The sequence below is a fragment of the Haloferax sp. Atlit-12N genome, from assembly GCF_003383095.1.
Taxonomy (GTDB): Archaea; Halobacteriota; Halobacteria; order Halobacteriales; family Haloferacaceae; genus Haloferax.
In genome coordinates this window covers 109,516-162,896 of sequence record NZ_PSYW01000001.1, presented here as the reverse complement: position 1 = coordinate 162,896, position 53,381 = coordinate 109,516, and the positions used below count along the sequence as shown (strand labels likewise).

62 protein-coding genes (1 of these 62 running past the window's edge) are annotated in these 53,381 nt (G+C 67.3%); 29 read left to right on the top strand and 33 right to left on the bottom strand.

The genetic code is table 11. The features are described from left to right. Positions 1-280, bottom strand: partial view of an NAD(P)-dependent oxidoreductase gene (locus C5B90_RS00855; RefSeq protein ID WP_115878330.1) — the beginning only. Its footprint begins 566 nt before the window's first position; 280 of the gene's 846 nt are visible here — the first part of the coding sequence; the start codon lies at positions 278-280; its stop codon lies beyond the left edge, outside the window. 114 nt (positions 281-394) lie between these two features. Beyond that, complete coding sequence (locus C5B90_RS00850) at positions 395-1,096, bottom strand: hypothetical protein (RefSeq protein ID WP_115878328.1); 702 nt, start codon at positions 1,094-1,096, stop codon at positions 395-397. A gap of 132 nt (positions 1,097-1,228) precedes the next feature. On the opposite strand from C5B90_RS00850, the gene C5B90_RS00845 reads away from it, so the two are divergent. From C5B90_RS00845 to C5B90_RS00830, 5 genes are all read left to right on the top strand, one after another. Beyond that, positions 1,229-2,020: a prephenate dehydrogenase/arogenate dehydrogenase family protein gene (locus C5B90_RS00845; protein WP_115878326.1), complete on the top strand. Its 792-nt coding sequence runs from the start codon at positions 1,229-1,231 to the stop codon at positions 2,018-2,020. A 115-nt stretch (positions 2,021-2,135) separates the two neighbouring features. Beyond that, positions 2,136-3,539 carry a small ribosomal subunit Rsm22 family protein gene (locus C5B90_RS00840; protein WP_115878324.1) on the top strand — a complete coding sequence of 468 codons (1,404 nt, stop codon included), beginning with the start codon at positions 2,136-2,138 and terminating at the stop codon, positions 3,537-3,539. A 111-nt stretch (positions 3,540-3,650) separates the two neighbouring features. Next, a complete protein-coding gene (surE, locus tag C5B90_RS00835; protein WP_115878322.1) occupies positions 3,651-4,442 on the top strand; it encodes a 5'/3'-nucleotidase SurE in 792 nt (263 codons plus the stop codon). A gap of 70 nt (positions 4,443-4,512) precedes the next feature. Beyond that, positions 4,513-4,638, top strand: coding sequence for a hypothetical protein (locus C5B90_RS21165; RefSeq protein WP_255409901.1), 126 nt, complete (start codon positions 4,513-4,515; stop codon positions 4,636-4,638). Positions 4,639-4,748: 110 nt separating this feature from the next. Then, positions 4,749-4,973 carry a hypothetical protein gene (locus C5B90_RS00830; RefSeq protein WP_115878320.1) on the top strand — a complete coding sequence of 75 codons (225 nt, stop codon included), beginning with the start codon at positions 4,749-4,751 and terminating at the stop codon, positions 4,971-4,973. Positions 4,974-4,975: 2 nt separating this feature from the next. Here C5B90_RS00830 and C5B90_RS20675 read toward each other — a convergent pair whose 3' ends face one another. Beyond that, positions 4,976-5,227, bottom strand: a complete 252-nt coding sequence (locus C5B90_RS20675; protein ID WP_199517421.1) for a hypothetical protein — start codon at positions 5,225-5,227, stop codon at positions 4,976-4,978. 84 nt (positions 5,228-5,311) lie between these two features. Between C5B90_RS20675 and C5B90_RS00820 the strand changes: the two genes are divergently transcribed. Next, a complete protein-coding gene (locus C5B90_RS00820) occupies positions 5,312-6,118 on the top strand; it encodes an aminoglycoside N(3)-acetyltransferase (protein ID WP_115878318.1) in 807 nt (268 codons plus the stop codon). Between the two features lie 56 nt (positions 6,119-6,174). Here the strand turns inward: C5B90_RS00820 and C5B90_RS00815 are convergent, their stop codons facing one another. The 4 genes from C5B90_RS00815 to C5B90_RS00800 form a co-directional block, all read right to left on the bottom strand. Then, a complete protein-coding gene (locus tag C5B90_RS00815; RefSeq protein WP_008093087.1) occupies positions 6,175-6,600 on the bottom strand; it encodes an OsmC family protein in 426 nt (141 codons plus the stop codon). A gap of 123 nt (positions 6,601-6,723) precedes the next feature. Next, positions 6,724-7,383: a LysE family translocator gene (locus C5B90_RS00810; RefSeq protein ID WP_115878316.1), complete on the bottom strand. Its 660-nt coding sequence runs from the start codon at positions 7,381-7,383 to the stop codon at positions 6,724-6,726. 56 nt (positions 7,384-7,439) lie between these two features. After that, entirely contained in the window at positions 7,440-8,690 is a 1,251-nt protein-coding gene (locus C5B90_RS00805) for an RNA-guided endonuclease TnpB family protein (RefSeq protein WP_115878314.1), read from the bottom strand. Between the two features lie 247 nt (positions 8,691-8,937). Next, positions 8,938-9,786, bottom strand: a complete 849-nt coding sequence (locus C5B90_RS00800) for a hypothetical protein (RefSeq protein WP_115878312.1) — start codon at positions 9,784-9,786, stop codon at positions 8,938-8,940. A gap of 107 nt (positions 9,787-9,893) precedes the next feature. Between C5B90_RS00800 and C5B90_RS00795 the strand changes: the two genes are divergently transcribed. Together C5B90_RS00795 and C5B90_RS00790 are read left to right on the top strand one after the other, a co-directional pair. Beyond that, positions 9,894-10,280, top strand: coding sequence for a CopG family ribbon-helix-helix protein (locus C5B90_RS00795; RefSeq protein WP_115878310.1), 387 nt, complete (start codon positions 9,894-9,896; stop codon positions 10,278-10,280). A gap of 241 nt (positions 10,281-10,521) precedes the next feature. Beyond that, positions 10,522-11,508: a calcium/sodium antiporter gene (locus C5B90_RS00790; RefSeq protein ID WP_115878308.1), complete on the top strand. Its 987-nt coding sequence runs from the start codon at positions 10,522-10,524 to the stop codon at positions 11,506-11,508. A gap of 201 nt (positions 11,509-11,709) precedes the next feature. On the opposite strand, the gene C5B90_RS00785 is transcribed toward C5B90_RS00790, so the two are convergent. Then, positions 11,710-12,021, bottom strand: coding sequence for a chorismate mutase (locus tag C5B90_RS00785; RefSeq protein ID WP_004063556.1), 312 nt, complete (start codon positions 12,019-12,021; stop codon positions 11,710-11,712). Further along, complete coding sequence (locus C5B90_RS00780) at positions 12,018-12,887, bottom strand: shikimate kinase (RefSeq protein WP_115878306.1); 870 nt, start codon at positions 12,885-12,887, stop codon at positions 12,018-12,020. The genes C5B90_RS00785 and C5B90_RS00780 overlap by 4 nt, the downstream gene beginning before the upstream one ends. 157 nt (positions 12,888-13,044) lie before the next feature. On the opposite strand from C5B90_RS00780, the gene C5B90_RS00775 reads away from it, so the two are divergent. Continuing rightward, entirely contained in the window at positions 13,045-13,473 is a 429-nt protein-coding gene (locus tag C5B90_RS00775) for a DUF5796 family protein (RefSeq protein ID WP_115878304.1), read from the top strand. Beyond that, complete coding sequence (locus tag C5B90_RS00770) at positions 13,473-13,709, top strand: hypothetical protein (RefSeq protein ID WP_115878302.1); 237 nt, start codon at positions 13,473-13,475, stop codon at positions 13,707-13,709. Before C5B90_RS00775 ends, C5B90_RS00770 begins: the two co-directional genes overlap by 1 nt. Positions 13,710-13,754: 45 nt before the next feature. On the opposite strand, the gene C5B90_RS21160 is transcribed toward C5B90_RS00770, so the two are convergent. Continuing rightward, positions 13,755-13,889, bottom strand: a complete 135-nt coding sequence (locus C5B90_RS21160; RefSeq protein WP_255516588.1) for a hypothetical protein — start codon at positions 13,887-13,889, stop codon at positions 13,755-13,757. A gap of 78 nt (positions 13,890-13,967) precedes the next feature. On the opposite strand from C5B90_RS21160, the gene C5B90_RS00765 reads away from it, so the two are divergent. Further along, positions 13,968-16,178: a CDC48 family AAA ATPase gene (locus tag C5B90_RS00765; RefSeq protein WP_115878300.1), complete on the top strand. Its 2,211-nt coding sequence runs from the start codon at positions 13,968-13,970 to the stop codon at positions 16,176-16,178. 101 nt (positions 16,179-16,279) lie between these two features. Further along, positions 16,280-16,597, top strand: coding sequence for a hypothetical protein (locus C5B90_RS00760; protein ID WP_115878298.1), 318 nt, complete (start codon positions 16,280-16,282; stop codon positions 16,595-16,597). Positions 16,598-16,664: 67 nt separating this feature from the next. Here the strand turns inward: C5B90_RS00760 and C5B90_RS00755 are convergent, their stop codons facing one another. Together C5B90_RS00755 and C5B90_RS00750 are read right to left on the bottom strand one after the other, a co-directional pair. Next, positions 16,665-17,405 (bottom strand): bifunctional 2-polyprenyl-6-hydroxyphenol methylase/3-demethylubiquinol 3-O-methyltransferase UbiG, encoded by a 741-nt coding sequence (locus C5B90_RS00755; protein WP_115878296.1) that lies wholly within the window; start codon positions 17,403-17,405, stop codon positions 16,665-16,667. Between the two features lie 104 nt (positions 17,406-17,509). Then, complete coding sequence (locus C5B90_RS00750; RefSeq protein ID WP_004043608.1) at positions 17,510-18,130, bottom strand: hypothetical protein; 621 nt, start codon at positions 18,128-18,130, stop codon at positions 17,510-17,512. Positions 18,131-18,228: 98 nt separating this feature from the next. On the opposite strand from C5B90_RS00750, the gene C5B90_RS00745 reads away from it, so the two are divergent. Further along, positions 18,229-18,630 (top strand): helix-turn-helix transcriptional regulator, encoded by a 402-nt coding sequence (locus tag C5B90_RS00745; protein ID WP_115878294.1) that lies wholly within the window; start codon positions 18,229-18,231, stop codon positions 18,628-18,630. A gap of 91 nt (positions 18,631-18,721) precedes the next feature. Next, a complete protein-coding gene (locus tag C5B90_RS00740) occupies positions 18,722-19,111 on the top strand; it encodes a hypothetical protein (protein ID WP_004043606.1) in 390 nt (129 codons plus the stop codon). A 24-nt stretch (positions 19,112-19,135) separates the two neighbouring features. Here C5B90_RS00740 and C5B90_RS00735 read toward each other — a convergent pair whose 3' ends face one another. After that, positions 19,136-21,976 carry a DEAD/DEAH box helicase gene (locus C5B90_RS00735; protein ID WP_115878292.1) on the bottom strand — a complete coding sequence of 947 codons (2,841 nt, stop codon included), beginning with the start codon at positions 21,974-21,976 and terminating at the stop codon, positions 19,136-19,138. Between the two features lie 90 nt (positions 21,977-22,066). Here C5B90_RS00735 and C5B90_RS00730 point away from each other — a divergent pair, with 90 nt between their 5' ends. Beyond that, complete coding sequence (locus C5B90_RS00730) at positions 22,067-22,345, top strand: hypothetical protein (RefSeq protein ID WP_115878290.1); 279 nt, start codon at positions 22,067-22,069, stop codon at positions 22,343-22,345. After that, positions 22,342-22,620 carry a hypothetical protein gene (locus C5B90_RS00725; RefSeq protein ID WP_115878288.1) on the top strand — a complete coding sequence of 93 codons (279 nt, stop codon included), beginning with the start codon at positions 22,342-22,344 and terminating at the stop codon, positions 22,618-22,620. Before C5B90_RS00730 ends, C5B90_RS00725 begins: the two co-directional genes overlap by 4 nt. Positions 22,621-22,673: 53 nt before the next feature. Here the strand turns inward: C5B90_RS00725 and C5B90_RS00720 are convergent, their stop codons facing one another. The 3 genes from C5B90_RS00720 to C5B90_RS00710 are packed head-to-tail and all read right to left on the bottom strand — an operon-like array spanning position 22,674 to position 26,678. After that, positions 22,674-23,456 (bottom strand): metallophosphoesterase, encoded by a 783-nt coding sequence (locus C5B90_RS00720; protein ID WP_115878286.1) that lies wholly within the window; start codon positions 23,454-23,456, stop codon positions 22,674-22,676. A gap of 4 nt (positions 23,457-23,460) precedes the next feature. After that, positions 23,461-25,398, bottom strand: a complete 1,938-nt coding sequence (locus C5B90_RS00715; protein WP_115878284.1) for a rpa-associated protein — start codon at positions 25,396-25,398, stop codon at positions 23,461-23,463. After that, positions 25,395-26,678: a Single-stranded DNA binding protein gene (locus C5B90_RS00710; protein WP_115878282.1), complete on the bottom strand. Its 1,284-nt coding sequence runs from the start codon at positions 26,676-26,678 to the stop codon at positions 25,395-25,397. Before C5B90_RS00710 ends, C5B90_RS00715 begins: the two co-directional genes overlap by 4 nt. Before the next feature lie 100 nt (positions 26,679-26,778). Here C5B90_RS00710 and C5B90_RS00705 point away from each other — a divergent pair, with 100 nt between their 5' ends. Beyond that, the gene (locus C5B90_RS00705; RefSeq protein WP_058567401.1) at positions 26,779-27,156 is read left to right on the top strand and encodes a hypothetical protein; all 378 of its coding nucleotides are present in this window, start codon (positions 26,779-26,781) and stop codon (positions 27,154-27,156) included. A gap of 54 nt (positions 27,157-27,210) precedes the next feature. Here the strand turns inward: C5B90_RS00705 and C5B90_RS00700 are convergent, their stop codons facing one another. After that, positions 27,211-28,320: a glycosyltransferase family 4 protein gene (locus tag C5B90_RS00700; RefSeq protein ID WP_115880513.1), complete on the bottom strand. Its 1,110-nt coding sequence runs from the start codon at positions 28,318-28,320 to the stop codon at positions 27,211-27,213. A gap of 120 nt (positions 28,321-28,440) precedes the next feature. On the opposite strand from C5B90_RS00700, the gene C5B90_RS00695 reads away from it, so the two are divergent. After that, entirely contained in the window at positions 28,441-29,100 is a 660-nt protein-coding gene (locus C5B90_RS00695; RefSeq protein WP_115878280.1) for a 2,5-diamino-6-(ribosylamino)-4(3H)-pyrimidinone 5'-phosphate reductase, read from the top strand. 111 nt (positions 29,101-29,211) lie between these two features. Beyond that, positions 29,212-29,547 (top strand): thioredoxin, encoded by a 336-nt coding sequence (trxA, locus tag C5B90_RS00690; protein WP_115878278.1) that lies wholly within the window; start codon positions 29,212-29,214, stop codon positions 29,545-29,547. Between the two features lie 126 nt (positions 29,548-29,673). On the opposite strand, the gene C5B90_RS00685 is transcribed toward trxA, so the two are convergent. Further along, positions 29,674-29,988, bottom strand: a complete 315-nt coding sequence (locus C5B90_RS00685; protein ID WP_115878276.1) for a NifU family protein — start codon at positions 29,986-29,988, stop codon at positions 29,674-29,676. Positions 29,989-30,113: 125 nt separating this feature from the next. Between C5B90_RS00685 and C5B90_RS00680 the strand changes: the two genes are divergently transcribed. Further along, entirely contained in the window at positions 30,114-30,830 is a 717-nt protein-coding gene (locus C5B90_RS00680; protein ID WP_115878274.1) for a ribosome assembly factor SBDS, read from the top strand. A 27-nt stretch (positions 30,831-30,857) separates the two neighbouring features. On the opposite strand, the gene C5B90_RS00675 is transcribed toward C5B90_RS00680, so the two are convergent. Next, positions 30,858-31,187, bottom strand: coding sequence for an FUN14 domain-containing protein (locus C5B90_RS00675; RefSeq protein WP_115878272.1), 330 nt, complete (start codon positions 31,185-31,187; stop codon positions 30,858-30,860). A 240-nt stretch (positions 31,188-31,427) separates the two neighbouring features. Between C5B90_RS00675 and hflX the strand changes: the two genes are divergently transcribed. Further along, positions 31,428-32,729 carry a GTPase HflX gene (gene hflX, locus C5B90_RS00670; RefSeq protein WP_115878270.1) on the top strand — a complete coding sequence of 434 codons (1,302 nt, stop codon included), beginning with the start codon at positions 31,428-31,430 and terminating at the stop codon, positions 32,727-32,729. 46 nt (positions 32,730-32,775) lie between these two features. Here hflX and moaC read toward each other — a convergent pair whose 3' ends face one another. Beyond that, on the bottom strand, positions 32,776-33,303 hold the full coding sequence (gene moaC / locus C5B90_RS00665) for a cyclic pyranopterin monophosphate synthase MoaC (RefSeq protein WP_115878268.1): 528 nt from the start codon (positions 33,301-33,303) through the stop codon (positions 32,776-32,778). Further along, positions 33,300-34,736 carry an NAD(P)H-hydrate dehydratase gene (locus tag C5B90_RS00660; protein ID WP_255566816.1) on the bottom strand — a complete coding sequence of 479 codons (1,437 nt, stop codon included), beginning with the start codon at positions 34,734-34,736 and terminating at the stop codon, positions 33,300-33,302. Before C5B90_RS00660 ends, moaC begins: the two co-directional genes overlap by 4 nt. Positions 34,737-34,825: 89 nt before the next feature. On the opposite strand from C5B90_RS00660, the gene C5B90_RS00655 reads away from it, so the two are divergent. From C5B90_RS00655 to C5B90_RS00645, 3 genes are all read left to right on the top strand, one after another. Then, positions 34,826-36,010 (top strand): MFS transporter, encoded by a 1,185-nt coding sequence (locus C5B90_RS00655; protein WP_115880511.1) that lies wholly within the window; start codon positions 34,826-34,828, stop codon positions 36,008-36,010. A gap of 41 nt (positions 36,011-36,051) precedes the next feature. After that, positions 36,052-36,441 carry a winged helix-turn-helix domain-containing protein gene (locus C5B90_RS00650; RefSeq protein WP_115878266.1) on the top strand — a complete coding sequence of 130 codons (390 nt, stop codon included), beginning with the start codon at positions 36,052-36,054 and terminating at the stop codon, positions 36,439-36,441. Positions 36,442-36,513: 72 nt separating this feature from the next. After that, positions 36,514-38,868 (top strand): ATP-dependent DNA helicase, encoded by a 2,355-nt coding sequence (locus C5B90_RS00645; protein ID WP_115878264.1) that lies wholly within the window; start codon positions 36,514-36,516, stop codon positions 38,866-38,868. A 45-nt stretch (positions 38,869-38,913) separates the two neighbouring features. Here the strand turns inward: C5B90_RS00645 and C5B90_RS00640 are convergent, their stop codons facing one another. Then, entirely contained in the window at positions 38,914-39,102 is a 189-nt protein-coding gene (locus C5B90_RS00640) for a hypothetical protein (protein WP_049913423.1), read from the bottom strand. 237 nt (positions 39,103-39,339) lie between these two features. Between C5B90_RS00640 and C5B90_RS00635 the strand changes: the two genes are divergently transcribed. After that, the gene (locus C5B90_RS00635) at positions 39,340-39,561 is read left to right on the top strand and encodes a hypothetical protein (protein ID WP_008093146.1); all 222 of its coding nucleotides are present in this window, start codon (positions 39,340-39,342) and stop codon (positions 39,559-39,561) included. Between the two features lie 73 nt (positions 39,562-39,634). Here C5B90_RS00635 and C5B90_RS00630 read toward each other — a convergent pair whose 3' ends face one another. Together C5B90_RS00630 and C5B90_RS00625 are read right to left on the bottom strand one after the other, a co-directional pair. After that, positions 39,635-41,377, bottom strand: coding sequence for a DNA mismatch repair protein (locus C5B90_RS00630; RefSeq protein WP_115878262.1), 1,743 nt, complete (start codon positions 41,375-41,377; stop codon positions 39,635-39,637). A gap of 84 nt (positions 41,378-41,461) precedes the next feature. Next, on the bottom strand, positions 41,462-41,764 hold the full coding sequence (locus C5B90_RS00625) for a UPF0058 family protein (RefSeq protein ID WP_115878260.1): 303 nt from the start codon (positions 41,762-41,764) through the stop codon (positions 41,462-41,464). 405 nt (positions 41,765-42,169) lie between these two features. Here C5B90_RS00625 and C5B90_RS00620 point away from each other — a divergent pair, with 405 nt between their 5' ends. Then, complete coding sequence (locus C5B90_RS00620) at positions 42,170-44,197, top strand: PAS domain S-box protein (RefSeq protein WP_115878258.1); 2,028 nt, start codon at positions 42,170-42,172, stop codon at positions 44,195-44,197. Positions 44,198-44,355: 158 nt separating this feature from the next. Beyond that, entirely contained in the window at positions 44,356-46,110 is a 1,755-nt protein-coding gene (locus tag C5B90_RS00615) for a bacterio-opsin activator domain-containing protein (protein WP_115878256.1), read from the top strand. 30 nt (positions 46,111-46,140) lie between these two features. On the opposite strand, the gene C5B90_RS00610 is transcribed toward C5B90_RS00615, so the two are convergent. The 8 genes from C5B90_RS00610 to C5B90_RS00580 form a co-directional block, all read right to left on the bottom strand. Next, entirely contained in the window at positions 46,141-46,533 is a 393-nt protein-coding gene (locus C5B90_RS00610; RefSeq protein WP_115878254.1) for a response regulator transcription factor, read from the bottom strand. A gap of 94 nt (positions 46,534-46,627) precedes the next feature. Further along, positions 46,628-46,834: a hypothetical protein gene (locus C5B90_RS00605; protein ID WP_115878252.1), complete on the bottom strand. Its 207-nt coding sequence runs from the start codon at positions 46,832-46,834 to the stop codon at positions 46,628-46,630. 109 nt (positions 46,835-46,943) lie between these two features. Then, entirely contained in the window at positions 46,944-47,324 is a 381-nt protein-coding gene (locus C5B90_RS00600; protein WP_004977164.1) for a helix-turn-helix domain-containing protein, read from the bottom strand. Positions 47,325-47,467: 143 nt separating this feature from the next. After that, the gene (locus C5B90_RS00595; protein WP_115878250.1) at positions 47,468-48,487 is read right to left on the bottom strand and encodes a sulfite exporter TauE/SafE family protein; all 1,020 of its coding nucleotides are present in this window, start codon (positions 48,485-48,487) and stop codon (positions 47,468-47,470) included. Positions 48,488-48,507: 20 nt separating this feature from the next. Next, positions 48,508-48,657 carry a hypothetical protein gene (locus C5B90_RS20670; protein ID WP_199180608.1) on the bottom strand — a complete coding sequence of 50 codons (150 nt, stop codon included), beginning with the start codon at positions 48,655-48,657 and terminating at the stop codon, positions 48,508-48,510. A gap of 496 nt (positions 48,658-49,153) precedes the next feature. Next, on the bottom strand, positions 49,154-49,618 hold the full coding sequence (locus C5B90_RS00590; RefSeq protein ID WP_115878248.1) for a DUF6691 family protein: 465 nt from the start codon (positions 49,616-49,618) through the stop codon (positions 49,154-49,156). After that, the gene (locus C5B90_RS00585; RefSeq protein WP_115878246.1) at positions 49,615-50,106 is read right to left on the bottom strand and encodes a YeeE/YedE family protein; all 492 of its coding nucleotides are present in this window, start codon (positions 50,104-50,106) and stop codon (positions 49,615-49,617) included. The genes C5B90_RS00590 and C5B90_RS00585 overlap by 4 nt, the downstream gene beginning before the upstream one ends. Next, complete coding sequence (locus C5B90_RS00580; protein ID WP_115878244.1) at positions 50,107-51,294, bottom strand: MBL fold metallo-hydrolase; 1,188 nt, start codon at positions 51,292-51,294, stop codon at positions 50,107-50,109. Between the two features lie 267 nt (positions 51,295-51,561). On the opposite strand from C5B90_RS00580, the gene C5B90_RS00575 reads away from it, so the two are divergent. Further along, entirely contained in the window at positions 51,562-51,813 is a 252-nt protein-coding gene (locus C5B90_RS00575; protein ID WP_115878242.1) for a sulfurtransferase TusA family protein, read from the top strand. Further along, positions 51,810-52,391 (top strand): DsrE/DsrF/DrsH-like family protein, encoded by a 582-nt coding sequence (locus C5B90_RS00570; protein WP_058567422.1) that lies wholly within the window; start codon positions 51,810-51,812, stop codon positions 52,389-52,391. The genes C5B90_RS00575 and C5B90_RS00570 overlap by 4 nt, the downstream gene beginning before the upstream one ends. Positions 52,392-52,560: 169 nt before the next feature. Here the strand turns inward: C5B90_RS00570 and C5B90_RS00565 are convergent, their stop codons facing one another. Beyond that, positions 52,561-53,364: an N-acyl homoserine lactonase family protein gene (locus tag C5B90_RS00565; protein WP_115878240.1), complete on the bottom strand. Its 804-nt coding sequence runs from the start codon at positions 53,362-53,364 to the stop codon at positions 52,561-52,563. Between the last annotated feature and the right edge of the window lie 17 nt (positions 53,365-53,381).

The following is a 53,381-nucleotide window of genomic DNA, read 5'->3' as shown; positions in this document are numbered from 1 at the left end:
CGCCGAAGGCGTCGACCGTCTCGTCGATGGCCGTCTGCACCGAGTCGTCGTCGCGCACGTCGAGTTGACACCAGATGGAGTTGCCGCCGCGCTCGCGTATCTCCTCCGTCGTCTCGACGATGGTCCCGGGGAGGTCCTCGCGCCCGTCGACGGTCTTGCCCGTCGAGACGACGTTCGCGCCCCGGTCGGCCAAGTCGAGGGCGATGGCCTTCCCGATACCGCGACTGGTTCCCGTGATGAAGGCCGTCCGACCCTCGAAATCCACATCATCGAATGCCATAGTTTCTTATCGGCCATCGACCACTTGATGGTTCGTACACCGGGCGTCGGTTGAACGTGGTTTGCGGGTCGGGCGCGGGTGAGCGTCTCGTCGGGAGTCCCGCACAGAGGTCGCTCAGTCCGACGGTGAGAATCCGCTGAGACCGTCCAGCGGGAGGTTACCCTCGCCGCTGGCGCGCACCGTCTTCCCGGCGACACCGGGACGGGTCGCCTGCACGGTGAACTGACAGTACAGCGTCTTCGGGAGCGACTCGGTCGTCGGGGCGAACACGACCGGGACGATAATCGTCCCCTGCATCTGCACGTCTCGGAGTTCGATGACGGTCCGTTTAGTGGTGCTCTCGCGGTCGTAATACGTCGAAAACCCGTCCCCTTCTCCTTGTCCCGGCGGCTCGACGCGCGCCGCGTAACTGGTCGCCTGCTCGTACGACGACGGCGGTTCGAACCGAAAGCGGAACCAGTCGAGACGGTATCCCTCGTAGGGTTCGTCGGCCGCGAGTCCGCCGACGGTCGAGTTGAACTGGAGCGACAGCGTCGGGAAGCGGCCTTCGAGGCGGTCGACCCGTCTCGCTTCCACGGCCGCGTACCCGATGCCGTCTTCGTCGCCCTCGCGTCGCGGGTACCGCCAGAGGATTTCGGGAGACCCCAAACCGCTTCCGTCCCGTACCGTCGTCTCGGCACCGACTCGTTCGGGGCCGAGTCCGGGCACTCGCCCGCTACAACCGGCGATGCCGACGACGGCCGCTGACCCGAGTCCGGCGAGGACGCGTCTTCGAGTCCGGCGGTCGGCGTTGGTGTCTGAATTGGGGGAGGGCATCGTCGTTCGTTCACTAGCGTCTGAGCTGTCAACAAAATAACTGCTGATTCGGAGCCCTCCAACCGACTCCGGTCTCGCCACACCCGCCGCCACCGATTCCCTTTTGCCCGCCGCACCTCCACACCCGTACCGATGGACGTGCTCATCGTCGGCGCGGGTGCAATGGGACGCTGGTTCGGCCGCACCGTCGACGCCGACCTCGCGTTCGCCGACGCGGACCCCGAGAGCGCTGTCGCCGCAGCGGACGCGCTGGGCGGGCGGGCGGTCCCGCTGGACGGCGACGAGCGGTTCGACGTGGTCTGTCTCGCGGTCCCGATGCGGCTCGCGTCCGACGCCGTCGCCGACAACGCCCACCGCGCGGACGCCGCGATGTGCGACGTGACCGGCGCGATGGGACCGCCGGTGGCGGCGATGCGCGACCACCTCCCCGACCGCGAGCGACTCAGCCTCCACCCGCTTTTCGCCCCGCACAACGCCCCCGGCAACGTCGCCGCCGTCGCCGACGAACCGGGCGCGTACACCGACGCCCTGCTCGCCGACCTCGACGCGGCCGGAAACCGCGTCTTCGAGACGACGCCCGAGGAACACGACGCGGCGATGGAGACGGTGCAGGCGGCCGCCCACGCGGCCGTCCTCTCGTTCGGCCTCGCCGCCGCCGACGTGCGCGAGGAGTTCGCCACGCCGATTTCGGCCGCGCTCGACGAACTCGTCGCCTCGGTGTCCGGCGGCACCCCGCGCGTGTACGCGGACATCCAATCGTCGTTCGGCGACGGGGCCGACCGCGTCGCCGACGCGGCCCGCGACCTCGCGGCGGCCGACGACGAGGCGTTCGCCGACCTCTATCGGCGCGTCTCTCGCGGCGACGACGCGCCGGGCGACCAGACCCCGGCAAGCGCCGACGACCGCAGTCGCGACCGCGACTAGACCGACAAGCACGACCCTATCGAGTGACGAGTGAAGGGAGACACCGACGCCGACGCCCCGCAGCGGGCCCGACACCTCCCGCGCGGGCGACGGCGACTCGCTCCACAGTCCACCGATGATAGACAGAGACGCCGTCCGCGACAACGCGAAGTACCTCAGAAACGTCCGCCCCATCGACCCCGACGAGATAGCCGAGTACATCGAGGGCGCGCCGCACCCCGCCGTGGTGAAACAGACGCTCCGCGAGGAGGCCCACGACCTCGGCCTGTTCGAGCGCGACGACGGCACGTTCGTGCCCGCGAACGACGACCCCGCGCCGTTTCAGAACTGGTCGCCCGCGGCCTTCCCCGACGACTACTCCTTCGCCCTCGAAGACCTGCTTATCGGGCGTTACGGCGCGAACTGGCACGTCGGCGAGTCGGGCGACCGCCTCCGTGAGCGCGTCCGCCAACTCAAGGAGGACTACTACCGGGGCAACCCCGTCGAGTACGACGAGGACGCCGCGCTCGGCTACGGGATATACCACCTCCCGGACTACTACGCCGTCGTCGGCTACGTCCTCTCTGACCTCGCCGAGCGGAGCCTGCTCCCGCGAAACCCCCGCGTGCTCGACGTGGGTGCCGGGACGGGCGGCCCCGCGCTCGGCCTCCACGACTACCTCCCCGACGATTCCGTCGTGGACTACCACGCGGTCGAGCCGAGCGCCTCCGCCGACGTGCTCGACCGGATGCTCGGCGAGACCCGCCGGAACTTCCGGACGACCGTCCACCGCGAGACCGCTGAGGCGTTCGACCCCGACGGCGAGTACGACGTCGTCCTCTTCGCCAGCGTCCTGAGTGAACTCGACGACCCCGTCGCGGTCGTCGAGAAGTACCTCGACGCCCTCGCGGACGACGGCACAATCGTCGCCATCGCGCCCGCCGACCGGAACACGAGTATCGGCCTCCGCGAGGTCGAACGCGAGGTCGCGCCGGCCGACGGCGACGTGACCGTGTACTCGCCGACGCTCCGCCTCTGGGACGGCTACGCGCCCTCGGACCGGGGCTGGTCGTTCGACGTGAAGCCCGACCTCGACGTGCCGGGGTTCCAGCGCCGCCTCGACGAGGGCCGTGACAGCGACGAGGACGAGGGAACGTTCGTCAACGTGGACGTGCAGTACTCCTACAGCGTCCTCCGGACCGACGGCGAGCGCCGCCTCGACGTGCGCGGGAACCCCGCGCGGTTCGCCAAGATGGCCGAGATGGAGCGCCACGTCACGAACCGCATCGACCTTCTGGCGGTCAAACTGAGCCACGACCTCTCGGAGGGGAACAACCAGGTGTTCAAAATCGGCGACGGGAGCGAGGCGGTCGACCACTACGCCGTCCGAACCCGCGACACCGTGCTGAACGCCGATGTGGCCGACGCCGACTACGGCGACGTGCTCGTCTTCGAGAACGTCCTCGCGCTCTGGAACGACGACGAAGAGGCGTACAACCTCGTCGTCGACGACGAGACGCTCGTCGACCGCGTCGCCTGAGCGGGCCGCGTCGTCTCCGGCGTCGGTCGCAGTCACCTACCGTCGGCCGCCGGTTCGGGACATGTTGCGTCCGACGGGTGGCTTTTTGCGCGCTCCGTCCCCAGTCGGACCATGAGCGAACCCAGCATCCTCCTCACCAACGACGACGGCATCGAGAGCGTGGGCTTCCGCGCGCTCTACGACGCCCTCTTGGAGTTCGCCGACGTGACCGCGGTCGCGCCCGCGACGGACCAGAGCGCTGTCGGGCGGAAGATGTCCACCGACGCGGTCGTCACCGAGCACGAACTCGGCTACGCGCTGGAGGGGACGCCCGCCGACTGCACGGTCGCCGGGTTAGAGGCGCTGTGCCCCGACGTGGACATGGTCGTCTCCGGCATCAACAAGGGAGCAAACATCGGCGCGTACGTCCTCGGGCGGTCGGGGACCGTCAGCGCCGCCGTCGAGGCCGCGTTCTTCGATGTGCCCGCCATCGCTCTCTCGCTGTACGTCCCCGCCGGCGGCGACATGCCGTGGCACGAGAAGGCGACCGACCCGCGGGACTTCCGCGAGGCGACCCACGCGGCCTCGTACCTCGTCAAACACGCCGAGCCGGCCGGCGTCTTCGACCAGTGCGACTACCTCAACGTCAACGCGCCCATGCGCGACCCCAGCGGCGACCCGGCAGACATGCAGGTGACGGTTCCCTCGGAACTGTACGACATGACCGCCGAGTTCGAAAACGGGACCGTGAAGCTCCACGACCGCGTCTGGGAGCGGATGCAAACCGGCGACATTCCGGACCCCGACGGCACCGACCGCCGGGCCGTCGTCGAGGGCCGCGTGTCGGTCTCGCCGCTGACCGCGCCGCACACGACCCACCGCCACGAGGCGCTGGACGCGCTCGCCGAGACGTATCTGGAGTAGGCCGAGCGTCGAGCGTCGTCCGGTGGCAACAAAGCGTATATCCGAGGGTCCTGAAACGCCGACGAGACCGATGACCCCGTTTCTCCAAGCCGCCGAGTCGGGAAGCGTCACCGGCTTTCTCGTCACTATCGCGGTGCTGTTTAGCATCCCGCTCGTCATCCTCCTCCTCGGACGGCTGTTCGAACAGTTCTTCTGAGGTCCGCCCTTCGGAGGGTCTTGTCGACCGCGGCGACTCGCGCGATGCGCCACGCATGCGGCCCGAGCCTCACCGTCGCCTTTTTATATGAATATTGACATTTGAATGTCATGAGCCGTGACGAGCTCAACGACTATCTGAAACAGCGGCCGCTCTTGGGAGGTCTCTGGCTTGTCGGAATGCTCGGCGCGGGCATGGTTCTGTGGCTGAAACTGCTTCGACCGGCACAGTCGGTCGTCGACATCGTCTCGAACACCGGCTACCAGTTCGTCTTTCTCGTGATGGGCGGGCTCTGTTACGTGACCTACGTCGGCTTCTCTCGGGCCGTGAACTGAAGTTATTCCGCCCCCGCCCGCCGACTGTCGACCAGCAGTTTGTACGCGAGGCCGACGACGCCGGCGAACAGCGCGAGCGCCCCGGCGAGTGAGGCGACGATTCCGAGCGCGAACATCAGACCGAACCCGTAGCCTGCGAGGGCGAACGTGCCGATAGTCAGCAACACCCAACCGCCGATGATGACGGCGAACAGCACGACGGCGTCGTCTTCGGTCGCATAGCGGAGGGCGTCACGGGCGGAGACGCGTGACATACCGAACGCGTCGCCGGGGGCGAAGGTGGTCCTTTCGGTCGGCCGACACCAAAGAGTAAACCCCGGGCCGGCCGACGGACGCGTATGTCCGAAGCAGACGCAATCGAGCGCGTGGACGAACCCGGCACCGTGGATTCGCTCGCCGCGGACCTCCGCGCGCTCGGCGTCGAGCGTGGTGACACCCTCCTCGTCCACTCGTCGCTCAGTTCGCTCGGCTGGGTCGCCGGCGGCCCGCAGGCGGTCGTGGACGCCCTCCAGGCGGTGCTGACCGAAGATGGGACGCTGGTCATGCCGACCCACACGGGCCAGTACACCGACCCGTCGGCGTGGGAGAACCCGCCGGTCCCCGACGACTGGGTGGAAGTCATCGGCGAGTCGATGCCGCCGTTCCGTCCCGACGTGACGCCGACTCGCGGGATGGGCGCGGTACCTGAGTGCTTCCGCAACTACCCCGGTGTCGTCCGCAGCGAGCATCCGACGGTCTCCTTCGCGGCGTGGGGCGCGGCCGCCGAGGAAATCGTCGGCCGCCACGAACTCGATTACGGCCTCGGCGACGGGTCGCCGCTGGCGCGGGTGTACGACCGCAGCGGCGACGTGCTCCTGCTCGGCGTCGGCCACGGGAACAACACCTCGCTCCACCTCGCCGAGCACCGCGCGGACTTCGAAAAGACGCGGACGACCGAGCGCGCGCCGCTGCTCCGAGACGGCGAGCGCGTCGTCGTCGAGTACGAGGACATGGCGGTCGAGACCGACGACTTCGAGGCGGTCGGCGAAGCGTTCGAGACGACCGTCGGCGCGACCGAGGGGTCGGTCGCGGCCGCGACGGCGACGCTCCTCGACCAGCCCGCGCTGGTCGATTTCGCCGAAGACTGGTTCGAGTCGAACCGCTGAAGGAGGATGTCGTGGCCGACTCGGTTGAGTCACAAAAAACAGCGGGCGACGCGCGCTCAGGCGAGCGTCGCGGTCAGCGTGATTTCCGGCCCGGCGAGCGCCTTCGACACCGGACAGCTCTCCTTTGCGCGCTGGGCGAGTTCGGCGAACGTCTCCTCGTCGATGTCGGGCACGTCGGCGTCGAGCGTCAGGTCGATGCGCGAGATTTCGAAACCGCCGCCGTCGGCCGGGTCGAGGTGCACGTCGGCCGCGGTGTGGAGGCTCGTCGGCGCGTAGCCCTCGCCTTCGAGGAACGCGGTCAACTGCATCGAGAAACAGCCGGAGTGGGCCGCGCCGATGAGTTCCTCGGGGTTCGACCCGGGTTCGTCCTCGAACCGCGTCGGGAACGTGAACGTCCCCTCGACGGTCCCGCTCTCCGTCGAGAACTCGCCGCTGCCGTCTTTGCCACCGGTCCACGTCGTCTCCGCTTTGTGCGTGGGCATCTCACGCACGCATACGGCCGCCAGCGATATGGAGGTGACGACGGGGAAGGATTCGGAGCGGTTCGAAGAGGTCGGCGAGGCTCGGCCGGAGTCGACCGGAGTCGGGACCGTCGGGGCGGCGCGCTACAGGCCGCTCCAGAGCGCCGCCACGCCGAACCCGACGATGACGACGCCGGCGAGTTGGTTCACCCGACGGAGGACCGCCGGGGTGACGCGCTCCCGGACGCGGTCGACGGCGGCGCTCAGGACGAACCACCAGAGCGCCGACCCGGCGAAGACGCCCGCGACGAGGACCGCCGCTGCGAGGTAGTCGCCGGAGACGCCGACGCCCAAGCCGGCGAAGATGCCGACGAACGCCAGTATCGTCACCGGGTTCGTCAGCGTCAGGAGGAACGTCGACCCGAAGTCGGCCGCGAGGGTCCGGGCGTTCGAATCGGGCGATGCGACGGCCGACTGCTCGGTCGTCGGTGCCGACTCGACGGACGCCGGGTCGCCCCGAATCGACTGGACGCCGATGTACAGGAGGATTGCGCCGCCGGCGAGAGCGATTGCGTTGCGGTGTCCGAGCAGGACCGACGAGAGCGCGGCGAGACCGAACCCCGCGATGGCCCCGTAGACCGCGTCCGCGGACGCCGCTCCGAGTCCGCTGACGAAGCCCGAACGACGGCCCTTAGAAAGCGTTCGCTGGATGCACAATACACCGATTGGACCGACCGGCGCGGCTATCGAGACGCCGAGAACGAGTCCGCGGACGAAGATTCCGATTGTGGTCGTTAGTGACATCCTCCCCGTCGTAAACGACGGGGCTTCCCGTACCGCAAGTTGGGATATTTGCTGGTTTACGACACGACCTGTTCTCTCGTGTTGAACGTCCCACTCTCGCGGTCGAACAAGTATGTCGATGGCTGTGCCACACAGCCGTTACTCCTATCCTCACCGTGAGGACTCGGAGTTATCTTCTGCCGCATGTTCTCCGCCCCGTTGCAATCCGCGTTGGCTACCAATCCACATGACGAGCACACGTACAACCCACGATGGGTGCGGTTCCCTTTCGTGTCGTCTCCACACGCAGAACATGTCTTTGAGGTGTTCCACTCGTTCTCCTTCAGCACCTCAACCCCACGTATCTCGCCTTTGTATTCGAGGTACTGGTAGATACGGTCGAACGCCCATGTGTGGAGTTTCTTGTTGCCGGTCTTGCCCCAGTCAGACTCTCGAACGTTTTCGGACCAACTCACTGCGAGCGTACCAACACCGCGCTCAACACACTCCGTGATGATGGTGTCCGTCAGTGTGTGGTAGAAGTGTGACTCACGGTCAGCCAGTTTTTGACGTGCCCACATCGACTTCTCAGACGGGCCGTTCTCACCCTCGGTATCGTACTCAGCTCGCGTGAAGTAGTGCTTGTCTTGCTTGAGCGAGTTGCCGGGGTACAGGGCGTATTCATTGGGGAACGCGACCGTGGCGATGTTCTTGGTGCCAAGGTCGATTCCTGCCACCTTGTCGCCTGCGGAGTCGTTGGTTTCGAGACTGACTTTGCAGACGAAGTGAAGTTCCCATTCGTCTCCGTTCCAGACGGCACGAACGTTCTGCACCGAGTTGACTTCTGAAAGGTCAACGTCGGGGCGAGTCTGGTACTCGCAGAGTAGGAAGTCTGACCAGTATTCTTTGAGGTTCGAGCCTTTCGAGAGTCGAACCCGATTGTTCTCGGGGTCGTGTTTGAACCCGTCTGCTTTGAACGTGACCGTGGAACGCGGTCGTTTGTCGCCGTGTTTTCGGTAGCCGGGCGGATTCGACTTCGAGTCTTTGTGTCGCAGGTCGAACCACGACTGGAAAGCGTCGGAAAGTTCTTCGATGACTTTCTGACTGGATTGTGCGTTCAAATCTTTCCAGCACGCTTGGTTCTTCATGTACGATTTGAGCGAACCTTCGTTTGGGATTTTACCAACCTCGTCCCATACGCGGTCTGCTGTCCATCGTGCGACGTTCCAGATTTTTGAGGCAGAATCTCCGAGCGAGTCGAGGCCATCGCAGACCTGTTGGTGGTTCTGGATGGAACCAACGTAGGTGCGAGTGACCTGAATCGCCATACATAGCCTATGTAGGAATATTTACTTAATCCTACGGATTGGCGTGGAATATCCAGCCTGCTATCGACGGTGGATTACGAGGGACGTGTCGGATTCACCCCCGCCGTAAACGGCGGGATTCTCTCCTCGAAGAAAGATAGACATCACCTCGTGACCGAGTCGATGCGTCGCCGGGTGATAGCTCTATCGCCGAGGTCCGAACGCGGAGTGGACCGGCGCAAGTCGGGTGCCGGCGGTCCGAAGCCGATTAGAACACTCCTGTGATGAAGCCGAGGCCCATCAGGACCAACACGGCCGCGGAGAACACTGGGAGATACGGCGTGTACTTCTCGACTTTGTCTTCGTACTGCTCGTAGCCCGCAATCAGCAACATCGTCAGTCCGACGATGCCGACGATGACGGTGACGGCGTAGGCGCTCATCAGTTCGAGGCAGTAGTTCGACCCTGCGCAGAGCGCGATAATCTCGAACTCCTCTTCGTGGGCGAACCCGAGGACGAACGCGAACCACGCGATACCGAGGAGGCCGCGGTCCGCGGCGTCGTCGAGGTCGCCGTGCGAGTGAGAGTGCCCGCCGACGAAGGGGACAAATCCCTTCAGACGAGAGCCTAACCCGCCGTCATCGTGGGTGTGACCGTCGTGGTCGTGTGAGTGGCTGTGGTCGTGTGAATGCCCGTGGTCATGGCCGTCTGCATGGCCATCGCCGTGACTGTGACTCCCGTGGCCGTCGTCGTGCCCGTGAGTACCGTGAGCGTGTCCGTGGTAGTACTCCCGGATACCGAGCGCGATGAGCAAGACGCCCGCGACGAGGCTGACCTGCCCGCCGATTTGGACGCCACCGAGTATCGTAACCGGCTCGTTGACCTGTGTGAGGTCGAAGTACTCCTTCGCGTAGAAGAACACGCCCACCATCGCGATACTGCTGACGAGGTGGCCGATTCCGAGGATGAAACTCGCCGCGAATCCGTACACCCACTTGTTCGCTTGGTCGAGGGCGTACGAGGCCGCGACGGGCCAGCCGTGACCCGGTTCGACGCCGTGGATGGCTCCGAGGGCCACCGCGCCGACGACGAGCCCGAGCAGTTCGTTCGAGGCCATAGACTACTGTATCCGTGGAAAACGAGAGGTATAGCGGTTGTTAATACCGAATCGAGGCTATCGTCATAACGGGGACTCTTGTAGCTGTGCGCACCAATTAGGACACGATGCGGACGAGCTTCAACATCCCCGACGAATTGGTCGAGGAGTTCGACCGGGCGTGGCGCGACGAGGGCATCGAGAACCGGTCGCGGGCGGTCCGAGAGGCCATGCAGGAGTTCATCGAGTCCCACGCCCGACTCGAAGACGTGTCCGGCGAGGTCGTCGCGCTCGTCGGCTTCGACTACCGCCACCACGACGTGATTCGCGAGCTTCACGGGACGCAACACGAGTTTCAGGACGTCATCCTCAACACGAGCCACACCCACCAAGGCGAGTGGTGTCTCGAATCGCTGTTCTGCCGCGGCCCCGCAGCACGCGTCCGGGAACTGACCTACCGGCTCCGGGACTTCGACGCGGTCCATCGCGTGAAGGTGATGGTCATCCGGGAGTGACGCAGTGAAGCGCCTCCGGCTCAACTGATCGGGTGGGGTGAGGATTAACGCGTCGAGCTACCGATGCTACCGCCGTTCGGCCTCGTTCAGACAGACAAAATTCAGACCTAAATAGATCGAATTAAAATATTTGAGCGGTTCAGACGCAGAGTCACTTACAGGACCGTCATAGATCATCGTTTGCTACCAGTGGAAACTGGGTACCCAACTTTGATTGACCGACCCGCAGTAGATCAGTACGATGGTTCAAGGTGGCCCAGTTGTCCAAATCGGTGTGATTCTTCTCTCGATACTGGGGCTGTGGATCGGCGCGCGGCTCTTGGTCGACGCCGTCGTCCGGTTGGCTCGACGGTTCGGACTCTCCGATCTCACAATCGGGCTGACGATCGTCGCGATGGGAACGTCAACACCAGAGCTCGTGGTTTCGGTCGATGCCGCGCTCAAGGGGGCGGGTGATATCGCAGTCGCCAACGTCCTCGGCTCGAACATCTACAATCTGGCGTTTATTCTGGGCGTCATCTCCCTACTGAAGGTACTCCCGATTGCAGAGTCACTCGTTCGTCGTGACGGCGTCGCTTTACTGGCGAGCACGCTCGTCGGTGGAATCGCGGTTTTCAATCTTCAGGTGACAAGACTCGAAGGCGTCCTCCTTGTCGGTGTGTTCGTCGCCTATACGGCGTATCTACTCCGCACCACCCAGTCGGACTCAACAGTACCCACCGGTCAGGACCCCAGCGAAGGAGTGATAACTCGCCCAGCGACGGAGAGGGCGACATTCCGTGGGCGCGATGTCGTACTCCTCTTCGGTGGATTAGCGACAGTTCTAGTCAGTGGTGATTATATGGTGGTCGCCGCATCGGAACTGGCTCGCGGCGTCGGTATCTCCGACTGGGTCATCGGCGGAACCATCGTCGCAGCGGGCACGTCGACACCGGAGTTCGCTGTCTCGCTGGTGGCAATCCAGCGGGGGAGCTTCGGTGTCTCAGTTGGCAACATTGTCGGCAGCAATATCTACAATGTCACGGGGATTCTGGGCGTTGCGGCGGTCATTCGTCCACTCGCCGTGAGTGGTCTGGCACTGGAGACGCTAGCATGGCTGGCCGGAGTCTCCCTGCTGATGGTTGCTGCCTTCTGGACGAAACGAGAACTGTCTCGGACGGAAGGTGCCCTGTTTGCAACATCCGAGATTGGTCGGTGGGTTCTCGGAATCGCTGGGCTGGTCGGATAGCTCACATAAATCCGTGGTGCATCGGCCGGGTAGCAGTTCCGACTCGTCAAGTCTCGGGGCGTTCTCCTTGTTCCTCTGTACACAGACCGTGCCCCGCACGGCTATGGAATCGTGTCACTTGTCACCGACCAAAAAAGACAACGGCTGGAAGAAGAACGCGTCACCGGTTAGCGATAGAAGCACTGAGACAGTATATTTCGACTACCGGTTCTGCCGCTGTTCGGCCTTGTTCATCTCGATGAGCAGTCGGAAAATCGCTTTCACGAGGTTGGAGTCGACCTCGAAGTGGGCCGCGTTCTTCCCGGCGCGCTCCATCACGCGCTCTTCTTGGGACTCGTCGGTCGTCGGCAGGTCCTTTTCGGCTTTGACCTTCGCCACCGTGTCGGCGACGTAGGTCCGGCGGGCGATGAGTTCGACGATGCCGCGGTCGATATCCTCTATCTCCTCGCGGAGTTCGTCGAGGGACATGTCCTGAAACGATTCTGCGGCGGCGTCTACGGTGTCGTCTGTCATTGGATTCGTGCTCCGTCGGTTCGGGTGGTCGTCAGTCGGGTCTCCCCCTCGCGGGCGTCCCACAGTTCTTTGACGCGTTCGAGGTCGGCGCGGTCGCCGACGGCGACGACGCTCGGGCCGGTCCCGGACAGCGAGACGCCGTCGGCGATGGGCATCGCCTCCACGGCGGGGTCGGTCGGGAAGTCGAGGGCGGCCGAGAAGGCGAGGCCGTTGACGGTCATCGCCTCGGCGTAGCGGCCTTCGAGCGCGAGGTCGGCGACGAGGTCGGCCATCGGAGCGACGTTCTCACAGCGGCTCACGTCGGCGTCGGCGCTGTAGGCGCGCTCCGGAGGCGTCCACACGAGCACGTCCCAGTCGACCTCGTCGCGGACGATGAGTTCGTCTTCGGTGTTGTCGGTGACGACGACGCCGCCGATCATAGAGGCCGAGGCGTCGTCGAACGCGCCGGTGGCGGTGACGCCGACCTCGCGGGCGGCGCGGACGCCCATCCGGCAGGCGTCGAGCCGTGAGATATCGGCGTCCGGGCCGGGGCCGACCGAGCGGCCGAGCGCGGAGAGCGTCGCCAACACCGTCGCGTTGGCCGCGGCGCTCGAACTCTTGAGGCCGGCGGCCATCGGCAGGTCGCTTTCGGTCTCGACGGTGCCGCCCTCGCCGTCGCCGAACGCCTCGACGGCGAGTTCGACGCAGCGCTCGATGAGCCGCGTGTCGGCGTCGGGGGCCTCCGCGATGCTGCCGCGGACCTCGCCGGAGTCGTCCAGTTCGACCGACGCGGTGGTCTCCGCGTCGATGGCGAACGCGGAGCCGGTCGCCGTCGCGAGGGCGTTCAAGACGGTGCCCGCCCCGAGGGCGGTGGCTCGGCCGTGCATACTTGCCGGAGGTTGGCACATCGTGTTATGTGTGGCGGTCCGTGCCGTTTTCGCCCGTAGGTTCGGGGACCGGCGCGGCGGCGACGCGTTCGAGACCGTCGCTCGCGAGCCGTCCCGAGACGCGACGTTTTTGCCGTCCCCGCGGCAACGGTGAGCCATGAGCGCCCGCAGCGACATCGCCCCGAGCACACTCGGCGTCGAACTCCACGACTACGGCGTCGAAGTGGAGTACATCGACAACCGAACCACGGTCTACCGGGGCGTCCCCGAAGCGGTCACGGGCACGCTCGCCACCGCCCCCGGCAAGGAGGTCCACGTCCTCGTCACCGACCCCACCGAGACCGAGGGCGTCATGATGTACGTCAACGACCTCAAGAGCCACGACGACGTGCTCGAATCGAGCGGCGTCGGCCGCGTCATCCTCGGCGAGGGCGACGAAGAAGAGCTGTTCCCCGGCGTCCTCGTCCGGCGGGTGCCCGGTCACCGATTCGAAATCGAGGCCGACCCCGAGGTCGCCCGCGGTCGCGTGTTCGTCTTCGTCGAGGACGACTGGGGCGAGGACTCCTACGAGTTCGTCGCCGAGTGATGCTCCGGAAGCGCTGGGAGCCGCTGGAAAAGCGGACCATCGGAAAGGCTCCGGAATCCTACGGCTACTACGAACTCGGCGATGCGGACGGCGACCTCGTCGGCCGCGGCGTCGGCGTCCTCCGCGACGAACTGAAGGAGGCGCTCGCCTACGGCGACGCCGAGCGCGTCCGCTGGGAACGCGCGACCTCGCTGGACCACGCCGAGCGACTCGCGGACGAACACGACCCGGCGTAGCCGGCGTCACCGGCGTCGCTCTCGTCGCCCTCGCCGCGCGCGCCGCTACTGCAAGTACGACGGACTGTCCGTATCGCAGTTCTCCTCGTGGGCCTCGGCGTCCGACTCCACGTCGAACAGCATCCCGCACTCTTCGCACCGGTACCACGTCGCGCCGTCTTTCTCGGTCGTGGCAACCATGCGTACTGTTACCGCGCCGTCCCGGAAAACGGTTACTCCGGGCGAACCCTCAAGGGTCGAGCGACCGAACCGGAGGGTATGTCTGAAGATGGGGTGACGCTCGTCGTCCGCGCCGCGGAGAAACGCGACGCGGGCCGCGGCATCGCCCGCCTCCCCGAGGTCGCCCGCCGGGAACTCGGCGTACTCAGCGGCGAGACGGTCGTCATCGAGGGGTCCCGAGAGACGGTCGCCAAGATGTGGCCCGCCCGCCCCGGCGCGAAAGCAGGAGAGATGCTCGTCGACGCCGACACGCGGGCCAACGCCGGCGTGAAAATCGGCGACAGCGTCCGCGTCAGGAAGATAGCCGTCGAGGACGCACGGTCGGTGACGCTCGCCGGCCCCAGCGCCTTCGAGCGGACCAGCGTGGACCGCGAGACAATCGAGGAGGTCGTGAAGGCGGAACTTCGGAACCGCCCGCTCCGCGAGGGCGACCGCGTCCGCGTCGAGCGACTCGGTGGAGCCGCCCTCGTCGTCAGCAACACCAAACCGGAGGGTGTCGTCCGCGTCACTGACGCGACGGCCGTCTCCGTGACGGCGAACAGTTCGAAGGGTGCGAGCGAGACCGTCCGCGACGCCGTCAAGAGCATGACCGGCGACGACGGCGACGGCGCGAGCCACGGCCGGGCGACGGGCGTCACCTACGAGGACATCGGCGGCCTCGACGACGAACTCGACCTCGTCCGCGAGATGATAGAGCTCCCGCTGTCCGAACCCGAGGTGTTCGCCCACCTCGGCATCGAACCGCCGAAGGGCGTGCTCCTCCACGGCCCGCCGGGCACGGGGAAGACCCTCATCGCGAAGGCCGTCGCCAACGAGGTCGACGCGAGTTTCACCACGATTTCGGGGCCGGAGGTGCTGTCGAAGTACAAAGGCGAGTCCGAGGAGAAACTGCGCGAGGTGTTCCAGTCGGCCCGCGAGAACGCGCCGGCCATCATCTTCTTCGACGAAATCGACTCCATCGCGTCGAAGCGCGACGACGGCGGCGACCTCGAAAACCGCGTCGTCGGTCAACTGCTGTCGCTCATGGACGGACTCGACGCCCGCGGCGACGTGGTCGTCATCGGCGCGACCAACCGCGTCGACAGCCTCGACCCGGCGCTCCGCCGCGGCGGCCGCTTCGACCGCGAAATCGAAATCGGCGTCCCGAACGAGGCGGGCCGCCGCGAGATTCTCGACGTGCACACCCGGCGGATGCCCCTCGCCGAGGGTGTGGACATCGACCGGCTTGCCTCCCGAACCCACGGCTTCGTCGGTGCCGACCTCGAATCGCTGGCCAAGGAGGCCGCAATGACCGCGCTCCGGCGCGTCCGCCGCGAGGGCGGAAGTGGAAGCGGAAGCGAGGGCGGAGACGGGAGCGTCGCCGTCGCGGACATGACCGTCACGCGCGCCGACTTCGAGTCGGCGATGGCGACGGTCGAACCCTCGGCGATGCGCGAGTACGTCGCCGAACAGCCGACCGAGGGCTTCGAGGGCGTCGGCGGCCTCGACGACGTGAAGCGGACGCTCGAACGCGCGGTGACGTGGCCGCTGACCTACGCGCCGCTGTTCGAGGCGGCCTCGACCGACCCGCCGACCGGCGTGCTCCTCCACGGCCCGCCGGGCACCGGCAAGACGATGCTCGCTCGCGCCATCGCGGCCGAAAGCGGCGTCAACTTCATCCACGTCGCCGGCCCCGAACTGCTGGACCGCTACGTCGGCGAGTCCGAGAAGTCCGTCCGCGAGGTGTTCGACCGCGCCCGACAGGCCGCCCCGAGCATCGTCTTCTTCGACGAGATAGACGCCATCGCCACCGACCGCGACAGCGCCGGGTCGGACTCGGGCGTCACCGAACGCGTCGTCTCGCAACTCCTGACGGAGATGGACAACGCCGCCGACAACCCGAACCTCGTCGTCCTCGCGGCGACGAACCGACGGGACGCGCTCGACCCCGCGCTCCTCCGCCCCGGTCGGCTGGAGACCCACGTCGAAGTTCCCGCACCGGACATCGAGGCGCGCCGCGCCATCCTCGACGTGCACGTCCGAAACAAGCCGCTCGGAACCGACGTGGACCTCGGCGACGTGGCCGCACACATGGACGGCTACACCGGGGCCGACGTGGCCGCGGTCTGCCGCGAGGCCGCGCTCCGGGCGATTCAGGACGTGGCCGACGCCTACGATGGCACCGAGGCGAACGAGCACGCCGACGAGGTTCGCATCACTCGCGCGCACTTCGACGCGGCGCTGGAATCGGTCTCGCCGACGCAGGTCTGACGGGCGGCACCACCGGAGAAGCCGCGGCCCCACACCGCCTGCGAGATTATCTCGTTTCGCCGCGTACTGTGTGCTATGTTCACTCGCAACAGAGGTGTGTCGTGAACGCGGCGTGGCGTCGGAAGGTCCGACGAGAGTGGGACGCGTTGACCGGCGGCCCGCTCTCCGCGACGTGGTGGGTGACGAAGGCCGGCCTCCGGGTCGCGTTCGCCGAGGCGATATTCATGTTTCTCGTGTTGCTGAACAACGACCCGAACGCGGTCTCGGTCGTCGCCGACGGCGAGGCTTCGGTGTTCTCGCTCGTCACGCTCGTCTTCGGGTCGCCCGAGTACCTCGCCATCGCGGGCATCGTCTTCGCCGTCGCGCTCTTGCTTCCGTTCCTCCCGCGGCGCAACGAAGCGACCAACCGCTGGGAGTAGCCGTAACGCGTCATCGAGACGGCCGGCGACGGCCCCGCTCCCGAAGTGCCGCCGCGACCGACCCGGCTTAGGCCAGTCGCGCTCGGTAGTAGCTCGAATCGGCGTTCGGGACAGTCACCTCGCGCACGTCGAGGCCCGCCTCGGCCGCGACCGCCCGGAGTCGAGCGGGCGAGACGAGAACGAAGTCGAGCGTCGGGCCGCGCAGGTCGCCGTATTCGACGCGGAACGTCCGCCGAGCGACCCCCTCCCGCGGGTCCGACCGGTAGCCGAAGAAGCGCTCGGGGTCGGTGCGCGTCGGGTCGTAGGAGTCCACGACGACCCCGCCGGACGGCGAGGTGAGATCGGCAAACGACGCGAGCAGGTCGGCGAGTCGGTCCAGCGAGCCCGCGAGTCCGACCTGCGTCCCGTTGGCGAGGACCGTCTCGAACCCTCCTGCCGACGAACCCGCTCGGCTCGCCTCGACCGGTGGGTCGAACATGTCGCCGACGACCGCCGTCTCGACGCCGCGCTCGCGGGCCGCGCGAACCGCGTTCGGGCTCACGTCGAAGGCGACGACCTCGCCGCGCGCCTGCACGGCGAGGGCGTGCTGACCCGCGCCGCACCCCACGTCGAGGACGGGCGTCCGAAGCGAGTCGACGAACTCCCGCTTCGCGGCGGGCCACCGCTCGGACGGGACGAGATAGTTCTCGTAGACGTGCGCGTCGCCGGCAGTACCACGGGCGTCGTCGCCGGCGCGGTAGACGCACGGAGCGCGCAGACAGCCGCGAACCCGGTCCAACATCGCCAGTCCGAGGGCGTCGTCGGGCATGACGAGTCGTTCGTCGCCCTCGTGTAAATTATATTTAATGTGCTATGAAGTATCAATCAACAAGGCCAGAGGAGGCGAGAGGGAGAGGACGAGGGCGAGGAACGTCAGTCCAGCCGGTCCAAGTCCCCGTGTAGCTCGCGGTTCATCACGTCCGCGACGAACAGGCGGATGCGCTTGTGGAGTTCCGCTTCGGTGTCGTAGGTCTCGACGCGGAGGTCCCAGCGGGCGCGCGCCGCGCGAATCATCTCGCTCGTGACCGTCGCTTCGTGGACGAAGACGATTCTATCGCCGTGCGTCTCGGAGAGCCGTTCGAGTATCGACCCCGCCTCCTCGCCGACGCCGAAGTTGTGGCCGAGAAACGGCAGCACGAACACCGTGGCGTTGCTCGCTGCGGCGAACGCGAGCGACTGCGTCGCGGCGTCCACCTCGTCGGTGCTGAGGTCCACGTCGACGGCGAGAAAAGCGTTGACGCCCGGGTCGGCGCGAAGCGTTCCTTGCACCCGCCGGAGGAGCGCGAGCGCGTCGTCCACCTCGTCCCGCGCGGCGAACAGTTTTCGAATCGGGCCCGGGAGGTCGTCGATGTCGATGGCGGCGAGTTCCTCCTCCGAGAGGACGTAGTTGAGGTTGAACGACTTGTACGGACCCATCACGTAGACCAGAAACCGGTCGTAGGTCGTCCGTCCGAGCGCCGCCCGTATCTCGTCGCGCGAGATGGCGTCCGTCATGGACACACGTACCGCACGGTAGTATATAAAATCCGGATTTTTCAGTGAAGTTCGACTCAAGAACTGTTAAATCGATACGCTCCATCTAGCGAACCGAGATGGCGACGAACGACCCGGTCGATTCGGACGGCCTCCCCGAGGACCCCGCCGAGTTGCTGCCACCGACGAGCGTCCTCACGCTGGACGAGTACCTCGACATGCAGGCCGCACTCGGCGACCGGACGCGGTTTACCCTGCTGTACCGACTGGTCCACTTCGGCGAGCGGAGCCCGAAAGCGCTGGCCGAGGCGCTCGACGTGCAGGCGAATACGCTTCACTACCACCTCAGTAAACTCGTCGACGCCGGGTTGGTCGAAAAGCGAAAACGGGCGCAGGCCGACGACGAGGGGCTGTTTTCGTACTACCGCGCCACGTCGCTCGGCTCCGACATCCTCGAACACGGCGTCGAGGAGCTCATCCGGCGCGAGCGCGACTATCGGGACGCCTACGCGTTCGAGTAGCAGCGTCGCGGGCGACCGCCGCGTCTCAGCCCGCACCCGTCTACTGCCGAAGCCGCCGCCTATTTGGCACTCGCTCGCACAGGCTGAAGCGATGTCCAATCTCCTCCCCGAGGAAGCAGAGGAAAAGCTCGTCACCGTCTGCCGCACGGCCGTCGGCGACAGCCTCCGCTCGCTCACGTACTTCAACCGCTTCGACTACGTGCAGGTGTACCTCCGCGAGGACCTCGAACAGGAGGCCGACCTGAACTCCTTTATCGGCAACGAGTGGCACGACTTCAAGATGACACAGGACGCCTACCGCGGGTCCGAACTCGGCGACTACGAGTACACGATTCGCGTGTTCGAAAACGGCTACCTCGTCCGCATCACCGTCGAGGACTTCGGCGTCTTCGTCACGACCGACGGCATCTCGATGCAGGACTTCGAGGCGCTGGCGGCCGCGACGACCGAGATTCTCGACGAGTGGGCCATCGAGGAGTAAGCGTCGAACCCGGAGTCGGCCCCGTCAGTCCCAGAACGACTGCGTCCGGGCGTACTCGCGCTCCCGTTCGAGGATGTCGCGGTAGAAGTCGTCTTCGTCCTCGCGGAGCTTGTTGATGATGCGCGCGGCGTTGTGCGGGCCGACGCCGCGGGCCGCGAGCGCGACGACCGCCCGCTTGCCGTGGGCCTGCACCAGACTCGCCGAGCGGTAGGCTCGCTTCGTCAGTCGCTCCTGTTCGTCGTCTTTCTCCGGTGCGCGGACCGCTTTCACCGTCTCGTCGTCCCACGGGTTGAGCGCGGCGACGCGGGTCGCGCCGCACTCGGGGCACGTCACGGGCTCGCGGACGCGCTTGACCTTCGTCTTCCGAGTCCAGTCCTTGCAGTGGAGACACGCCAACAGCACGCGGTCGTTCTGAATCCGGTCGCGGACCGTCTCGATGACGCTCGCGTCGGCGTTCTCGGGGACGAGCAGGTCGGTTCCCGACCCGCGGCCGCCGGTGCCGATGGCGGTCGGTTCGCGGGCGACGGCGAGTTCCACGTCGCCGTCGCGGACGCGCCGGAGCAGTTCGACCGTCTCCTCGACGGCGAGGTCGGTGTGGAACACCTCGCGGACGGCCTCGTCGTAGACGGGCGTGTCCTCCAGCGCGGCGAGGAGGCGGTCGCCGCCGAAGCGGCCCTTCCCCTGATAGCGCTTGAGCGCGCCGAACTTCGCGGCCACCTGCGCGAGCGTGAACTTCAGCGAGTCCGACCGCTTGAGCGCGAGTTCGAGCAGCGCCTCGACGTGGTCGGGGTCGGTCTCGCGGAGCACCTCGGCGAACGTCGTCGGGCGGACCTTCCCCGGCACGTCGAACTCGATGCGGTAAGGGTCGACCTCCATGCCGACCGAGGAACCGGTCCGCTGGCCGATGAGCGCCGACAGGAGTCGCCCGAGCGTCTCGTTCACCCGGTGGCCGTACGGCGAGTTCAGCGTCACCTTCCGGGGCGAGCCTTCGAGGACGAGCCTGTTCGCGGTCGGAATCGGCGCGTCGGCCTCGACCTGTCTTTCGATGGGGCCGAGCGCCGACCGAACCGTGGCCTCGTCGGTCGGATAGCGCATGGCGATGTCGCGGGCGACGGCCTCGCGGTCGGCCCCGGACTCGAACTGCGGCGCGGCCACGTCGCGGAGTTCGCCCACCTCGCCGGCGACCGGCGCGGGCACCGGAATCTCCGAGCCGACCCACGACGGCACCTCGCCGCCGGGGTCCTCGATGGGCGAGACGTTCACCCGCGCCTCCTCGTCGTCCACGTCGTTGACGCGCCACATCTCGCCGCGCTGGATGAACGTCGCGCCCGGCGCGGCGAAGTTGAGGACGAACTTCTCGTCGAGCGTCCCGATCTGCCGGCGCGAGGAGATGTCGTGGACGTCGTAGGTCTCCTCGTCGGGTATCATCGAGAGGTTGGCGTAGAAGTACTGCCACGTGCCGCCGGACTTCTCGAGGAGGTCCTTGTCCTCGTCGAGCCAGAGGAGGTGGTTCCCCGACAGTTCGCGGACGACGGCGCGGAAGTCGTCTTCGTCGAGGTCGCGGAAGGGGTACGCCCGCGTGATAATCTCGTAGGCGCGGCGGGCCGACACGTCGCCGTAGTCCATGACGACGCCGACGATTTGGTTGGCGATGGTGTCGAGACTCCCGTGGTGGACGCGGGCGGGTTCGACCTCGCCAGAGACGGCCCGCCGGGCGATGGCGAGCGCTTCGAGCGTGTCGTCGGGGTGGTCGGTGACGACGGTCCCCCGGGAGACGACGCCCAAGCGGTGGCCCGCGCGACCGACCCGCTGGAGGAGCCGCGACACCTCGCGGGGGCTGTTGTACTGGACGACGTGGTCCACCCGCCCCACGTCGATGCCGAGTTCCATCGACGACGTGCAGATGAGCGCGTCCAACTCGCCGGCCTTGAAGCGGTCTTCCACGTCGATTCGCACGTCTTTCGACAGCGAGCCGTGGTGGACCTCGATGGGGTCGCCGAGCGCTTTGAACCGCGAGCCGAGCGCCTCCGCGGTCTGTCTGGTGTTGACGAAGACGAGCACCGACTCGTGGTCGCGGACGATGTCTCGAATCGTCCGGACGTGACTCGCTATCTCGGGGTCGGTGGCGAGTTTGCCGGCCAGCGCCTCGTCCTCGTTCGTCACCTCGGGGCGGACCACCTCGAACTCGACGCGGTTGTCCACGTCGACTTCGATGACCTCGAACGGGCGGTCGCCGGTCAGGAACTTCCCGACCTCCTCGGGCGACCCGACCGTCGCCGAGAGGCCGATTCGCTGGAACGACCCGGCCAACTCGCGGAGGCGCTCCAGTCCGATTGTCAACTGCGCGCCGCGCTTGGCCGACGCGAGTTCGTGGACCTCGTCGACGACGACGTGGTGCACGTCCGACAGTGCCGTCCTGAGTTTCTTCCCCGTGAGCATCGCCTGCAGCGTCTCGGGCGTCGTCACCAGCACGTCCGGCGGGTCGTTCGCCTGCTTCTGGCGCTGGTACTGGGTGGTGTCGCCGTGGCGAACGTCGATGTCGATGTCGAGCTGTTCGCCCCACCAGTCGAGTCGCTGGCGCATGTCGCGGTTCAGCGCCCGAAGCGGGGTGATGTAGAGCGCCGAAATCCCGAACCGGTCCTCGGCGTCGGCGATGGCCGAAAAGACCGGCAGCATCGCCGTCTCCGTCTTTCCGGTGCCCGTGGGCGCGATGATGAGGCCGTGTTTCCCGTCGGAAAGCGGGGGAATCGCCCGACGCTGTGGCTCGGTGGGCGTCGTGAAGCCGCGCTCCGAGAGCGCGTTTCGAACGGGCGACGAGAGCGTCGCGAAGGCGTCCATTCCGGCGGCGGCCTCGCCGTCTGGCATCGACCGAGGTTACGGTTCGAGGCGATTAAGCGCACCGCTCGGGGCGGTCCCGACCGGGAGTTTCATGTCGCACACGAATCAATTTCGGGCGTGTCCCCGAAACGAGTCTACTGGTCCGCGTTCGTCGTCTTCGGGCTCTGTGCCGCCATCGACGTCGCGCTCGACGTTTCGGCGGGAGGCGTGGGTATCAACACCGCGGCGGCGGCCGCGGGCGTGCTCGCAGTCGGCTACGCGTCGGTCGTCGCCCTCCGCGACCCCGAACGCGCCCAAGTCCCGTCAGACTGGGGCCCGCTCGTCTATCTCGTCGTCGTTGGCGCGGCGCTCTACACGTTCGGCGTCGCCCTCCAACTGTACTCGGTGGTGACGTGACGCCCGAACGGTCGTTCTGGCTGTCGCAGGCCGGCTTCACCGGCGGTAATCTGCTTATGGTCCTCGGCAATCAGCGGGGCGACCTCGCGGCGTGGCAACTCGTCTTCGCCGCGGTGCTGGTGCTCTCGACGCTCTGGTTCGTCGCCTACGCCGTTCGAGAGCGAGAACAGGGCGTGCCGGAGTTCTTCCGCGAGTGGACCGGCTGGCAGCGACTCGCCCGCGTGACGGGTGTCTCCGTGTTCGTGCTCGGAGCTCTCACGTTCGTCTTCGCGTAGGCGAGTCGGAAAAACGGGAAGGCGCGGTTGACGACCGCGACGACTTCGGCCGCTCAGACGTTCCGGTAGTCGCCCAACCGCGTGCCGTCGAGCAGGTAGGCCTCGCCGTCCGCGAGGCCGTCGGGCAGGAACGGCGAGAGGAAGCCCTGCCCGGGGACGTTGACCCACGTCCCGCCCGAGGTGTCGTTGAAGGCCGGAAACACCACGAGTTCGGCGTCGTCTCGCGCGATTTCGTCGGGGTCGACCTCGTAGTGCTCCGCGAACACCTCGGGAGCGAGGGTGCCGCGGAGCCAGACGCGCTCTTTCCGCGCGCCGCCGACCTCGTCTTCCAGCCTGACCGCCGGGTGTTCGTGGGCCGAACAGACCACGTCGGCGGCGAGCACCTCCCGCGAGGGCCACGTGTGTCCGTGGCAGAATCCCACGTCTCCGAGGCGGACGCCCGCGGGGTCGGTCACCTCCACGTCGTCGCCGAAGAAGTCCGCGAGGCCGCCGTCGTGGTTGCCGGGGACGACCGTCAGTTCGGCGCGGTCGGCCACGGCCTCCACGAGGTCAGTCAGCTCCTCGGCCTCGTCGCCTTTTGGGTCGCCGATGCGGTGGCCGAGGTCGCCGAGGACGACCAGTCGGTCGGCGTCGGTCCGGTCGAGAAGTGACAGCAGGCGCTCGCGGCGGACCGCGGCCTTCGACGGGAGTTCCACCCCGCGTTCGTACCGCAGACCGGCCTCGATGCCGGCGTGGTAGTCGGCGACGACGAGCGAGCGCTCGGGAAACCCGTGTCTGCTCGTCCGCGCTACCGCGGCGGGATGGCCGGGAATCGGTTCGACGAGCGGTCCGGGCACGGCCTCAGATGGCCTTCAGCACGCCGTCCTGCGGCTCGTAGCACCGACCGCCGAGGAGCGCCTCTTGGATGGCGTCTTCGACCGCGCCGGGGTCCGCGCCGTATTCGTCGACGACGGCCGCGACGACCTCGTCGCGGGTCGCGCCGTCGCCCCCGTCGAGGTCGTCCATGGCGTCCACGACGACCGATTCGAGGTCGATGTCTTCGGCGGACTCATCGGTGTCGTCGGCGTCGGCCTCGGTCTCGTCTTCGTCGCCGGCCGATGCCGCGTCGGGCGTCGGTTCGGGTTCGGGTTCAGGCTCGGATTCGACCGCTGGTTCGGCGTCGGCAGCGGGCTCCGATTCCGGTTCCGGTTCGGCGTCGGCGGGTTCGTCTTCGAGTTGTTCGGTGAGGTCGTCGGCGTCGGGCACGTCGATGTCCGCCTCGCCGGCTGGGTTGACGTCCGCGCCGGAGGTGAACTCCGTGCCGAACTCGGACTCGATTTCGGCCCGCTCGTCCTCGTCGAGCTCGTACATCCCGTCAGGGTCGACCGAGTCGTCGGCGTCGGTGGACGCGGAGTCGGTCGCCGCGTCAGTTGACGACTCGTCGGCCGCCGCAGCCGACGCGTCCGCCTCCGGTTCGGGGTCGTCGAAGCCGTCCTCGAAGTCGCCGAGGGTTCCGCTTCCCGATTCGTCGAGCGAACCGGTGTCGGCCGTATCCGCGTCGGCGGCGTCGTCTTCGAAGTCACCGAGCGCGCCGTCGTCCGTCCCGGTGTCGAAGTCGGGCTCCGAATCGACGTCGAGCGAGTCGGACGCCGGTTCGGGTTCGGAGGTGAGGTCGGGTTCCGCGGCGGGTTCCGGCTCTGCGTCAGGCTCAGATTCCGCCACGGGTTCGGATTCGGCGTCGACCGTCGTGGACGGCTCAGTCTCCGGTTCCGGCTCGGACGCCTCCGGCTGGCTCTCGGTCGCGGCCGTCGTCTCGGCGGCGACCGGCTCGGGCTCGGGCTCGGGCTCGGACTCGGATGCGGACGCCGGCTCAGATGCAGGTTCTGACTCGGTCCCGTCGTCGACTTCCGGCTCCGAGTCGGGCGTTGCGACCGACTCGGAATCGGATTCGGTCTCGAACTCGTCCGATTCGACTTCCGCCTCGCCGGCGTCCGCCTCCGGTTCGCCGAGTTCGTCCCCGTCGTCAGCATCCGCTTCTCCGACCTCGATATCGACGCTCTCGGCCGGTTCGAGGTCGATTTCCGGGAGCGGGCCGAGGACCGCGTCGCCGCCGTCGCCGGGGGCGACTTCGAGGGGGTCCACTTGGTCGCGGTCGCCCGCGACGAGTTCGAGCGCCTGCACGGCGACTTCGCGCAGGGCTTCGAGGTAGGTTCGGGTCGTCCCGTAGTGGTCGATAGCGCGGGGGACGCCCGCCGCGAGCGTCGAGTCCACGCCGCGGGCTTCGAGCGCGCGGGTCAGGTCGTCGCCGCGGTAAGACATCGACAGCGCCTCGTCGAACACCGCGATGCGGCGGAGTGTCGCCTCGGCGGCCGAGACGATCCAGCGGTCGCGCACGTCGGCGTCGACGGTGTTGACGCTCTCGGGGCGGACCGACGTGTAGACCACGTCGGCGTCGTCCGGTTCGTACGTCCGGGCCTTGCCCGCGAGCGAGACGAACGCCGGGGGCGTCGCCGCGTCGAGGTAGGCCATCGGCTCCGGCTGGTACTGCCCGGCGTAGGTGACGAACGCCCCCGTCGGGTCCGCGATGCGCCCGCGGAGCACCTCGTCGTTGACGTGTTCGACCTCGGTGAGCACGCCCGCGACGAACGTCCGGTTGAGCCGCGCCCCGGTGGGCGTGACCACGTAGTTCGGCGCGCGCTCCTCGTCGCTCTCGGAGTACGACAGCGAGGCGTCGTCGAACTCGGCGGCGAAGACGCGGTAGGCGATTTCCCGCGTGCCGACGACCGGCGAGGCGCTCATGCGCGCACCTCCGTGAGGAGGGCGGCCGCACGTTCGGCCGGGTCGTCGTCGGTCTCCTCGAACTCGTCGGCTTCGAGGTTCGCGCCGTACTCGTCCACCGAGAGGTTCCCGCGGACGCGGTACTCGCGGCCGACGAGCGTGTCGGCGATGTCGTCGGCGACGACCTCTTTGTCCATCGCCTCGCGGGCGGCCTCCATCGCGTCGGCCATCGTCCCGCCGTAGATTTCCTCGGTGAGGTCGCGGTCGAGGATGGCGGTCACCGTGCCGGTGCCGTCGTCGAGAATCGCCTTCACGCGCATGTCGTCCTCGCCGTCGACCTCGCCGTGCTGTCGGCACTGGCCGTTCTGGACGACGCGACTGCATTTGGGACAGCGTTCGATGAGCCCGGAGCCGTCGCGCACTTCGAGGACGTTCCCGAGCACTTCCACGTCGAACATCCCGCCGGCGTCGACGGCCTCGCCGATTTTCAGGCGCGGCGCGGAGTCGGTCACGGCGACGGGGTCGTCGAGGACCTCGAGCATCGTGAACTCCGAGAGGTTCACCTGCGGCACGCCGCGGAACTCCCGGACGTACACGTCCGAGAGACGCAGGCTCGCGCCTTCTTTCACGTCGGGGCGGGGGGCCCAGTCGGTGAAGGGGAGCCGCCCGGACTCGTCGGCGACGACGCCCGAGAGGATTGTCGTCTCGCCGTTGCGGCCGTCGATGGTGCGCGAGTCGACTTCGAGGACGCGGACCTCGACGGTTCGGCCGCGGTCGCCGGCTTGCAGGTCGATGAGGTCGGCCTCGCCGCCGATGCGGTCGTCGTAGGGCGTCTCGACCGTCTCGGACTCCACGCCGACCGTCGAGGACGCGCCGATGTTCAGTTCGGGCTTGCCGTCCCACTCGCGGACACCGGCGTTGCCGATGACGACGGAGTCGCCCGGCTCGAAGCCGAAGTCCTGCCACGCGGTGTAGGAGATGACGCCGGACTCGTCGGCGAGTTCTCCCTCGCGGATGGTCTGTTCGTCGCCCTGATAGACGATAGAACGGGTGCCAACGGTGAGCACGCGGACCGTTACGGAGACGTTGCCGCCGTCGGGGTCGATGTCGGCGATTCGCTTCGTCGAGGGCGCGCCGTCGCTCCCGCCGGAGCTTCCGCCGCCGTGTTTGCGGCGGACGCTCTGTTTCGCCTCGTCGATCGGGACGCTGTACTGCAGCAGGTTCTGCAGGTCGGATTTGACCTCCTCTTTGTCGACACCGAGGGCGGAGGCAAGCTCCTCGGCATGCTGGTCGAGTTCCATCGAGTCGGGATTCGCCCCCGTCGGATAAAAAGTGTTGCCGGGCTGGCGGGCGGCGGCCGGCGGGCGAATCACTAAGTATTCGCGTGCCAGTTGGACTCGTATGTCGAACGACGAGGCCCCGGACGCCGGCGACGCCGACGAGGAGGTCTCCTTCTCCGTGACTATCGAGGACGGCTGGACGACCATCGTGATGGAGGGCGACAAGGACACCGCGGTCGTCGTCCGCTCCGCGTCCGGCGAGCGAATCTACCTGCCGCCGGAGGGCTTCGACGCCGAGGCGGCGGCCGACAGCGCGTATCAGTCGTCGGACAGCCCCTACCAGTCGGCGTACGACTCGCCGTACCAGTCGGTCCAGACCGACGACTCGCCGTACCAGTCCGCCCGCGGCACGATGCCGCGAGAAGGGATGGTGCCGACCCGCGGCGGCTACCGGATTCGCCACCCCGAGCCGGTGACCGACGTGCGCCTTCTCCGCTGAGCGCGGGCCGCCCGCGATTGCCGACCGCCGAATTCTATCGCTGAGTTGGACCGCTCAGTTCGCGTCCGACTCGGCGGCGTCCGCGTCCCCGGCTTCGACTTCGTTCTCGGGACCGGCGGAAACGTCGGCGTCTCCGTCGAGGATGCTGTGGTAGTAGTCCACCGTCTCGTCGACGACCCGGTCCCACGTGTACGGCTCGTACTCCGGTTCTCCCTCCAGCGAGAGGCCGTACTCGATGCCGTCGGCGATGGAGCGCGAGTCGGGTTCGACCTCGATGACGCAGTCGTCGGGGAGGACCTCCGCCGCGCCGCTCTCGGTGGCGACGACGCGGGTGCCCGTCGAGAGCGCCTCGACGATGGTGATGCCGAACGGCTCGGACAGCGACGGCGAGACGAACAGGTCCGCCGAGGCGTAGTAGTCGCCGAGCGCCTCCTCGGGGACGTAGCCGGCCCACTTGATGCGGTCTTCGACGCCGAGCAGTTCGGCGAATCGCTTGAGCTGGGCGGTGAGGTGGCCCGACCCACCCATGACGAGCGTCACGTCGTCGCGGGCGAGTTTCTCCATCGCGTAGACGAGGTGCGAGATGCCCTTCTGGTCGGTGTGGCGGCCGACGAAAAACAGCATCTTCCCGTCGATGCCGAGTTCCTCCTTGAGGTCGCGACCCGTCGTCTCGCACTCGGAAAAGCCGTTGTAGATGACGTGGCAGTCGCCGCCGTACTCCCGTTTGACCTTGTCGGCGAGGAGTTCGCTCACCGCGAGCAGGTGGTCACAGCGCTCGGCGATGCGGCGCTCGGTCTCGACCTCGCGCTGCGGTGGGTCGATGTTGCGGTCCGACGAGAGCGAGTGGAACGTGGTCACCCACTCCACGTCCTCGTTGTTCGATTTCGCGCGCGACCCCGGCCCGTAGCCGAACCAGTCGTGCGTGTGGACGATGTCGGCGTCGGCGGCGCGCTCGGCGAACGTCTGTCCCAGCCGACCGATTCGGGTGATGATGTCGCCCTCGCCCGTCGGGACCCCGACGATTCCCTCGCGGTCCGGCGCGTACTCGGCGGGAAGCACGAGTTCGATGTCAACGTCCTCCCGCTCCTCGAGTCGCTCGAACATCTCGCCGACGTGCGTGTCGAGCCCGCCGCTGACGTTCGGCGGAAACCCCCACCCCAGCATCAGGACCTTGGCAGTCATAGATGACACAATGTACCACAGAGGCCTATTTAATTCCTGTCCGGCAATACTCCGACCGCACCCCACCGAAAGGCGTTTTCGCCGCGGCGACGACCCGCGAGTATGCACGTCCACGTCAACGCCGCCGCGAGCCTCGACGGCAAGCTCTCGTCTCGCCGCCGCGAGCAGGTGAAGATAAGCGGCGACGACGACTTCGCCCGCGTGGACGAGGTTCGCGCGGCCGCCGACGCTGTCGCCGTCGGCGTCGGAACCGTCCTCGCCGACGACCCGCACCTCACGCTCGACGCCCCGGACCTCGTCGCCGCTCGCGAGGACCGGGGCGACCCGTCGCACCCCGCCCGCGTCGTCGCCGACTCGCGCGCTCGGACCCCGACCGACGCCCGGATTCTGGACGACGTAGCGACGACCTACGTGCTCGTCTCCGAGGCCGCGCCGGCCGACCGCCGCGAGGCGCTCGAAGCCGCCGGCGCGGAACTCGTCGTCGCCGGCGCGGAGCGGGTGTCGCTGCCCGACGCCTTCGATGCGCTCGAATCGCGCGGCGTCGACCGGCTCATGGTCGAAGGCGGTGGGGAACTCATCTTCTCGCTGTTCGAGGCCGGCCTCGTCGACGAACTCACCCTCTACGTCGGCTCGATGGTCATCGGCGGCCGCGACGCGCCGACGCTCGCCGACGGCGAGGGCTTCGTCGCCGACTTCCCCAGACTGTCGCTCCGCGACGTGGAGCGCGTCGACGACGGGGTGCTCCTGATCTACGACTGCTGAGCCTCGTCGCCAGAAACCGGCCGTCTTTGCCGCGAATACGGAGTTTCGCGGTCGTGCACCGTCACGCAAACAGGCGCAATGGGTAAGAGTATCGCGCCGATACGTGGGGGTATGAGCACTCCGGAGACAACCGATGCACCCGTCCACGTCGAGAGTACGGACCAGCTCGACGAACTCATCGCCGACAACGCGGTCGTTCTCGTGGACTACCACGCCGAGTGGTGCGGCCCCTGTAAGATGCTCGAACCCACCGTGGAGGAAATCGCCGAGGAGACCGACGCCGTCGTCGCCAAGGTCGATATCGACGAACTCCAGGAGCTAGCCCGCGAGAAAGGGATTCGCAGCGTCCCGACCCTGCAGTTCTACGCCGGCGGCGAGCAGGTCAAGGAGGTCATCGGCGTCCAGAGCAAAGAGGACCTCGTCGACATCATCGAAGCCGCCGCGTAAGCCGGCGTCCGCTCCGCTCGGCCCGATTCTTCGTTTTTCTCTCACGGCGAGCGACGGTGCGGCGTTCGCTCGCGGCGGCGTCGCTCGTGGGGACAGTTCGGTCGAAAAGCGATGTCAGAAGACGGCTCAGAAGGGCGCGTCGGACACGTCGGGTTCGAGCCCCGCGCCCGAGTCGTCGTCGTAGAAGCCGCCGGTCGAGGCGTGGACCGCGTCTATCTCCTCGAACTCGGCGACCATGCGCGCCTTCAGCGCCTGAATCGTCATCGGCGAGATACCGCATCCGGAACACGCGCCGGTGAGGGAGATCCACACTTCGCCGGTCTCCTCGTCGATGGCCTCGATACCCGCGTCGCCGCCGTGCATCTCGATTTGGGGGAAGTTCCGCCGCATGAACAGGTCGAGCCGTTCTTCGAGGGACTTCTCCGACGTCTGCGAACTCATACCGAGACGTGGGGTGCGGGCGAGCATAACGATTGCTCCGAACGAGGTCGCGGCGAATTTCGCGAGACGCTGTCGGGGGAGTCGGTCGGCGAGGGCTTTTTACCACGGAGAGAGTATCGGAACCTATGATTTCACTCGACGAGGCAGTCACGGCCCGCCTGGAATCTCACGGCGCGCGGTTCGAGGTGCTCATCGACCCCGACGCGGCGCTTTCGATAAAGCGCGGTGAGTTCGACGGCGACCTCGAAGAGGTCATCGCCGCCGAAGACGTGTTCGAGGACGCCTCCCGCGGCGACCGCCCCGCCGAGAACGACCTCGAGAAGGTCTTCGGAACGACCGACCCGATGGAGATAATCCCCGAGGTCGTCAAGAAAGGGGAGATTCAGATCACGGCCGAACAGCGCCGCGAGATGCAAGAACAGAAACGCAAGTCGCTCATCAACCGCATCGCCCGCAACGCGGTCAACCCGCAGATGAACGACTCGCCGCACCCGCCGGAGCGAATCGAGCGCGCGCTCGAAGAGGCCGGCTTCAAAATCGACCCGATGGAACCCGTCGAGTCGCAGGTCGACGACGCGCTCGACGCGCTTCGACCCGTGTTGCCAATCAAGTTCGCCGAAGTCACCGTCGCCGTCCAACTCCCGGCCGAGTACGCCGGGAGCGGACAGGCGCAGATTCGGAGCTACGGCGACCTCGAACGCGAGGAGTGGCAGAACGACGGCTCGTGGGTCGGCGTCATCACGTTCCCCGCGGGGATGCAAAACGACTTCTACGACAAGGTGAACAACATCACGAGCGGCACGGCCGAGACGCGCATCGTCAAGGACGAAGACGACCTCTGAGGCGCGTCGGCGAGTCTCGAACGCGAACTACCCCTTCTTGAAGCCGACGAGGAAGCCGCCGGAGAAGCCGGCGGAGATAGACAGGGTCGACAGAATCGTCGAAATCCAGTCCGGCGGCGCGCCGGTCGCGGCGTCCTGCGTGGCGCTCACGAGGCCGCCGGTGAGGCGCTCCCAGTCAACGGTGATGATGCCCCGCGATTCGAGGAACTTGAACACGGCGAGTTCGAGGCCGACGATGACGGCGATGAGCTTCGCGATTTTCTTGGCCGCGAAGCCGATGATGCCGCCGATGACGGCCCCGCTCCCGAACTCGATGCCGAGCTGCTGCGGGTCGATGCTCAGTTGCAAGAGGTCCATACGGCGAACATCCCGCCCGTCAGTATAAGTGATTTGTGGGGAGACTGTCGCCGTCACCGAACTGTCAGGTCGCGCCCGGGCAACCTACAAGAGTCCCGGCGTCCAAACGCGGCCATGGAACGGGAGGTGACGGGACGCCATCTCGACGCGTGACCCCGGCCGAGCGGGGCTTAAGTGCCTCCGGCGGCTAGTACCGACTGACACAGTGCAGGCTACGTACCCCACAATCGAGGTGCGGCGATGAGTCGCGTCGTCGTCGCGAAGCGCGTCGACCGCGGAGACGCCGACCTCACGGAGATTTCCGACCTCGCCCGCGCCGCGGGCTACGAGGTGGTCGGCGAACTCACCCAGACCCGTGAAGAGGACGCCGCGTTCCACTTCGGCGAAGGGAAAGTCGGCGAGTTAGCGTCGCTTGTCGCGCGCGAGGACGCCGCCGCCGTCGTCTTCGACAACCGACTGGGCCCCTACCAGACGTACAACATCGCCCAGAAGCTCCCCGACGACGCGGAGGTCATCGACCGCTTCACGCTCATCCTCGAAATCTTCGGCCAGCGGGCGAACACCCGCAAGGCGCAGTTACAGGTCGAACTCGCCGAGCTCCGCTACGAACTGCCCCGCGCCGAGGCGAAGGCGTCGCTGGCGAAGCGCGACGAGCGCCCCGGGTTTATGGGCCTCGGTGAGTACGACGAGAGCCGCGAACAGGACATCAAGGCCCAGATTTCGCGCATCAAGAACGAACTGGACGCCATCGCGGACAAAGAAGAGACCCGGCGCGAACAGCGCCGCGAGTCCGGCTTCGACCTCGTGGCCCTCGCGGGCTACACGAACGCCGGGAAGTCGACGCTGATGCAGCGGCTCGCCGCCGACCTCGAAGTCGGCCAGAACGACGACCTCCACCCGGACCTCGACCCGACCGCCGAGTCCCAAGACAAACTGTTCACGACCCTTGGGACGACCACGCGCCGCGCCGAGACGGGCAAGCGAGACGTGCTTCTCACCGACACCGTCGGATTCGTCTCGGACCTCCCCCACTGGCTCGTCGAGTCGTTCAAGTCCACGCTCGATTCGGTCTACCGGGCCGACCTCGTGTTGCTCGTCGTGGACGCCTCCGAGCCCATCGAGGAGATGCGCGAGAAGCTCGTCACCAGCCACGACACGCTCTACGAGCGCAACGAAGCGCCCATCGTGACCGTGTTCAACAAGGTGGACAAGGTCGCGGCCGAGGAACTCGAAGAAAAGCGCGCCGCGCTGTCGGCGCTCGCGCCCAACCCCGTCGCCGTCTCGGGGCTGACCGGCGAGAACGTCGAGGAACTGGCCGCCCGCGTCGAGGACGAACTGCCCGCGTGGAAGCACGAGCGCCTCCTGTTGCCGATGGCCGACGACACGATGAGCCTCGTCTCGTGGCTCTACGACCACGCCCACGTCGAGGCCGAGGAGTACGAGGGCGAGCAGGTCCACGTCGAGTTCGAGGCGCGCCCCGCAATCGTCGAGAAAGCGCGGGCGAAGGCCGCCGACCTCTCTGCGCCGGCCGACTCGGCCTGACTCGCGTCACACACGCCGGGTCCACCGAGACGCGACCGGATCCGGCTCAGTCGAGCGTCTCTTTTTGTTTCGTGACGACTTCCACGTCGGAGATACGCGTCCCCGGATACTGGCCGTCGTCGTCTTTCTCCGCGGCCTTCACCATGTCCCAGACGACGTTGAGGCCGGTCGTCACGCCCTCTAACGCCTCCATCTCACAGCCCGTTTTCCCGGTCGTCCCGACCGTCACGGACAGCGTGACCGACTCGTCGGCCACCTCGAACTCGGTGTCGACGTTCGTGATGGGAATCTGGTGGCACATCGGAATCGTCTCCCACGTGTGTTTGACGGCCTGAATCGCGCCGATTCGGGCGGTCGCCAACACGTCGCCCTTCCCGATTTCGTCGTCGCGGATAGCCCGAACAGTGTTGGCGCTGAGGTGGATGGTTCCGCGGGCGACCGCCCGACGGCGGGTGTCGGGCTTTTCGCCCACGTCGACCATCTGGACGTTGCCCTCCTCGTCGACGTGGGTCAGGTCGCGGTCGTCGCCGTCGGCCGACTCGTTCGACTCCGACCCGGCGTGCTCGTCGCTCATGCTTCCTCACCTCGCAGAGCCGCGGGCAGTCGTTCGAGCAGGTCGGTGGCGACGAGACCGCTGCCGAACGCCTCGGCGGCGAGGTCGCCCGCGCGGCCGTTCGCGTAGGCCGCGACGGCGGCCGCGTCGAGCGGGGGCAGGACGACCGCGAGCGCGCCGGTCGCGCCCGCAAGTACGTCGCCGGTCCCCCCGACGGTCATGCCGGGGTTCCCAGTTCGGTTGACGCGGACCGCGTCGCCGTCGGAGACCACGTCGTACGCGCCCTTCACGAGGAGCGTGTGGCCGAGGTCGGCGGCGAACTCGCGGACGAGGTCGCGTCGGGCCTCCCAGTCGGCGTCGGTCTCGCCGCCCATCTTCGCCAACTCGCCCTGATGGGGCGTACAGATGAGGGTCGCCTCGGTGTCCACCTCGGGGACGACCTGCAGGGCGTCGGCGTCGACGACGGCGGTCCCGTCGTAGGCGGCGAGGAACTCGCGGACCGCGTCGAGCGACTCGTCGGCGTCGCCGAGGCCGGGACCGAAAACGACCGCGTCGCGGTCGGCGGCGAAATCGAGGAGGTCGGGGACGTGTTCGGGTGCGAGTCGGTCGCCCGAAAAGCCGCGGACGATGAGGTTCTCCGAGTAGCCCTGTACCTCGCGGGCGACGGTCTCGGGGCAGGCGACGCGGGCGAGGTCCGCGCCGGCTCTGAGGGCCGACTGCGCGGCGAGCGCGGGCGCGCCGGTGTACGGGCCGCCGCCGACGACGAGCACGTCGCCGTGGTCACCCTTGTGGCTCTGGGCGTCGCGGTCGAGCGCGAGGAGGTCGCCGGGACCGGTGAACAACTCGGCCGCCTCGGGGATGCCGATGTCGGCGACGACGACCTCGCAGTCGAGGTCGCCGAGACCGGGCTTGTCGTCGTGGAAGGTGACGACCCGGTCGGCGTCGACCGTGAGTCCCGCCGCGTCGCCGGTGTCGGCGTCGACGCCGGAGGGAACGTCCACCGCGAGGACAGTCGCGGATGACTCGTTGATGGCGCGCGCGGCCGTCGCCTCGGGTTCGCGGAGCGCGCCGGTGACGCCGGTGCCGAGCATCGCGTCCACGACGAGGTCCGGGTCGCCGAGGTCGAAGGCGGTCGAATCGGTGACGGTCCGTCGGTCGGCCTCGCCCGCGACGAGGGCGTCCCAGTTCTCGCGGGCGATGTCGGTCGAAATCGTCTCCGGGCGACCGAGCAGGTGGACGGTCACATCGTACGCCTTCAGGAACCGCGCGGCGACGAGCGCGTCGCCGCCGTTGTTGCCGCGGCCGGCGACGATTGCGACCGACGCGCCGGGCTCCGCGAGGTCGCGGCAGGCCCGCGCGACGGCGTTCCCGCTCGACTCCATGAGCTGTTTCCGCGGCACGCCGAGCGCCTCGGCGTTCAGGTCGACCGCGGCCATGCGTCGACTCGTAATCATACGCCCCCGTTGGCCCGGGGCCGCGTTAACACATGTGGTCGCGGGTCGGATTCGCAACGTTTGACACGGCGGCGACTGAATCCGAGGTAGTGACTCGCCGCCTCTTCGGAACTCTCTGCGGACTCGTCTTCCTCGTCAACTTCGGCCGCGTCGCGTTCCCGCCGCTCGTCGAGACGCTCCAGACGCAGTTTTCGGTCGGTCCGGCGACCATCGGCGTCGTGACGAGCCTCGTCTGGCTCGGGACAGCCATCCCGCGCATCCCCGTCGGCTACCTCCTCACGCGCGTCTCGCGGTCGAAGGTCGTCCTCGGGTCGGGCACGCTCCTCGTCGTCGCCGCGGCGTTCACCGCGAGCGCGACGTCGGTGCTGACGCTCCAAATCGGCGCGTTCGGTCTCGGCCTCGCCTCGGGCGCGTACTTCGTCTCCGCGACCCCGCTCGTCGGCGAACTGTTCCCCGAGCGCGTCGGCCGCATGGTCGGCATCCACGGCGCGGCCAGTCAGGTCGCCGCCGTCGTCGCCGCGCCCGTGGTCGTCTTCATCCTCGCGTCGTACTCGTGGCGCGAGACGTTCTGGGTGCTGGCGGCCGCCGGCGCGCTCGTGACGCTCCTCCTCTACGCCGTCTCCCGAGACGGGAGCGCGGGGGCCGGCACGGGCGCGGACCGAGACTTCTCCGCCGCGCTCGGCCACTGGAAACTCATCCTCACGGGCATCCTCCTCATCGCGCCCGCGGGGTTCGTCTGGCAGGGCCTGTTCAACTTCCTCGTGTCGTACATGACGCAGGCGAAGGCGTTCGACGCCGCCACCGCGAGCACGATGCTCACTATCGTCTTCGCGGCCGGCGTCCCCGCGTTCTCGCTGTCGGGTCGCCTCGCGGACAAACTCCCGCACGTCCCCTACATCTTCGGCCTGCTCGTCGCCTTTATCGGCGCGCTCGTCGCCCTGACCTACGCGCAGGGCTTCGTCGCCGTCGCCGTCGTCGTCGCCGTACTCGGCTACGTCATCCACAGCCTGTTTCCCGCGCTGGACACGTTCATGCTCTCGTCGCTCCCCAGCGACGCCCGCGGGAGCGCCTACGCCGTCTTCAGTGGCGCGGCGCTCCTCTTGGAGGCTAACGGGAGCGGCGCGGTCGGCTTCCTCACCGAGGCGAACTACGCCTTCGAGGCGGTCTTCCGAACACTCGCCGGAGGGCTCGCGGTGTTCGTCGCCGCGCTCGCGGTTCTCTACGCGGTGAACCGACTGCCGGGCGTCGACCGGACCGACCCGTCGAGCGCCTGACTCCCGAAACCGTTTACTTCTCGCACCGAAATGTCGAGTGTATGTCAGGGTTGCTGCCGTCCGACGGAACCGTCGATACGAGCGACGAGACCGCCCCGCGGGTCCATTGGCTCGACGACGACGAGACGGAGCAACTCCTCGGAAGTCTCTCTTGTGACACCGCCCGCGACCTGCTGTCGTGTCTGCAGGACTCGCCGGCGACGGCGACCGAACTCTCGAAGCGGGTCGAGACCTCCGTCCAGAACGCCCGCCACCACCTCGGAAACCTCATCGACGCCGACCTCGTCCGCGTCGCCGGCACCCGCTACTCCGAGAAGGGGCGCGAAATGAAGGTGTACGCCGCCGCGGGCGCTCCGTTCGTCGTCTGCGTCGGTGGCGACAGCGGCGACCGCGAGGCCTTCGCCGAGGCCATCGCCTCCTTCCTCGAATAGCGCCGACGGCCCCGACGCTCACGTTCGCGCGAACGTTCAAGTACGGGAACGCGGCCAGTCACCGACACCCCTATGGCCGTCGCAACTGGACCACAGAGCGTGACCTGGCAGGAGGTGTTCGGCCACCCGGAGGCGTACCCGGAGCAGGCCGATGGAATCGAGACCGCGATACAGACCGCCCGAGACGACGGCTTCGCCGTCGTGGAGGGCGCGTGCGGGACCGGCAAGACGATGCTCGCGCTCACCGCCGGCATCGAACTCGTCCGCGACCCCGACTCCGACTACGAGCGCGTCTTCGTCCTCACGAGCGTCAAGCAACAGTTGCGGCAGTTCGAGGCCGACCTCCGAACCATCAACGAGAACCTCCCGACCGACTGGAAACCCGTCTCGGGGCTCACGCTCGTCGGCAAGTCCGACGTGTGTCCCTACAGCCGCGAGGGCTGTGGCGGCATCGACGACTCGACCGTCTACGACCGCTGTGAGGGCCTCCGCGACCGGACCCGCGGGCTCGTCGGCGACGGCGGTCGGACCAGCGCCGAGGCGCTCGCCAAGGACGCCCGCGAGCAACAGACCGGCCTCCTCGACACCGGTTCGACCACCGCGGGCCCGAACTACCTCGAAACCGCGGGCGACCCGACGCCGTACCCGAAGTCGATGCCGGAGTACGAGGACGTGGAGTACTGCCCCTTTTATGCGAACTTCCTCGCGGACCTCCCCGAAGACGGCGACCCAATCGAGGCCGTCCCCTTCGACTTCGACGACAAGGGACTCATCGCGACCGAGGACCTCGTCTCGCTGGCCGCTGGCGCGGGGTCGTGTCCCCACTCCGTGATGGGCGCGCTGTTGCCCCACGTCGAGGTCGTCGTCGGCAACTACTACCACGCGTTCGACCCGACGACCGTCGGCACGTTCACCGGCGCGCTCGTCGACGACTCGACGTTCGTCATCTGCGACGAGGCGCACATGCTCGAACCCCGCGTCCGCGACCTCGTCTCCGTCGGCGTCGGCGACCGGACGCTCCGCGACGCCGAAAGCGAGTTCACGCGGGTCATCCAGCCGGTGAAGTTCGACGACGCCGGCAAGTCCACCGTCGACGCCGAACTCGTCCGCGGAGAGCTACAGGAGGCCGACGTGACGCTCCGCGAACTGGAGGAGACCCGAGACTTCATCCGCGACCTCCGCGAGGAACTCGACCGCCGCGTGACCGCCCATCTCGACCGCGAGTACGTCGGCTGGCGCGCCGACCTCACCGAACTCGACGACGAGGAACTCCCCCTGCGCGACCCCGAGGACCCCGGCGTCGACGAACTCACCGAGTGGGCGGACGACAACGGCCACGACGAGGGGACGTGGGTCCGCGCCGAGGCGACCGGCTCGGCGGTCGCCCGTATCCTCGACTCGGTGGAGGAAGACGACAAGCGCCGGGCCGCGCCCGCGGCGGGGCGGGCGCTGGCGACGTGGGCCTACGCAGACCACGAAAAGCACTTCCGCGAAATCGAACTCGAACGGACGTGGGACGAGATGGAGCCACCGGAGTCGTGGCGGCGCGCCTACAACGCCCGGCTGTCGGTCCACAACTGCGTCCCCGGCGAAGCCATCGCCGAGCGCCTCGGCGACTTCGGCGGCGGCGTCCTCATGAGCGCGACGCTCGAACCCATCGACGTGTTCCGGCGCGTGACCGGCCTCGACGCCCTCGCCGACGACGGCCGCCCGGTGGCAGAGCGGACGTTCGGCCTCGGCTTCCCCGAGTCGAACCGCGCGAGTTTCGCCGTCGACGTGCCGAAGTTCACCCACAGCAACCGCGGGCCGCCCGGCGAGGAAAACGAGACGAGACTCGCGTACACCGACGCCGCCGTCGAAGTGTGCGAGCGGTCGCCCGGGAACGTCCTCGTCGGGATGCCGAACTACGCAGAGGCCGAGTGGATGGCGGGCGCGCTCGAAGCCCGCGTGGGCAAGCCCGTCCTCCTCGACGAGTCGTCCGACGACGGGGCCACGGAGCGACTCAAGCGCGACTTCTTCGGCGGCGAGGGGAAAGTGCTCGTGACGAGCCTCCGCGGCACGCTCACCGAGGGCGTCGATTACAGCGGCGACAAGCTCTCGGCGGCGGTCGTCTGCGGCGTCCCACTCATCAACACGTCGTCGCCGCGGACCCGCGCGGTGAAGACCGCCTACGACCGCGAGTTCGGTGACGGGTTCGAGACGGCACTCACGGTGCCCGCGGTCAGAAAGGCGCGGCAGGCCATTGGCCGCGTTATCCGCGGCACCGACGAGGTCGGCGTCCGCGTCTTCGTGGACGCTCGGTACGCCCGCGACTCGTGGAACGGCGTCCGCGACTACCTGCCGGCACAGGAACGCGAGGAGTTCAGACCGGTCAGCCCAGACATGCTCGGCTTCGGTCTCGACCAGTTCTGGTCGTCGGTCGAGTAGTCGCGCGCGAGGTTCGCCTCCCGCCGAACGACCGTCAGAAAGCGGTTACCGCTCGTCGTCCCACGCGTCCCGGCAGTCGTCGTCGCAGAAGTGCCGCGCCTGTACGGCGCCGTCTTCGACCCACGTGACGACGCGGTGCGTCGGGTTGTTCGCAACCGGCTCCCCGCACGTCGCGCAGGTCGGGGCGTCTTCTGGGTCTACGTTCTCTTCCAAATCGGACGTGGGATCGACCATCGACAGCCAGATGGCGGTCCCGGGCACTTCAACCCGTCTCCGCCGGCAGAAGTCGCCCGACAGGGCGGTCACCCCCGTGGAACTGTGGAATCCACACCTGCGCGAGGGGAACCGAAGCTATGTATCACTCCGTACTCCCACTTGGTGCAACGTTTTGTAACCAACGGGTATTGTCAATCACTACCACACTTAGTGAAGGTTATGTAATCACCGTCGCGTGTGTATAGGTGACGGCGAATGTCAGAAGTGCCCGCCTCTCAGGATTCGGTTGCAGGGACCGCTGACCGCACCGGCGCGGATACCACCGGGGATTGCTTCCTCCATAGCGTCGTCGTCACCTATCGAGGGAGCCCGGACCAGGTCACCGTCTACCCCCGGCGCGACAGCTGCTGCGACCGAATGGAGGCGTGGCTGACCGCCGACGCCGACGCGTTCATCTCGCTCGACGAGATGTGCTGAGTCGCCGCCGCGGTCGCCGCGCACCCGACGAGAACGCACGCCGCCGATAGCCCTTCCTCCCCGCCGCGTCGGCTCAGCCGACGAACTCGGCGTCGGACAGCGTCTTTTGTACCGCTTCTTCGCCCACCGCCGCAGCCAGCGCCTCGAAGCCGGCGCGCTCGGCGCGGTCGCGGGCGTTCGCCACCAGCCGCGAGACGATGAACTCCGGCGTGGACTTGCCGACCGTGCCGAACCGCGGCTGGTAGTCCACGCGCAGTTCCAACTCGTCGGTCAGGCCCTCGGCGAAGATGCCGTCGATGCGCGCCTCCGGCGGGAGCGGGCTCAGTTCGTCCGCGAGGTGCGTGACGTAGACGCCGAAGGCGTCGCGCTCGACGGTGAGGTTCACGAGGCCGTTGAGCAGGTCGGCCGCGCGGCCCGGTTCGGTGATGGCCTCGAACTCGTCGACGAGCATCAGCGTCCGCCCGTCGCCCGACAGCGGCGGGACGATTGACTTGAGCGTCGATTCGAGCACGCCCGCGTTGAAGCTCGCGTGCCGGCGGTGGAACACGACCGAATCGAACCGGCCGACGACCGCCGACTCGGCGGGGACGGGAAGCCCCATCGACGCGAGGATGGCGACCTGCGAGAGCGTCTCCAGCAGGGTCGTCTTCCCGCCGCTGTTGGCCCCGGTGAGGACCGACACGCGGTCGCCGACCGGCGGCGTCGGCCCCGACGCGCACGCGAGTTCGTGGTCGCCGACGGCGTAGGAGACGGGCTGTGGGTCGTCGATGAAGAGGTTGCGCGCCCCGCAGACCGCCAGCCCCGTCTCGGCGATGTCCGGCCGCGTCAGGTCGTACTCGTCGGCGAACCGCGCGAGCGACAGCGACAGCGCGACCTCGTCGACGGCCTCGACCGCGAGGTCCACGTCGTCGCGAGCGGCCCAGATACGGTCGCGGAGCTCCTCGGCGACGGTCTCCTCGCGCGCGGTGACGTCGGCTTCGAGGTCCTCGACGAGCGCCCGGAGCGACGCGCTTACGAAGTCGGTCGCGTCGCGGGCGTCCTCGGCGGCGACCGCTTCGACCTCGCCGCGCGAGAGGTCGGTCTCCTGTGCGACGTACTGGACGAACGCGGCGCGGAAGTCGTCGAGCGAGCGGACGCCCCGCGACTGGATGGTTTCGAGCACGTCGAACGAGCCGGATTGGAGTTCGTTCGCGGTGTCGAGTCGGCTCCGCAGGCTGTCGAGGCGGTCGTCGGCACCCGCGGCGACCGAGCCGTCCTTGTCGACGTAGCCGAGCGCGCCGAGCGCGTCGCGGAGGGCGTCCGGGTCTGCCTCCTCCAGCGCGTCGAACGGCTCGCCGCGGAGTCCAGCCTCCCTGAGTTCGAGCGCGGCGCGAACGGCGGCGCGCTCGGTCTCGCCGGCCTCGTCGTACTCGCGGAACGTCGCTTCGACGGCGTCGCGGGCGTCGTCGTCGAGGTCGGCCCACGCCTCCCGCGCCGCGAGGACGCGGTCGAGGCGGTCGCGCCGGTCTCCGACGGTCGGAAGCGGCGTCAGGACGCGGATTCGGTCGGCGGCGTGTTCGGTCAGCGCGCGGTCGCTCGCGAGCGACAGGAGGTCGTCGTACACGTCGCGGGCGTCGCGGGTCGACAGCGCGTCGATGCCGGCCTGCCCGTCGGCGCGGCGGAGAATGCGAACCGCCCGCCCGCGGGTGACGCCGGCGTCGACGAGCGCCCGCACGTCGGCCGACTCGATAGCGGCGACCGCTCCCTCCCTGCCGAGAGCCGATTTCAGTCGGTCCGAGGTCTTCGGGCCGACTCCCCAATAGTCTTCGAGTCGCATACCGGGGGCGTCTCACCGGGCGCTCTTAGGTCCATCCGTCGGCCGGTGCCGCCGCTGTTCGAGGGGGAGTCCGCGAAGAAAATATCAGTGTGACGTGACGCGCTGGTCGGTGTCGGTGTCGGTCGCCTCGTCGGGACGGAGCAGGTGTCGGCCGGGCACCGACTCCGCGTCGCGGTCGAGGTCGCGGGCGGCACCGACCGCGAGGACGGTTGTGAGCGTTCGGACGGCCCGCTCGTGGTCGGCGCGGCAGTCTCGGAGGGCCATCGGGCCGATTCCGAGTTGGTGGTACGGTTCGAGGTCGGCGCTCGTGAGCACTCCGCGGTCGCGGTAGTCTGTGGCGATTTCCACGAGCAGCGAATGCACGTGAATGAGCTCGTTTTTCTTCATGGGTTGCACGTATGTGCTCATCCGGCGTAAATGGCGCGGTGGTGCGTGCTTTTGGTCTTGTATCTGCATCGGCTAGAAATGAATGTACGCCTCGGGGACACGAACGAAACACCCGTCGCTCGTCGGGCGATTTCGTGGAAAGGGAGTTGGGGTTTGGGCAGGGACACGTCCCCAAGGCGGAGAGAGGGGGTAGGTTGTCGATTCCGCCGTAGGGTCGTGCGGGCACGACGAGTGACCCGGGCAGGTCACTGTGGCCATATAGTCGAATGGCGCGGTCGGTACTAATTCACGGCCCTACGTGGTTAGGTCTGGTTCGGGCCGACCGAGAAACGCACAAGTCAGTGGGGGTTAGAGTCGGGGTATGCACGCACGACGGGACGCCGGTTCGAGGGGAGGTCGGGACGGATGACCGACGGGTCTCCGCAGTCGGTCGACGACCCGTCTGCAACGGAGCGCGAACTGCGCCAGCGACTCGACATCCTCGCGACGTTCAACGAGGTCGTCGCGGACGTGAACGAGGCCATCGTCGACGCCGGCGGGCGCGCGGGCATCGAACGCCAGGTCTGCGAGCGACTCGTCCAGACCGACGAACTCCGGTTCGCGTGGGTCGGCGTGGTCGACGAGACGACCGGCGACGTGGAGCCGACCGCGTGGGCCGGCGTCGAAGACGGCTATCTCGACGAGATAGACGTGTCGGTGTCGGCGGCGCGCCCCGAGGGCAACGGCCCCGTCGGCCGCGCGGTCCGGTCGAACGCGGTGCAGGCGACCCAGAGCATCGCCGACGAGCCGGCGTTCGGACCGTTCCGCGAACCGGCGCTCGAACGGGGCTACCGCTCGGCGGCGTCGGTGCCGCTCGTCTACGACGACGCGCGCTACGGCGTGCTCACGATGTACGCCGAACACGAGCGGGCGTTCACCGCGGAGCTCGCCGAGCCGATTTCGAACCTCGGCCACGCCGTCGCCCACGGCATCGACACCCACGTCCGGCGGGAGCGCGAGCGCGAACTCGAACGCCGCGAGCAGGCGTTTTCGCGCATCGTCGAGGACATCGAGGAGTACGCGCTGTTCCGCCTCGACGCCTCGGGTCGCGTCGAGAGTTGGAACCGCGGCGCGGCGGCCATCAAAGGCTACGATACGGAGGAGATACTCGGCAAGCACATCGAGACGTTCTACACCGACGAGGACGCCGAAGACGGCCTGCCAGAGCGCCTCCTCGACCGAGCACGGACCGAGGGCCGAGCGGAGAACGAGGGGTGGCGCGTCCGTGCCGACGGCACTCGCTTTTGGGCGTCTGTCACCATCACCGCCCTGACCGACGACGCCGGTGAGGTCATCGGCTTCGCCAAGGTGACCCGCGACATGACCGAACGGAAGCGCCGCGAGCAACAGCTCGACGCGGTGTTCAACAGCACCTTCCAGTACATCGGGCTGGTCGAGCCAGACGGCACGGTCCTCCGGGTGAACGATGCCGCGCTCGACCTCGTTGACGCCGACCGCGACGACGTGGTGGGGTTGCAGGCGTGGGAGACGCCGTGGTGGCACGGCGACGATGAGCGCATCGCCGACCTCCGGGCCGCTCTCGGCCGCGCTTCCGAAGGAGCGTTCGTCCGCTACGAGGTCGAAATCGAACGGGAGAACACCGACCGGCCGGTCGTCATCGACTTCTCCGTCACCCCGGTCCGCGACGGCGACGGCGACGGCGACGGCACGGTGTCGCTTCTGGTCCTCGAAGGCCACGACATCACCGCCCGCAAGGAGCGAGAGCGGGAGTTGCGCCGCGAGCAGGAGCGACTGGAGTTCGTGAACCGCATCATCCGCCACAACCTCCTCAACGGGCTGAACGTGGTCGGCGCGCGCGCGGACATCGTCGAGGACTTCGTGGACGACGCGGGGCTGACTCATCTCGAAACGATACAGGGGCGCGTCCGCGAGATGACCGAACTCGTCGGGACGATGCGGACGTTCATGAAGGTCATCGTCGAGCGCGAGTCCCACGAGTTCCGCCCGCGGCGAATCGACGAGGCGGTCGACCACGGCGTGGACTCGCTCCGCCGGGAGTCCGACGCCGCGAGCGTCGCTGTCGGGCGACTGCCGGACATCTCGGTCGTCGCCGACGACCTGCTGGACGAGGTCGTCGAACACCTGCTGAAGAACGCCGTCCAGCACAACGACAAGCCGAACCCGACGGTCGAAGTCGAGGTGGGCGCCGGCGACGACGTGGTCGAACTCCGCGTCTCCGACAACGGGCCGGGCGTTCCCGACGAGGAGAAACACCGCATCGTCGACCAGCGCATCGAGGACCTATCGAACCCGGGCAACGGCTTCGGCCTCTTTCTGGTCCGCGAAATCGTCGAGAGCTACGGCGGGACGGTCGAAATCGAGGACAACGACCGCGGCGGAGCCACGTTCGTCATCACGCTCCCGCGGGCGTGAGTTCGGCTCGCGGTCGGCTCGCGGGTCGGTTCGCAGTCGGTCTCGGGAATCCCCCCCGACCATCGGAGACGGCCGAATCGGGTCACTGAACCGCCTAAATTCCACCCGCTGCGATGGGCAGATATATTACCGTTCGCCGTTACTGTGTGTTCGATACGATGGTCACCGAACGCTCGGCGCGCGAGAGCCCCGAACAGCGGGCCGCCGAGCAGGTCGTCCTCGTGGTCGACGACGACGAGGACCTCGCAGACACCTGCCGGTACTGGCTCGACGGCGAGCGGTTCGCCGTCGAGACCGCCTACGGCGGTGAAGAAGCCCTCAACCGACTCGACGACACGGTCGACGTCGTCCTCCTCGACCGGCGAATGCCGAACGTCACGGGCGACGACGTGCTCGACGAGATTCGCGAGCGCGGCCTCGACTGCCGCGTGGCGATGATGACCGCGGTCGAGCCGGACACCGACATCGTCGACATGCCGTTCGACGCCTACCTCGTCAAACCCGTCTCGGAGTCGGAGGTCAAAGAGACGGTCGAAGAATTGCTCGTGCGATCGGGCTTCGAGTCCGAGGTCCGCGAGTATTTCGCGCTCGAATCCACCGAGGCGGCGCTCGACAGCCGGGACGTGGAGGAGCTCCGCGAACCCGAGGCGCTTTCGGACCTCCGCAGCCGGCTGAAGGCGGTACGGGCCGAACACGAGGCGGCGATTCGCAACCGCGAGGCGCAGCTCGACCGCCTGAGCCGAACCAACGAGCTCCTCCGCGACATCGACCGGGCGGTAATCGATGCGCGGACCCGCGACGAAATCGAACAGACCGTCTGCGACGCGGTCGCGAGCGCCCACGAGGCCGCGTTCGTTCTCAGACGCACCGCCGCCGGCACGCTCCGGTGTACCGCCGCGGCGGGCTACGGACTCGACCCCGCGGGCGTCGACCTCGACTTCGTCGACGAGGCGTTCGACATCGACGGAACGGTCGAAGACGGCTTCGCCTTCGAGGACATCTCCGAGGCGCACCGCGCGGCGGTCTTCGGCGACGACGCCGCCGACCTCGACGCGGTGTCGGCGCTCTGTGTCGCTATCGACTACCGCGAGACGGCGTACGGCGCGCTCGTCGTCTACGACGAGACCGACGGCTTCGACGAGGAGTCCGCGGGCCTGTTTTCCGACCTCGGCGCGACCGTCGGCAACGGTATCAACGCGACGCAGAGCAAGCAGCTTCTCAACGGTGACAGCGTCGTCGAACTGGAGTTTCAGGTCGCCGGCGCGGGTGACGCCAGCGTGCTCGCCGGGCTCTCGGCGACGCTTGACTGCCGACTCTCGCTGGACGGCGTCACCCGCGCCGGCGACGAGCTTACCTGTTTCGTCAGCGTCGCCGGCGCGTCGGGGTGCGACGCGGTCGCGGCCGCCATCGACTCGGACGACGTCTCGCAGGCCCGCGTCGTCGCCGACGGCGACGAGGAGTCCGTCGTCGAACTCCGCACCGACGCCGAGGCGGTGCTGTCGACCGCTATCGACCACGGCGCGAGCGTGGAGCGGTTGACGCTCTCCGAGGGGAGCGGCACCCTCGCGCTCCACGTCGCGGCCGACGCCGACCACGGCGCGCTTGTGGAGGCGGTGACGACGGCTGCAGCCGGCGTCTCGGTCGTCGCAAAGCGCGAGGTGGAACGGTCCGTCCAGTCGGCCGACTCTTTCCGCCGGACGCTCGACTCGAAACTGACAGACCGGCAGCAGACGGTCCTCGAAACGTCGCTCGTCTCCGGCTACTTCGAGTGGCCCCGCGGGAGCACGGCCGAGGAGGTCGCCGACTCGCTCGGTATCTCGCCGCCGACGCTCCACGAACACCTTCGGACGGCGGAGCGAAAGCTCATCGAGACGTATTTCGACGAGTTGAATCCCGCGTCGGCGGACGACTGAGGCGGACGGCTACCGACCGTCGGAAGGAGATTAGTCGAGTTTGGCTTCGGGCGCGTCGCCGACGAATCGGTCGGCGGCGTCGAAGACGTCGCGTTTGGTGACTGGCTTCGTGAGCACGGCGTCAACGGGGAGGTCGGCGAGTTCGTCGCCGGGCGTGGCGCTGAGCATGACGACACCGAACGACGCCGGATCGACTCGGCGGCGGAGTTCTTCGAGGACGGATTCGCCGGAGAGGCCGGGGAGGTTGTGGTCGAGGAAGACGAGGTCGACGCTCTCGTCGAACCTCTGGAGGGCCTCACGCCCGGAGTACGCGACTCGGACGCGGTAGTGGCATTCGAGCCACAGTGCGAGGCTATCGGCGAGGGCGGCCTCGTCGTCGACGAGGAGGACAGTCGGCGCGTCGGGCGTGGGTGTCTGTGTCATGGCACGGACCGTGGCTACGTCGGTGTCGCGGAGGCGGTCGGTCGGGCTCGGGCGTGGTCTGTCGAGGGTGGGCGCCGGTCGGCGGCGGTCTCGCTCACGCGTCGTTCATTCGCTGAGACCGCGTGTGCCCACAGCGCGTACAGCGCGTGACGCGGTACGGCTCGCGGGAGAACTCGCGGTTCTCGCGTTTCCGGCTCTCGGTCTTGATTTCGATGGAGACGTCGTGCGGCGTCCGGGCTTCACACGACTGGCACTCTTCGACGAACTCGTTATTTCGGGGACTGCTTTTACTCTTCGACATAGAGCGGTCGTAGCAGTAGCTATGGACTGTGTGCGGTTGAATGCGGAACCTAATCGATTTGGGAGGTGGACCAATCGAGAGGCGGCGGCCGCTCGTCGGTCGAAGAAAACTACTCCGCGGGGACGATTTTCTCGTCGTACTTGTCGCGGAACTCCTGGATGAGTGTGCCCATCTGGGCGTACCAGTCGTTGAGCATGCGCTGCATGTCGTCTGCGACCTCGTTGGGGTCGGTCGGGTGGTAGACGTGGTAGTAGCCGCCGTGTTCGTAGTTCACCTGTTCCTTCTGGATGAGCCCCGCCTGCAGCAGGCGCTGGATGGAGCGGTAGGCGGTCGAGCGCTCCCGTTCGACCGCTTCGGCGACCTCGTCGACGGTCAGGTGTTCGTCGGTCTCGACGAGCACCTCGAAACACCGCCGGTCGAGTTGCTTCAGTCCGTGGAGACACTCGAGGAGTCCCTCACACTCCATGTCCGATTGCAGGTATTCGACCATCGAGCTAGCCATTGTCGGTTCGGGCTACGTGGTCAGCCCTCAAAAGGGTTTGTATAGTTTGCACAACACCGGAGGAGAAACCGCGGCCCGGTGTCGCGGATTCGGGTTCGATGCGAGTGTGGTTCGCGTGCGAGCCGTCGCCGTCAGTCGGCGGTCGAACTCCCGGCGGCTGAGGGCGCGCGCATGGACTTGACGGCGCTGTAGAGCACCGCGCCGGAGACCATGAGCGCCGACCCGAGGATGAGCGCGAGACTGACGTAGTCGAGAACGCCCATGCCGAGGTAGTTCCCGGCCTGCCGGACGGCGACGGCGAGCGCGCCGAGGAGCAACATCAGGCCGAAGTAAATCTTGATTTCGTCCTCGTCGACGATGGAGGTCGCCGCGGAGCCGACGCGCGCACCGAGCGCCGAGCCGGCGAGGAGCGGCGCGACGATAGAGAGGTCGACGCCGCCGGACTGCGCGTAGAGGAACGAGCCGATGCCGCCCGAGAACATGATTTCGAACAGGTCGGTCCCGACCGCGATGGGCACCGGAACGCCGATGAGGTAGAACAGCGCGGGCATGCGGATGAAGCCGCCGCCGACGCCGAGGAAGCCCGAGAGGAGCCCCGTGGCGAACGCGACGAGGAGAATCATCCACAAAGAGACCTTGACGCCGCCGCGGAGGGTTATCATCGGCGGGAGCGAGTAGCTCTGAATCTTCTTCGCCAGCTCTGGGATGTCGTCGGCGTCGATGTCGGCGTCGCCGTCTACGTCGTGGCTGACGCCGCCGCCGTCGCCGCCCTTCAGCGCCTCGTAGGTGACGAACAGCCCGATTCCGCCGAGCAAGAGCACGTACGTGACGCTGATGATGTTCCCGGCGAGTCCGAGTTCTTCGAGGTAGAGGACGATTTCCTTCCCGACTTCGAGGCCGACCGTGGTCCCGATAATCATCGAGATACCGAGTTTGTAGTCGACCTGCCCGAGGTCGCGGTGCTTCAGCGTCGCGATGACGGAGGTCCCGAAGACGAACGCGAGGCCGGAGCCGACGGCCACGCGCGAGGGATACCCCATGACGAGCAGCGCGGGCGTCACGAGGAACGACCCACCCATGCCGAAGAAGCCGAACAGGACGCCGATGAGGACGCCGAATGCGACGAAGAGCGCCAGCATCCCGGCCGACATGCCGAATAGCTCGAACACGCTCACTCACCACCGATGGCCTTGCGAACGGTCGGCCCGAGCGCGGCGGTCAGCGCGCCGTAGCCGACGTACAGCACCATCGCCTCGACGAGAACGACGCCGACGAGCGCGGCGGCCTGTGCGTTCCCGCTCAACGTCTCGATTCCGAACATCTTACCAGCACCCCTCGGGGCGCTCAGAGTGTATTGCACGTATCATACTTTCTTGTACATGGCTGGCTAACCGGAGTGAGTATATAACGCTTTTGGGAATACTGTGCAAGACCATATCGCGATTGCATACACATAAGTTATAGAAAGACCATAGAAATACCACTCAGTCGGCCCATATTTCGTATCATACGACGTTACGAACATATTTCTCCGCTACCTATGACAAAATAGTTGTTTTCTTCTTGTGCAATATTATCTCCAACCAGCTACAGTCGCAGAGCCCCGGTCGAGAGCTGCTCACGACGACGTTTTCGAGTACCGGCGGCGAGCGTCCAACGCCGACTCACGGGCGGAAACGACCACCGGCTGCTCGACAGCGCGCGCGACGCGGTCCATCGGCAGCGGTTCACCGACAGGGAGAGGAGAACACCGTCGCCGTCGCCGTCGCTCTGCGGACGAGGGTACAAAAAGAACGAAATCCGATTCGGCGGGGAGCTCAGTCGGCGGAGGTGCCGGTCGCGGCGCTCTCGGCGCGGCGGGCGCGCCAGAGCCCCTGCAGGTACGCACCGGCGAACATCCCGCCGATGGCGATGAGGATGGGGTAGTTGCCGACGCCGAGGCTGGCGTAGGCCGCGCCGGGACAGATGCCGGAGATACCCCAGCCGGCGCCGAAGACGACCCCGCCGACGACGACGTTCTTGTCGAACGACTTCAGGCGGCGGCCGTAGTCACGCCCGGTGAGGGGCGCGCGGTCGCCGAACGCCTCGGCGAGCGCGAAGACGGTTCCGGTGACGACGGCGGCCCCGCCCATCACGAAGACGAGGCCGAAGTCGTCGAACTGGAGGAAGTCGAGGACGACCTCCGGTCGGGCCATGTTGCTGACGGCGAGGCCGAACCCGAATATCAGGCCGCCCGCGATGACGACCAGCATGAACCCGAGTCCGCGTTCGTCGTCGCTCACGGCGACACCCCCAGCGCGCTCAGGAGCTGTGCGACCCCGATGGCGACGAGCATGAACGTGGCGACGTTGACGAGCGAGGTCCGCGAGCGCGAGCCGACGCCGCAGACCCCGTGGCCGGACGTACAACCCTTCCCGATGCGGGTGCCGACGCCGACGAGCACGCCGCCGACGGCGAAGCGCCACGGTTGCACGTCGGAGACCCACCAGCCGTCGCCGAACAGGACGGTGTAGAGCGCGGCCCCGGCGACGATGCTCAGGGTGAACACGACCCGCCAGTCCCGCGAGGCGACGTACTTCGCCTTGTTGAACCGCGGGAGGTCGGAGACGTACGACAGCGTCGATTCGAGGAAGGTGCTCGTGCCGGCGATGATGCCCGTCCCGAGGTAGATGACGGCGGTCCCGAGTCCGATGAGGAGGCCGCCGAGCGCGTAGTGCGCGATACCGTTCGGGAAGAGCCCCTCGACGAGGAGCGGCGTCAGACCAGACATTTAGTTCGTCAGGGCTTCGTTGCTGGCCGCGCAGTTGTTCGGCCCGAGTTCGAGCTCGAAGGCGCGGTCGTCGTCCGACTCCTGCACGCCGAGGTTCGTCTCGATGATGTCGACGTAGTTGGCCGGCCGCGGCGGCATGTCCGAGAGGATGAACTCCACGAACTCCTCTTTGGGCATCGAAAGTGCGTCCATCGTGTCCTTCAGTTCCCCGAGCGTGGCGGTGTAACTGCCGTCGTCGGCGGGGATTGCCGCGTCGCTGAAGTGCGCGGAGGCCACGATAGCGTCGTCGTCGTGCGAGAGGACGCGCTCCTGCAGGGAGTCGTAGAGCATGCCGGCCGCGTCGGGCGCGCCCTCGTCGCCGTCTTCGAGGTCGGGGCGGGCGACCGACTCGATGAACAGGCCGTCACCCGTGAACAGCACGTTGTCGACCGTGTAGGTCGTCATGCCGGTCGTGTGGCCGGGCGTGTGGATGGCCTCGACGTCGGTGTCGCCGACGGTGAGCGTCTCGCCGTCCGCGATGGTCTCGTAGGGCGTGTCGTAGTCGACGCCGCGGGCTTCTGCGGCCTCGGGGATGACGCCCGTGACGCCGTAGTCTTCGACCAGCGTGCGGACCCCGCTGATGTGGTCGGCGTGGATGTGCGTGTCGACGGCGTACTTCAGTTCCGCGCCGAGCGCCTTCGCGTCGGCGACGTACTCGTCGGCGAAGTAGCGAAGCGGGTCGACGACGGCGGCCTCGTCGCCGTCGACGACGAGGTACGCCAGACAGCCGCTGGAGGGGCGCTGGTACTGCGCGACGAGCGCGTCGCCGTCGGTCTCCAGTTCCGTGTACTCGTAGATGCTCGCCCAGCCGTTCATGCCGCGTTCGAGCGCCACGGCGTCGTAGCCCTCCTGGATGAGGAGTCCGGCGACGTACTCCGAGGAGTGACCCTTCGCACAGAGGACGACGAACTCCTCGTCTTCGGGCAGGTCTTCGAACAGCGACTCGTCGAGCTCCTCGTCGAGGAACTCGAAGTAAGGGATGTTGACGTGCGAGACGTTCTCGCCGTCGATGCGCCAGTCCTCGTGTTCCGACGGCACGCGGTTGTCGAGGATGGTGAGCGACTCGCCCTCGTCGATGCGGGCTTTCAGCGTCTCGGGTTCGATGACTGGCACGCCGACTTCGAGTTCCGGCAGGTCTGGAACGGTCATGTATGCATCACCCACTATCGGGTGGTCCGACTTAAGCTTTCGGATGGTAGTTTGTATTTCTTGCAATACTCAATCGAGGTGTGTCGGCTGATTCTAGTGTGATTTCGTACTCACGCGAGCGTGCAATGGCTCTTTAGTGCCTCACATGGCCGAATATGGGATGAAGCGTCTCTGGACGTAGATATTGTGTAGTATACCCAAGAATCGACACGCTTTTACGAAGCACCCCTATATTGTGGAACACACCCAACACAGGTGACTTCGAAAATGAGTACATACGAACCCACCGAGACCCTCGACGTGAAAGGACTGTCCTGCCCGATGCCCGTCGTCAAGACCCGCGGCGCGGTCGACGACCTCGAAGCAGGCGAGATTCTGCAGGTCGTCGCGACCGACTCCGGCAGTATGAGCGACCTGAAGGGCTGGGCCGACTCCACCGACGGCGTCTCCATGCTCGAACAGGAAGAGGCCGAGGAAGACGGCGACGCGGTCTTCCGCCACTTCATCCAGAAGGAATGAGCTCGGACGCCGACGCGCCCGTCGACGCGGGAGCCGCCTCCGTCGAAGACCTCCGCGCACAGGTCCAAGCCCTGCAGGAAGAGGTCTCCGACCTCCGAGAGGCGACCGACGACGACGGACAGAAGTCGATGACCATCATCGCGACCAAAGGCACCCTCGACATGGCGTACCCGCCGCTCATCCTCGCCAGCACGGCGGCCGCCTTCGGCTGGGACGTCGTGGTCTTCCACACGTTCTGGGGACTCGACATCCTCCACGAGAAGAAGTCGAAGAACCTGAAGCTCAGCGCGGTCGGCAACCCGAGCATGCCGATGCCGAACGCCGTGGCCGCGTTGCCGTTCATGGACAACGTCGCCACGAGCATGATGGAAAAGAAGATTCAGGAAAACGGGACCGCGACCGTCGAGGAACTCATCGAGACCTCCCTCGACATGGGCGTGGACCTCCAGGCCTGCCAGATGACCATCGAACTGATGGGCTACGACGAAGCCGAGTTCTACGACGGCGTCACCACCGGCGTCGGCGCGGCGACGGCCCTCCAGCACATGGCCGACGCCGACGTGCAACTCATGATTTAGGCCGGCCCGTCGTCTCCACCAGCCATCCACTCACCCACCCTACTCCACCCCACCATCCCTGCGGTTCCATTTTCACCGTTTTTCAGACGCAGAGAGAGCTACGGCTGTGCGCCGTCGCGCGATTGAGACCGAGAAAATCAGAGTCCTCCGAGCGCGCCGTCTGCCCGAGTCAGACGTTCCAGCCGTCACCGAACGACTCGAACCGGTCGAGGTCGTGGCCGAACAGCACGTCGCCGCCGGTCCGGCGTTCGAGTTCCTTCACTCTCTGGAGGCTCTCGAACCAGTCGCGCTCGCTCCAGAGCAGGCCGGGACCGAGCGGCACCTCGTCCGTGTAGTTACCCTCGACGTAGCACTCGTCGCCCGCGACGAGCACGTCGCCGTCGGGCGTCTCGATGTGCGCGCCCAACACGCCGGGAGTGTGACCCGGCAGGTGAATGAGCCGGAAACCGTCGAACAGCGTGTGCTCGTCGCGGTGAACGACGTTCCAGTTCAGGTCGTGGTCGAAGTCCGACGCGAGGTACGCGATGGAGCCCTCGGTCGTCTTCGCCGAGTAGTACGCGAACTTCAGTTCCTCCTCGTGGACGTAAATCGGGACGTCAGTGCCCGCGAACTCGGCGAGGCCGCCGGCGTGGTCGAGGTGCAGGTGGCTCATCACCACGGCGTCGATGTCGGCGAGGTCGTAGCCGACCGAATCGAGGTCGCCTTCGAGTGTGTGTTCCGCGGCGTCGACGTGCGAAAATGCCTCGTACAGCGGTTCGGGCCAGTAGCCGTCGCCGGCGGCCGGGTTCGAGCCGGTGTCCCATAGCACCGTCCGGTCGGGGCCGTCGATGACGGCGTTCCAGACGACGAACTCGCTCATCTCGTGGTCGGGGTTCGGGTTCGACGCGCTCCCCATGGAGTAGCCGTCGAGGACGTAGCCGGTGTCCGCGTGGACGCGACCGCGGTCGACCAGGTGGACGCTGATGTCACCCATATTCCGGGGTTAGGACG

Excerpts from the sequence above, each read along its gene's own strand:
- C5B90_RS00850 (WP_115878328.1), bottom strand. The coding sequence starts at position 1,096 with ATGCCCTCCCCCAATTCAGACACCAACGCCGACCGCCGGACTCGAAGA.
- C5B90_RS00845 (WP_115878326.1), top strand. The coding sequence starts at position 1,229 with ATGGACGTGCTCATCGTCGGCGCGGGTGCAATGGGACGCTGGTTCGGC.
- C5B90_RS00840 (WP_115878324.1), top strand. The coding sequence starts at position 2,136 with ATGATAGACAGAGACGCCGTCCGCGACAACGCGAAGTACCTCAGAAAC.
- surE (WP_115878322.1), top strand. The coding sequence starts at position 3,651 with ATGAGCGAACCCAGCATCCTCCTCACCAACGACGACGGCATCGAGAGC.
- C5B90_RS21165 (WP_255409901.1), top strand. The coding sequence starts at position 4,513 with ATGACCCCGTTTCTCCAAGCCGCCGAGTCGGGAAGCGTCACCGGCTTT.
- C5B90_RS00830 (WP_115878320.1), top strand. The coding sequence starts at position 4,749 with ATGAGCCGTGACGAGCTCAACGACTATCTGAAACAGCGGCCGCTCTTG.
- C5B90_RS20675 (WP_199517421.1), bottom strand. The coding sequence starts at position 5,227 with ATGTCACGCGTCTCCGCCCGTGACGCCCTCCGCTATGCGACCGAAGAC.
- C5B90_RS00820 (WP_115878318.1), top strand. The coding sequence starts at position 5,312 with ATGTCCGAAGCAGACGCAATCGAGCGCGTGGACGAACCCGGCACCGTG.
- C5B90_RS00815 (WP_008093087.1), bottom strand. The coding sequence starts at position 6,600 with ATGCCCACGCACAAAGCGGAGACGACGTGGACCGGTGGCAAAGACGGC.
- C5B90_RS00810 (WP_115878316.1), bottom strand. The coding sequence starts at position 7,383 with ATGTCACTAACGACCACAATCGGAATCTTCGTCCGCGGACTCGTTCTC.
- C5B90_RS00805 (WP_115878314.1), bottom strand. The coding sequence starts at position 8,690 with ATGGCGATTCAGGTCACTCGCACCTACGTTGGTTCCATCCAGAACCAC.
- C5B90_RS00800 (WP_115878312.1), bottom strand. The coding sequence starts at position 9,786 with ATGGCCTCGAACGAACTGCTCGGGCTCGTCGTCGGCGCGGTGGCCCTC.
- C5B90_RS00795 (WP_115878310.1), top strand. The coding sequence starts at position 9,894 with ATGCGGACGAGCTTCAACATCCCCGACGAATTGGTCGAGGAGTTCGAC.
- C5B90_RS00790 (WP_115878308.1), top strand. The coding sequence starts at position 10,522 with ATGGTTCAAGGTGGCCCAGTTGTCCAAATCGGTGTGATTCTTCTCTCG.
- C5B90_RS00785 (WP_004063556.1), bottom strand. The coding sequence starts at position 12,021 with ATGACAGACGACACCGTAGACGCCGCCGCAGAATCGTTTCAGGACATG.
- C5B90_RS00780 (WP_115878306.1), bottom strand. The coding sequence starts at position 12,887 with ATGCACGGCCGAGCCACCGCCCTCGGGGCGGGCACCGTCTTGAACGCC.
- C5B90_RS00775 (WP_115878304.1), top strand. The coding sequence starts at position 13,045 with ATGAGCGCCCGCAGCGACATCGCCCCGAGCACACTCGGCGTCGAACTC.
- C5B90_RS00770 (WP_115878302.1), top strand. The coding sequence starts at position 13,473 with ATGCTCCGGAAGCGCTGGGAGCCGCTGGAAAAGCGGACCATCGGAAAG.
- C5B90_RS21160 (WP_255516588.1), bottom strand. The coding sequence starts at position 13,889 with ATGGTTGCCACGACCGAGAAAGACGGCGCGACGTGGTACCGGTGCGAA.
- C5B90_RS00765 (WP_115878300.1), top strand. The coding sequence starts at position 13,968 with ATGTCTGAAGATGGGGTGACGCTCGTCGTCCGCGCCGCGGAGAAACGC.
- C5B90_RS00755 (WP_115878296.1), bottom strand. The coding sequence starts at position 17,405 with ATGCCCGACGACGCCCTCGGACTGGCGATGTTGGACCGGGTTCGCGGC.
- C5B90_RS00750 (WP_004043608.1), bottom strand. The coding sequence starts at position 18,130 with ATGACGGACGCCATCTCGCGCGACGAGATACGGGCGGCGCTCGGACGG.
- C5B90_RS00745 (WP_115878294.1), top strand. The coding sequence starts at position 18,229 with ATGGCGACGAACGACCCGGTCGATTCGGACGGCCTCCCCGAGGACCCC.
- C5B90_RS00740 (WP_004043606.1), top strand. The coding sequence starts at position 18,722 with ATGTCCAATCTCCTCCCCGAGGAAGCAGAGGAAAAGCTCGTCACCGTC.
- C5B90_RS00735 (WP_115878292.1), bottom strand. The coding sequence starts at position 21,976 with ATGCCAGACGGCGAGGCCGCCGCCGGAATGGACGCCTTCGCGACGCTC.
- C5B90_RS00715 (WP_115878284.1), bottom strand. The coding sequence starts at position 25,398 with ATGAGCGCCTCGCCGGTCGTCGGCACGCGGGAAATCGCCTACCGCGTC.
- C5B90_RS00710 (WP_115878282.1), bottom strand. The coding sequence starts at position 26,678 with ATGGAACTCGACCAGCATGCCGAGGAGCTTGCCTCCGCCCTCGGTGTC.
- C5B90_RS00705 (WP_058567401.1), top strand. The coding sequence starts at position 26,779 with ATGTCGAACGACGAGGCCCCGGACGCCGGCGACGCCGACGAGGAGGTC.
- C5B90_RS00700 (WP_115880513.1), bottom strand. The coding sequence starts at position 28,320 with ATGCTGGGGTGGGGGTTTCCGCCGAACGTCAGCGGCGGGCTCGACACG.
- C5B90_RS00695 (WP_115878280.1), top strand. The coding sequence starts at position 28,441 with ATGCACGTCCACGTCAACGCCGCCGCGAGCCTCGACGGCAAGCTCTCG.
- trxA (WP_115878278.1), top strand. The coding sequence starts at position 29,212 with ATGAGCACTCCGGAGACAACCGATGCACCCGTCCACGTCGAGAGTACG.
- C5B90_RS00685 (WP_115878276.1), bottom strand. The coding sequence starts at position 29,988 with ATGAGTTCGCAGACGTCGGAGAAGTCCCTCGAAGAACGGCTCGACCTG.
- C5B90_RS00680 (WP_115878274.1), top strand. The coding sequence starts at position 30,114 with ATGATTTCACTCGACGAGGCAGTCACGGCCCGCCTGGAATCTCACGGC.
- C5B90_RS00675 (WP_115878272.1), bottom strand. The coding sequence starts at position 31,187 with ATGGACCTCTTGCAACTGAGCATCGACCCGCAGCAGCTCGGCATCGAG.
- hflX (WP_115878270.1), top strand. The coding sequence starts at position 31,428 with ATGAGTCGCGTCGTCGTCGCGAAGCGCGTCGACCGCGGAGACGCCGAC.
- moaC (WP_115878268.1), bottom strand. The coding sequence starts at position 33,303 with ATGAGCGACGAGCACGCCGGGTCGGAGTCGAACGAGTCGGCCGACGGC.
- C5B90_RS00660 (WP_255566816.1), bottom strand. The coding sequence starts at position 34,736 with ATGATTACGAGTCGACGCATGGCCGCGGTCGACCTGAACGCCGAGGCG.
- C5B90_RS00650 (WP_115878266.1), top strand. The coding sequence starts at position 36,052 with ATGTCAGGGTTGCTGCCGTCCGACGGAACCGTCGATACGAGCGACGAG.
- C5B90_RS00645 (WP_115878264.1), top strand. The coding sequence starts at position 36,514 with ATGGCCGTCGCAACTGGACCACAGAGCGTGACCTGGCAGGAGGTGTTC.
- C5B90_RS00640 (WP_049913423.1), bottom strand. The coding sequence starts at position 39,102 with ATGGTCGATCCCACGTCCGATTTGGAAGAGAACGTAGACCCAGAAGAC.
- C5B90_RS00635 (WP_008093146.1), top strand. The coding sequence starts at position 39,340 with ATGTCAGAAGTGCCCGCCTCTCAGGATTCGGTTGCAGGGACCGCTGAC.
- C5B90_RS00630 (WP_115878262.1), bottom strand. The coding sequence starts at position 41,377 with ATGCGACTCGAAGACTATTGGGGAGTCGGCCCGAAGACCTCGGACCGA.
- C5B90_RS00625 (WP_115878260.1), bottom strand. The coding sequence starts at position 41,764 with ATGAAGAAAAACGAGCTCATTCACGTGCATTCGCTGCTCGTGGAAATC.
- C5B90_RS00620 (WP_115878258.1), top strand. The coding sequence starts at position 42,170 with ATGACCGACGGGTCTCCGCAGTCGGTCGACGACCCGTCTGCAACGGAG.
- C5B90_RS00615 (WP_115878256.1), top strand. The coding sequence starts at position 44,356 with ATGGTCACCGAACGCTCGGCGCGCGAGAGCCCCGAACAGCGGGCCGCC.
- C5B90_RS00610 (WP_115878254.1), bottom strand. The coding sequence starts at position 46,533 with ATGACACAGACACCCACGCCCGACGCGCCGACTGTCCTCCTCGTCGAC.
- C5B90_RS00605 (WP_115878252.1), bottom strand. The coding sequence starts at position 46,834 with ATGTCGAAGAGTAAAAGCAGTCCCCGAAATAACGAGTTCGTCGAAGAG.
- C5B90_RS00600 (WP_004977164.1), bottom strand. The coding sequence starts at position 47,324 with ATGGTCGAATACCTGCAATCGGACATGGAGTGTGAGGGACTCCTCGAG.
- C5B90_RS00595 (WP_115878250.1), bottom strand. The coding sequence starts at position 48,487 with ATGTCGGCCGGGATGCTGGCGCTCTTCGTCGCATTCGGCGTCCTCATC.
- C5B90_RS20670 (WP_199180608.1), bottom strand. The coding sequence starts at position 48,657 with ATGTTCGGAATCGAGACGTTGAGCGGGAACGCACAGGCCGCCGCGCTC.
- C5B90_RS00585 (WP_115878246.1), bottom strand. The coding sequence starts at position 50,106 with ATGTCTGGTCTGACGCCGCTCCTCGTCGAGGGGCTCTTCCCGAACGGT.
- C5B90_RS00580 (WP_115878244.1), bottom strand. The coding sequence starts at position 51,294 with ATGACCGTTCCAGACCTGCCGGAACTCGAAGTCGGCGTGCCAGTCATC.
- C5B90_RS00575 (WP_115878242.1), top strand. The coding sequence starts at position 51,562 with ATGAGTACATACGAACCCACCGAGACCCTCGACGTGAAAGGACTGTCC.
- C5B90_RS00570 (WP_058567422.1), top strand. The coding sequence starts at position 51,810 with ATGAGCTCGGACGCCGACGCGCCCGTCGACGCGGGAGCCGCCTCCGTC.
- C5B90_RS00565 (WP_115878240.1), bottom strand. The coding sequence starts at position 53,364 with ATGGGTGACATCAGCGTCCACCTGGTCGACCGCGGTCGCGTCCACGCG.